Annotated in this window: 52 protein-coding genes (1 of these 52 running past the window's edge); 19 read left to right on the top strand and 33 right to left on the bottom strand. The window is 73.3% G+C overall.

Annotation, left to right across the window (positions count from 1 at the left end; genetic code table 11):
* The 6 genes from ABD335_RS20610 to ABD335_RS20585 all read right to left on the bottom strand — a co-directional run.
* Positions 1-237, bottom strand: partial view of a TadA family conjugal transfer-associated ATPase gene (locus tag ABD335_RS20610; protein WP_344325559.1) — the 5' portion only. It extends 1,101 nt beyond the left edge of the window; only the first 237 of its 1,338 coding nucleotides appear in the window; it begins with the start codon at positions 235-237; the stop codon falls past the left edge of the window.
* 70 nt (positions 238-307) lie between these two features.
* Positions 308-715, bottom strand: coding sequence for a TadE/TadG family type IV pilus assembly protein (locus ABD335_RS20605; protein WP_344325556.1), 408 nt, complete (start codon positions 713-715; stop codon positions 308-310).
* On the bottom strand, positions 712-1,098 hold the full coding sequence (locus ABD335_RS20600) for a TadE/TadG family type IV pilus assembly protein (protein ID WP_344325553.1): 387 nt from the start codon (positions 1,096-1,098) through the stop codon (positions 712-714). Before ABD335_RS20600 ends, ABD335_RS20605 begins: the two co-directional genes overlap by 4 nt.
* Before the next feature lie 53 nt (positions 1,099-1,151).
* A complete protein-coding gene (locus tag ABD335_RS20595; protein WP_344325550.1) occupies positions 1,152-2,426 on the bottom strand; it encodes a CpaE/TadZ family protein in 1,275 nt (424 codons plus the stop codon).
* A gap of 8 nt (positions 2,427-2,434) precedes the next feature.
* On the bottom strand, positions 2,435-3,133 hold the full coding sequence (cpaB, locus tag ABD335_RS20590; protein WP_344325547.1) for a Flp pilus assembly protein CpaB: 699 nt from the start codon (positions 3,131-3,133) through the stop codon (positions 2,435-2,437).
* Between the two features lie 114 nt (positions 3,134-3,247).
* Positions 3,248-4,114: a hypothetical protein gene (locus ABD335_RS20585; protein WP_344325545.1), complete on the bottom strand. Its 867-nt coding sequence runs from the start codon at positions 4,112-4,114 to the stop codon at positions 3,248-3,250.
* 653 nt (positions 4,115-4,767) lie between these two features.
* Between ABD335_RS20585 and ABD335_RS20580 the strand changes: the two genes are divergently transcribed.
* Complete coding sequence (locus tag ABD335_RS20580) at positions 4,768-6,471, top strand: chitinase (protein WP_425583693.1); 1,704 nt, start codon at positions 4,768-4,770, stop codon at positions 6,469-6,471.
* A gap of 71 nt (positions 6,472-6,542) precedes the next feature.
* Here ABD335_RS20580 and ABD335_RS20575 read toward each other — a convergent pair whose 3' ends face one another.
* From ABD335_RS20575 to ABD335_RS20560, 4 genes are all read right to left on the bottom strand, one after another.
* Positions 6,543-7,898, bottom strand: a complete 1,356-nt coding sequence (locus ABD335_RS20575; RefSeq protein WP_344325539.1) for an Nramp family divalent metal transporter — start codon at positions 7,896-7,898, stop codon at positions 6,543-6,545.
* 127 nt (positions 7,899-8,025) lie between these two features.
* Positions 8,026-8,439, bottom strand: a complete 414-nt coding sequence (locus tag ABD335_RS20570; protein ID WP_344325536.1) for a RidA family protein — start codon at positions 8,437-8,439, stop codon at positions 8,026-8,028.
* Positions 8,436-9,278 (bottom strand): IclR family transcriptional regulator, encoded by an 843-nt coding sequence (locus tag ABD335_RS20565; RefSeq protein WP_344325533.1) that lies wholly within the window; start codon positions 9,276-9,278, stop codon positions 8,436-8,438. Before ABD335_RS20565 ends, ABD335_RS20570 begins: the two co-directional genes overlap by 4 nt.
* Positions 9,275-10,381, bottom strand: a complete 1,107-nt coding sequence (locus tag ABD335_RS20560; RefSeq protein ID WP_425583692.1) for a sugar kinase — start codon at positions 10,379-10,381, stop codon at positions 9,275-9,277. The genes ABD335_RS20565 and ABD335_RS20560 overlap by 4 nt, the downstream gene beginning before the upstream one ends.
* A 193-nt stretch (positions 10,382-10,574) precedes the next feature.
* Here ABD335_RS20560 and ABD335_RS20555 point away from each other — a divergent pair, with 193 nt between their 5' ends.
* On the top strand, positions 10,575-11,879 hold the full coding sequence (locus ABD335_RS20555) for an amino acid deaminase (protein WP_344325527.1): 1,305 nt from the start codon (positions 10,575-10,577) through the stop codon (positions 11,877-11,879).
* Positions 11,880-11,934: 55 nt separating this feature from the next.
* Positions 11,935-13,560 carry an N-acyl-D-amino-acid deacylase family protein gene (locus ABD335_RS20550; protein WP_344325524.1) on the top strand — a complete coding sequence of 542 codons (1,626 nt, stop codon included), beginning with the start codon at positions 11,935-11,937 and terminating at the stop codon, positions 13,558-13,560.
* On the opposite strand, the gene trhA is transcribed toward ABD335_RS20550, so the two are convergent.
* Positions 13,545-14,252 carry a PAQR family membrane homeostasis protein TrhA gene (gene trhA / locus ABD335_RS20545; protein WP_344325521.1) on the bottom strand — a complete coding sequence of 236 codons (708 nt, stop codon included), beginning with the start codon at positions 14,250-14,252 and terminating at the stop codon, positions 13,545-13,547. The genes ABD335_RS20550 and trhA overlap by 16 nt on opposite strands.
* Positions 14,253-14,491: 239 nt before the next feature.
* Between trhA and ABD335_RS20540 the strand changes: the two genes are divergently transcribed.
* The gene (locus ABD335_RS20540) at positions 14,492-16,327 is read left to right on the top strand and encodes a phosphoenolpyruvate carboxykinase (GTP) (RefSeq protein ID WP_344325518.1); all 1,836 of its coding nucleotides are present in this window, start codon (positions 14,492-14,494) and stop codon (positions 16,325-16,327) included.
* A gap of 136 nt (positions 16,328-16,463) precedes the next feature.
* Here ABD335_RS20540 and ABD335_RS20535 read toward each other — a convergent pair whose 3' ends face one another.
* Positions 16,464-16,889, bottom strand: a complete 426-nt coding sequence (locus tag ABD335_RS20535; RefSeq protein WP_344325516.1) for an SCO4983 family protein — start codon at positions 16,887-16,889, stop codon at positions 16,464-16,466.
* A 209-nt stretch (positions 16,890-17,098) separates the two neighbouring features.
* Positions 17,099-18,310, bottom strand: coding sequence for a pyridoxal phosphate-dependent aminotransferase (locus ABD335_RS20530; protein ID WP_344325514.1), 1,212 nt, complete (start codon positions 18,308-18,310; stop codon positions 17,099-17,101).
* 153 nt (positions 18,311-18,463) lie between these two features.
* Here ABD335_RS20530 and ABD335_RS20525 point away from each other — a divergent pair, with 153 nt between their 5' ends.
* Positions 18,464-19,099 carry a TetR/AcrR family transcriptional regulator gene (locus tag ABD335_RS20525; RefSeq protein WP_344325512.1) on the top strand — a complete coding sequence of 212 codons (636 nt, stop codon included), beginning with the start codon at positions 18,464-18,466 and terminating at the stop codon, positions 19,097-19,099.
* Positions 19,100-19,134: 35 nt separating this feature from the next.
* On the opposite strand, the gene ABD335_RS20520 is transcribed toward ABD335_RS20525, so the two are convergent.
* Positions 19,135-21,207, bottom strand: a complete 2,073-nt coding sequence (locus ABD335_RS20520) for a thioredoxin domain-containing protein (RefSeq protein WP_344325509.1) — start codon at positions 21,205-21,207, stop codon at positions 19,135-19,137.
* Between the two features lie 280 nt (positions 21,208-21,487).
* A complete protein-coding gene (locus ABD335_RS20515) occupies positions 21,488-21,985 on the bottom strand; it encodes a MarR family winged helix-turn-helix transcriptional regulator (protein WP_344325721.1) in 498 nt (165 codons plus the stop codon).
* Between the two features lie 259 nt (positions 21,986-22,244).
* On the opposite strand from ABD335_RS20515, the gene ilvA reads away from it, so the two are divergent.
* From ilvA to ABD335_RS20500, 3 genes are all read left to right on the top strand, one after another.
* A complete protein-coding gene (ilvA, locus tag ABD335_RS20510) occupies positions 22,245-23,501 on the top strand; it encodes a threonine ammonia-lyase (protein WP_344325506.1) in 1,257 nt (418 codons plus the stop codon).
* Positions 23,502-23,716: 215 nt separating this feature from the next.
* Positions 23,717-24,727 carry an ATP-binding cassette domain-containing protein gene (locus tag ABD335_RS20505; protein ID WP_344325503.1) on the top strand — a complete coding sequence of 337 codons (1,011 nt, stop codon included), beginning with the start codon at positions 23,717-23,719 and terminating at the stop codon, positions 24,725-24,727.
* The gene (locus ABD335_RS20500) at positions 24,724-25,587 is read left to right on the top strand and encodes an ABC transporter permease (protein WP_344325500.1); all 864 of its coding nucleotides are present in this window, start codon (positions 24,724-24,726) and stop codon (positions 25,585-25,587) included. The genes ABD335_RS20505 and ABD335_RS20500 overlap by 4 nt, the downstream gene beginning before the upstream one ends.
* Positions 25,588-25,662: 75 nt before the next feature.
* On the opposite strand, the gene greA is transcribed toward ABD335_RS20500, so the two are convergent.
* Both greA and ABD335_RS20490 read right to left on the bottom strand, forming a co-directional pair.
* A complete protein-coding gene (greA, locus tag ABD335_RS20495) occupies positions 25,663-26,160 on the bottom strand; it encodes a transcription elongation factor GreA (protein ID WP_344325497.1) in 498 nt (165 codons plus the stop codon).
* A 139-nt stretch (positions 26,161-26,299) separates the two neighbouring features.
* Positions 26,300-26,710 carry a DUF4307 domain-containing protein gene (locus ABD335_RS20490; protein ID WP_344325494.1) on the bottom strand — a complete coding sequence of 137 codons (411 nt, stop codon included), beginning with the start codon at positions 26,708-26,710 and terminating at the stop codon, positions 26,300-26,302.
* A gap of 95 nt (positions 26,711-26,805) precedes the next feature.
* Between ABD335_RS20490 and mca the strand changes: the two genes are divergently transcribed.
* Both mca and ABD335_RS20480 read left to right on the top strand, forming a co-directional pair.
* Positions 26,806-27,678: a mycothiol conjugate amidase Mca gene (mca, locus tag ABD335_RS20485; RefSeq protein WP_344325491.1), complete on the top strand. Its 873-nt coding sequence runs from the start codon at positions 26,806-26,808 to the stop codon at positions 27,676-27,678.
* Between the two features lie 4 nt (positions 27,679-27,682).
* A complete protein-coding gene (locus ABD335_RS20480) occupies positions 27,683-27,898 on the top strand; it encodes a hypothetical protein (RefSeq protein ID WP_344325488.1) in 216 nt (71 codons plus the stop codon).
* A 118-nt stretch (positions 27,899-28,016) separates the two neighbouring features.
* Here ABD335_RS20480 and secD read toward each other — a convergent pair whose 3' ends face one another.
* From secD to ABD335_RS20460, 4 genes are all read right to left on the bottom strand, one after another.
* Positions 28,017-30,335: a protein translocase subunit SecD gene (secD, locus tag ABD335_RS20475; protein WP_344325485.1), complete on the bottom strand. Its 2,319-nt coding sequence runs from the start codon at positions 30,333-30,335 to the stop codon at positions 28,017-28,019.
* A 63-nt stretch (positions 30,336-30,398) separates the two neighbouring features.
* Complete coding sequence (locus ABD335_RS20470; protein WP_344325482.1) at positions 30,399-30,911, bottom strand: hypothetical protein; 513 nt, start codon at positions 30,909-30,911, stop codon at positions 30,399-30,401.
* A 102-nt stretch (positions 30,912-31,013) separates the two neighbouring features.
* The gene (locus ABD335_RS20465; RefSeq protein WP_344325479.1) at positions 31,014-31,688 is read right to left on the bottom strand and encodes a response regulator; all 675 of its coding nucleotides are present in this window, start codon (positions 31,686-31,688) and stop codon (positions 31,014-31,016) included.
* The gene (locus ABD335_RS20460; RefSeq protein ID WP_344325718.1) at positions 31,685-32,692 is read right to left on the bottom strand and encodes a HAMP domain-containing sensor histidine kinase; all 1,008 of its coding nucleotides are present in this window, start codon (positions 32,690-32,692) and stop codon (positions 31,685-31,687) included. Before ABD335_RS20460 ends, ABD335_RS20465 begins: the two co-directional genes overlap by 4 nt.
* Positions 32,693-33,064: 372 nt before the next feature.
* Between ABD335_RS20460 and ABD335_RS20455 the strand changes: the two genes are divergently transcribed.
* The 3 genes from ABD335_RS20455 to ABD335_RS20445 all read left to right on the top strand — a co-directional run bounded on the left by ABD335_RS20455 (position 33,065) and on the right by ABD335_RS20445 (position 34,660).
* Positions 33,065-33,391 (top strand): TraR/DksA family transcriptional regulator, encoded by a 327-nt coding sequence (locus tag ABD335_RS20455; protein WP_344325476.1) that lies wholly within the window; start codon positions 33,065-33,067, stop codon positions 33,389-33,391.
* Between the two features lie 109 nt (positions 33,392-33,500).
* Positions 33,501-33,851, top strand: a complete 351-nt coding sequence (locus tag ABD335_RS20450; protein WP_344325473.1) for a TraR/DksA family transcriptional regulator — start codon at positions 33,501-33,503, stop codon at positions 33,849-33,851.
* Positions 33,848-34,660 (top strand): rod shape-determining protein, encoded by an 813-nt coding sequence (locus ABD335_RS20445; RefSeq protein WP_344325470.1) that lies wholly within the window; start codon positions 33,848-33,850, stop codon positions 34,658-34,660. Before ABD335_RS20450 ends, ABD335_RS20445 begins: the two co-directional genes overlap by 4 nt.
* A gap of 190 nt (positions 34,661-34,850) precedes the next feature.
* Here ABD335_RS20445 and ABD335_RS20440 read toward each other — a convergent pair whose 3' ends face one another.
* Positions 34,851-36,017: a cystathionine gamma-synthase gene (locus ABD335_RS20440; RefSeq protein WP_344325467.1), complete on the bottom strand. Its 1,167-nt coding sequence runs from the start codon at positions 36,015-36,017 to the stop codon at positions 34,851-34,853.
* 37 nt (positions 36,018-36,054) lie between these two features.
* Between ABD335_RS20440 and ABD335_RS20435 the strand changes: the two genes are divergently transcribed.
* The 3 genes from ABD335_RS20435 (at position 36,055) to ABD335_RS20425 (ending at position 38,955) form a co-directional block, all read left to right on the top strand.
* Positions 36,055-37,260, top strand: a complete 1,206-nt coding sequence (locus tag ABD335_RS20435; RefSeq protein ID WP_344325465.1) for a hypothetical protein — start codon at positions 36,055-36,057, stop codon at positions 37,258-37,260.
* Positions 37,261-37,272: 12 nt separating this feature from the next.
* Positions 37,273-37,938, top strand: a complete 666-nt coding sequence (msrA, locus tag ABD335_RS20430) for a peptide-methionine (S)-S-oxide reductase MsrA (protein ID WP_344325715.1) — start codon at positions 37,273-37,275, stop codon at positions 37,936-37,938.
* 471 nt (positions 37,939-38,409) lie between these two features.
* On the top strand, positions 38,410-38,955 hold the full coding sequence (locus ABD335_RS20425) for a hypothetical protein (RefSeq protein ID WP_344325462.1): 546 nt from the start codon (positions 38,410-38,412) through the stop codon (positions 38,953-38,955).
* A 272-nt stretch (positions 38,956-39,227) separates the two neighbouring features.
* Here ABD335_RS20425 and ABD335_RS20420 read toward each other — a convergent pair whose 3' ends face one another.
* The 6 genes from ABD335_RS20420 to ABD335_RS20395 form a co-directional block, all read right to left on the bottom strand.
* Positions 39,228-39,578: a DUF1330 domain-containing protein gene (locus ABD335_RS20420; protein WP_344325459.1), complete on the bottom strand. Its 351-nt coding sequence runs from the start codon at positions 39,576-39,578 to the stop codon at positions 39,228-39,230.
* Between the two features lie 170 nt (positions 39,579-39,748).
* Positions 39,749-40,291, bottom strand: coding sequence for a type 1 glutamine amidotransferase domain-containing protein (locus ABD335_RS20415; RefSeq protein ID WP_344325712.1), 543 nt, complete (start codon positions 40,289-40,291; stop codon positions 39,749-39,751).
* Between the two features lie 294 nt (positions 40,292-40,585).
* Positions 40,586-43,858, bottom strand: coding sequence for a S8 family peptidase (locus ABD335_RS20410; RefSeq protein WP_344325456.1), 3,273 nt, complete (start codon positions 43,856-43,858; stop codon positions 40,586-40,588).
* A 245-nt stretch (positions 43,859-44,103) separates the two neighbouring features.
* Entirely contained in the window at positions 44,104-44,808 is a 705-nt protein-coding gene (locus tag ABD335_RS20405; protein ID WP_344325453.1) for an ABC transporter ATP-binding protein, read from the bottom strand.
* 99 nt (positions 44,809-44,907) lie between these two features.
* A complete protein-coding gene (locus ABD335_RS20400; protein ID WP_344325450.1) occupies positions 44,908-46,341 on the bottom strand; it encodes an ABC transporter permease in 1,434 nt (477 codons plus the stop codon).
* A gap of 222 nt (positions 46,342-46,563) precedes the next feature.
* Positions 46,564-47,844: a L,D-transpeptidase gene (locus tag ABD335_RS20395; protein ID WP_344325447.1), complete on the bottom strand. Its 1,281-nt coding sequence runs from the start codon at positions 47,842-47,844 to the stop codon at positions 46,564-46,566.
* Positions 47,845-48,260: 416 nt separating this feature from the next.
* Between ABD335_RS20395 and ABD335_RS20390 the strand changes: the two genes are divergently transcribed.
* The gene (locus ABD335_RS20390; RefSeq protein ID WP_344325444.1) at positions 48,261-48,578 is read left to right on the top strand and encodes a hypothetical protein; all 318 of its coding nucleotides are present in this window, start codon (positions 48,261-48,263) and stop codon (positions 48,576-48,578) included.
* On the opposite strand, the gene hutH is transcribed toward ABD335_RS20390, so the two are convergent.
* The 5 genes from hutH to ABD335_RS20365 form a co-directional block, all read right to left on the bottom strand.
* The gene (gene hutH, locus ABD335_RS20385; RefSeq protein WP_344325441.1) at positions 48,559-50,112 is read right to left on the bottom strand and encodes a histidine ammonia-lyase; all 1,554 of its coding nucleotides are present in this window, start codon (positions 50,110-50,112) and stop codon (positions 48,559-48,561) included. The two genes, ABD335_RS20390 and hutH, sit on opposite strands and share 20 nt — an antisense overlap.
* A gap of 73 nt (positions 50,113-50,185) precedes the next feature.
* Positions 50,186-51,334 (bottom strand): GGDEF domain-containing protein, encoded by a 1,149-nt coding sequence (locus tag ABD335_RS20380; protein ID WP_344325438.1) that lies wholly within the window; start codon positions 51,332-51,334, stop codon positions 50,186-50,188.
* A 98-nt stretch (positions 51,335-51,432) separates the two neighbouring features.
* Positions 51,433-52,233, bottom strand: coding sequence for an enoyl-CoA hydratase/isomerase family protein (locus ABD335_RS20375; protein ID WP_344325709.1), 801 nt, complete (start codon positions 52,231-52,233; stop codon positions 51,433-51,435).
* A gap of 208 nt (positions 52,234-52,441) precedes the next feature.
* A complete protein-coding gene (locus tag ABD335_RS20370; RefSeq protein WP_344325435.1) occupies positions 52,442-53,542 on the bottom strand; it encodes an adenylate/guanylate cyclase domain-containing protein in 1,101 nt (366 codons plus the stop codon).
* 76 nt (positions 53,543-53,618) lie between these two features.
* On the bottom strand, positions 53,619-54,518 hold the full coding sequence (locus ABD335_RS20365; protein WP_344325432.1) for a biotin--[acetyl-CoA-carboxylase] ligase: 900 nt from the start codon (positions 54,516-54,518) through the stop codon (positions 53,619-53,621).
* A 102-nt stretch (positions 54,519-54,620) separates the two neighbouring features.
* Here ABD335_RS20365 and ABD335_RS20360 point away from each other — a divergent pair, with 102 nt between their 5' ends.
* Both ABD335_RS20360 and ABD335_RS20355 read left to right on the top strand, forming a co-directional pair.
* Entirely contained in the window at positions 54,621-56,228 is a 1,608-nt protein-coding gene (locus ABD335_RS20360) for an acyl-CoA carboxylase subunit beta (RefSeq protein WP_344325429.1), read from the top strand.
* Positions 56,229-56,274: 46 nt separating this feature from the next.
* Positions 56,275-56,484 (top strand): acyl-CoA carboxylase subunit epsilon, encoded by a 210-nt coding sequence (locus ABD335_RS20355; protein WP_344325426.1) that lies wholly within the window; start codon positions 56,275-56,277, stop codon positions 56,482-56,484.
* Positions 56,485-56,531: the final 47 nt, after the last annotated feature.

The raw sequence follows: 56,531 nt of genomic DNA, 5'->3' as shown, positions 1-56,531 counted from the left end.
CACGACGCGGCGGATGAGGAGCGCGCGTTCGTGCGTGGACAGCACGGGGCCTTCCCGGCTGATGATGTGCCCCAGGACCCGCTCCAGACGGACCCGGCGGTCGGCCGCGGCGAGCGACGACATCTCCGCGAGGTCGATCTCCTCCAGCAGCTTGGCGCGGTAGACCGCGACGAGGTGGCTCTCCTCCTGCCGGCCGCCGGCGGTCTCGGGAGCGTTGATGCGCGCCCTCAGGCTCATGTGCCGACTCCTCCTGGTGATACGGGTGGTGCGGGTGGTGCGGCGACGCCGGCGGGGTGCCGGCCGGGCGTCACTCGCGGGGCATGGTGGACCGCCTGCTCACCTCCCCGAAGTCGCCGATGCCGGGGATGACCGAGGGGATGGTCACCCTGGCGGTGACGGTCACCTCGTCCGCCGAGACCCCCACGCCGAAGTCGGCCGAGAGCCAGTCGCTGACGGCCGCGCGGCCGGCCTGTTCGCCGCCGATCTCCCCGTCCTCGACGGACTCGGCGCGGGCGGCGGCGCGGGCTCCCGTGCCGGCCTGCTGGGCGGCGTACGCCACGAGGCCGAGCTGGATCCCGGCGAGCCCGACGAGCAGCAGCAGCGGCAGGAAGCCCAGGAACTCCAGCGACGCCTGGCCCCGGTCCGCGAGGTGCCGCGGGGGGAACCGGCGGAGGAGGCGGGAACGGTGGGGACGAGGGGGACGGTGGGCGCTCATCGCGGTTCCTCCATGACGGCCCCCGCCTCTCCGGTGATCGTCAGGGGGAGGTCGGCGACGCCCGGGAAGAGCACCGGGACCTTCAGGTCGACCGTGGCCGTGGCCATCCCGGACGCTCCGGGCCCGCAGTCGATCTCCCCCTGCCACGCGTCCGGCAGGTCCTCCCGGGCCGCCGCCTGGCAGTCCCCGTCCACCGCCGCCGCGCGGGCGCCCTCGTCGGCCGCGTTCCCGGCGAGGGTGAAGGTGTAGCCGACGAGGACGAACTGCCACATCATCGCCAGCGCGACCAGGATCAGGGGCAGTACGCCCACGAACTCGACGATCGTCTGGCCCCGGTCCCGGTCGTGGCCTCGGCCACCGGTCGGCGCCCGTCCGACACGCATCGGTCACCCCTCCCCTTGCTCGCCCGTACGGTCCGGCTGTCGCTGTGTTGCCCCTACGGTCGCCGGTCGACGCCTCCCCGGCGGCGTCGGAAGCCGATCGCTCCGCGGTCGCCGTGGTGCCCGCCGCCCCCGCCCCTGCCCGCGGCGTCCGCGGCGGCGCCCTTGACCAGGCCCAGTTCCCCGGCCAGTCCCCACATCGCCTGTTTGACGGTGCTGCGGCTGTCGAGGTCCTGCATCCGGCCGGAGTCCACGGCTCCCTGCAGCTCCTTGAAGTTCGCCGGGATCACGCCGCGCGCGATCCGGGTCCGGACGATCTGCGCGATGAGCCGCGGCTGGATCTCGGCGCCGCGGGTGTGGCGGTTGACGACCGTCACCGTCTCCTCGGCCTTGCGGATCTGGAGCCGGTCCCACAGGCGGATCATCCGCTTGGCCGCACGGACGGCGACCACGTCCGGGGTGGTGACCAGGACGGCCGTGTCCGCCATCTCCACGGCGGCGGCGTTGGCGCCGTTCATCTGCGTGCCGCAGTCGACGACCACGACCTCGTGGCGGGAGCGCAGCGCGCCGACGATCTGCCGGGCGGCGCGGTCGTCGACCTCCTCGCCGCGTTCGCCCTCGGCCGGGGCGAGGAGCAGCGCCAGTCCGGTGGGGTGGGCGAAGAGGGCGTCCTGGAGGACGCGCGGGGACAGGTCGTCGATGCCCGCGAGGTCGGCGATCGAGCGGCGGAACTGGACGTCGAGGTAGGAGGCCACGTCGCCCGCCTGGAGGTCCATGTCCACCAGGGCGACGCCGTGGCCCGAGGCGCGCGCGGCGAGCGCCAGTTGGACGGCCAGCAGGGTGGTGCCCACCCCGCCCTTGGCGCCGGTGACCGTGACCACGGTGCCGCCGGGGCCGGCGAAGGCGTCGCCGCCGGGGCCGAGGTGGCGCCGTACGCCGACCGCCCACTGGGCGGCGGCGCTCACCCGTGCGGCCAGTTCGTCGTAGGACAGCGGCAGCCCGACCACGCCGCGCGCCCCGGCGTCCATGGCCGCGGAGTACAGCACGGGGGTGGTGTCGGCGGTGACCAGGACGACCCCGACCGCGGGGAAGCGCAGCGCGACCTCCCGGATGAGCTCCAGCGCGGGGAGGGGGCCGACGCGCTCGTGGACGAGGACGACCTCCGGCAGGTCGGCCACCGAATCGGCGGCCAGCGCCGCGAGGGTGTCCAGCAGCGAGGTGGAGTCGCCGACCGGCTGCGCGGACTCGCTGTCGGGGAGTCGGCTCAGCAGCGCCGTGACGGCACGGGCGGCGTCGGCGTCGCCGACGGCGGGGAGGATGCGGGTGACCATCCGTTGCCTCACTTGTCCCGGGTGAGGGTGTAGGTGCGTTCGTCCTCGGGCACGCCGGCCTCGCTGCCGGGGGCGACGAGGGCCAGCCGGACGTTCACGGCGAAGGACTCGGCGAAGGCCACGCGCTGGGCGTCGAGGGTGCCCAGGGCGAAGGTGATGGGCACCGCCTCGGAGTCGCGGTCGACGTCGTCGTCCTCCCGGGAGATGGGGGTGAGTTCGCCGACGTCGATGACGCGCGCGTGGTCGACGATCACCCGGGAGATCTCGTTCTCGTTCTTGTCGCGGAAGGTCGCGTAGATGTTGACGCGGGAGCCGGGGCGGATCTTGCCCGCGACGCCGGTGGCCGCGTCGATCATGATGGCGATCTCCTGTTCGCCCTCGCGCAGCTCGGGCCGGTCGGCCACCATGTCGGACTGGAGCAGCGACCCCTTCTTCAGGGGGTTGGTGGCGATCTTGCCGTCGAGGTCGTCGAGGTCGGTGATGGCGGTTCTCGACAGCCAGCGCTCGGGTATCGCGATCTCCTCCACCATGCCCTCGTCCAGGGCCTCGTAGGCCGGTACGTCCCTGGCCAGGCGGTACGCCGTGACCTCCGGTCCGACCTTCGACTCCACGTCGCCGATCACCGACAGCACTCCCACGAAGGCGCCCAGGGCGCACAGGACCGACAGGAGCAGCAGGATGACGCCGCGGCGCTGGCGTGAGTTCATGGTTGCGGCTACCTCGTTCAGGGGTGTCGACGGTGAGCGGGGCGGACGGGACGGGCGGGGGGCGCGGTCGCGCGGGGGCGGGCGGCGCGCCCCGCGGGTGTCGGGCGGCGCACCTCAGCGCGCCCGGCCGGAGACGGTGGCGGGCGGGCTCCCGGCGTCGTCCGGCGGCGCCACGGGCGCGGAGCAGAACGCGCACCGGTCGCCGATGAGGTCCAGTCCGCACCAGTGGCACTCCTCCCGCCGCACCGAGCCGACGAGTTGGTACAGGACGGAGATGTCGGGGATGCCCGCGGCGAACTCGACCAGTCTGTCGGTGCCCCACCAGCGCGGGGAGTCGGTGGGCAGCCGCGCCTCCTCCGTCGCCCGCACCCTCCACCGCGGGGCGAGCGTGCCGGTCACCCAGTCGGAGGCGAGTCGGCCGGGGGCGACGGTCAGCCGCGTGGCGAACTCCGGTCCGGCGAGGGAGTCGTCGCCGCCGACCCGGACCAGTTGGGGGACGGGGCAGGCCAGCACCGCGAACTGCGAGCCGGGCATCCACGACTTGGCGTGCGCGGTGAGGCTGACGGGCACGCGGTCGAGGCGGGCGACGGAGTTCAGCAGGGCGCCGCCGTAGACGTAGTGGGCCAGCAGGCGGGCGGAGGCGCCGAGGACGCCGGGGCCGAAGTCGCAGACGGAGAGCTGGCGCAGTTGGCGCGCCAGGACGGCGGTGGCCAGCGGCGGGAGGTCGACGCCGAGCAGGGCGATGCGGTCGCTCTCCAGGACGGAACGGACGGTGTGGAGGCGTCGGACGAAGGCGGCGGGGACGGACGAGGGGTAGAGCACGACGAGGTAGCCGTGCCGTTCGAGCAGGCGGTGCGTCTCGGTGAGCGCGGCGTCCAGCGGCTGCCGGTCGGGCGGTGTCAGCACGTGCGCCGTCGGCGTGTGCGCGTCGGCCGGGGGGAGCACCAGATCGGCGCTGGTGACAGCTATCGCGGTGGGCACGTGGGGGTTCCCCTGTCCAAAGAACTGTTCTGCGGTACTGCTCTGCCCTGTGGATCCTGCTGGTTCTGCCGACTCAGCAGCTTATCGGCGCTTTGGGCGGTAGAGAACAGTTATCGGAAGTCGGGGGCGCGCACCGGCGGCCGGCGGTTGGTCGACGAGCCGTCACAAAGGGGCGTTCGGGGACGAGTCGACCGCCGTTTCGCCGGCTTCGCGCCCTTTGGCCGGTGCTCACGGACGGCGATATTCCGGTGAACGGCGGGTTCATGGCCGAAAAGCGAGGGGGGAAATTACCCGGCCGACGAGAGGGATGTTCCGGGCCGCGGAACCGAATGGGAAAGCCTCCGGTATTCCGGAGCGCTTCCGGTCGCGCGGTGCGCCGGCGCGCGCCCTTCCCGGACCGATCGGCGCCCGGGGGCCGCCCGTACCACACGGACCGCGCGCCGTCCCCGTCACGCGACTTCTGTCATGCGGCATCCGAAAACGGCGACCTCCCTTGACATTCCCATTGGTCTGAACCATTCTTCCGGCCCATAGCGGTGGCCACCGTCTCCCCACGCGCGCTCACCCCCCAACGCACGGAGGCAGTAGTGGAAGGCACGACGCGAAGAGTCCGCAGGGACGGGAGAGGCGGAACGGCCGGACGACGACGGAGGATCGGCACCCGTACGCGGATCGCCGCGGTGCTCGGCGCGGCCGCGGTCGCGGCCGGCACGGTGGCGTTCGGCGTCCCGACCGGCAGCGCCGGTGCCGCCGAGCCGAACCTGGTGAAGAACCCCGGCTTCGAGTCCGGCCTGGGCGGCTGGACCTGCTCCGCGGGCAGCGGCACGGCCGTCGGCTCCCCGGTGCACGGCGGCGCGTCCGCCCTGAAGGCGACGCCCACGAGCGGCGACAACGCCCGCTGCTCCCAGACCGTGACCGTCCGGCCGAACTCCGAGTACCGGCTGAGCGCCTGGGTGCAGGGCCCCTACGTCCACCTCGGCGCCTCCGGGACCGGCACCACCGACGTCTCCACCTGGACCCCGGGCGCGTCCGGCTGGCAGGAGCTGAAGACGTCCTTCACGACGGGCCCGAACACCACCTCGGTGACCGTCTACACCCACGGCTGGTACGGCCAGAGCGCCTATCTGGTCGACGACGTCTCCCTCACCGGCCCCGGCGGCGACCCCGGGGACCCGGGCGACCCCGACCCCGAGCCCCCGGCCGCGCCGGGCGGGCTCACGGTCGGCTCGACCACGTCCTCCTCGATCACCCTGACCTGGAACACCGTCCAGGGCGCCACCGGCTACCACGTCTACCAGGGCGACCGGAGGGTCCAGTCGGTCCAGGGCACCTCGGCGACCGTGACCGGGCTGAAGCCCGCCACGTCCTACGAGTTCCGGGTCAGCGCGGTCAACGGCGCCGGCGAGTCGGCGAAGTCCGCCCCCGTGACCGGCACGACCCGCGGCGAGGACGGCGGCGGCAACCCCGGCACGGGTGTGCCCAAGCACGCCGTGACGGGCTACTGGCAGAACTTCGACAACGGCGCGCGGGTGCAGAAGCTCCGCGACGTCCAGGACCAGTACGACATCATCGCCGTCTCCTTCGCCGACTCCACGGCCAACCCCGGCGAGATCACCTTCAACCTCGACCCGGCCCTCGGCTACGGCTCGGTCCAGGAGTTCAAGAACGACATCGCCGCCAAGCAGGCCGACGGCAAGAAGGTGATCCTCTCCGTCGGCGGCGAGAAGGGCAACGTCACCGTCAACGACTCCGCCTCCGCCGCCCGCTTCGCCGACAGCGCCCACCGGCTGATGCAGGAGTACGGGTTCGACGGCGTGGACATCGACCTCGAACACGGCATCAACGCCACGTGGCTCACCCAGGCGATCCGCTCGCTGTCGGCGAAGGCCGGGCCCGACATGGTGCTCACCATGGCGCCGCAGACGATCGACATGCAGTCCACGTCGACGGAGTACTTCAAGCTGGCGCTGAACGTGAAGGACATCCTCACGGTCGTCAACATGCAGTATTACAACAGCGGTTCGATGCTGGGCTGCGACGGCAAGGTGTACGCGCAGGGCTCGGTCGACTTCCTCACCGCGCTCGCCTGCATCCAGCTCGAAGGCGGCCTCGACCCGTCCCAGGTCGGCCTGGGCACCCCCGCCTCCACCCGGGGCGCGGGCTCCGGCTACGTCGACCCGTCCGTGGTCAACGCCGCCCTGGACTGCCTGGCCAAGGGCACGAACTGCGGCTCGTTCAAGCCCGCGAAGACCTACCCGGGCATCCGCGGCGCCATGACCTGGTCCACCAACTGGGACGCCGCCAACGGCAACCGGTGGTCGGACACGGTCGGCCCGCACGTCCACGCGCTGCCGTAGGCGTCCGGCACGTGGGAAGGGCCCCGGCGGGGGCGGGGAGACCCGTCCTCCGCCGGGGCCCTTCCCGTGCGCTACCAGGACCGCTCGTACAGCTCCTGGACGCACAGGGCCAGGAAGAGCAGCCCCGCCGCCGTCAGCATGACGTTGCTCAGCAGGCCGTTGCGCCACTCGCGCGGGGTGCGGTCGGAGTTGAGCAGCCACAGCAGGGTCGCGGCGAGGAAGGGCATGAAGAACGCGCCCAGGACGCCGTAGGCGACGGCCAGGCCGAAGGGCTTGTCCAGCCACAGCAGGGTCATCGGCGGGAACGTCAGCCACAGCAGGTAGGCGCGGAAGGGCCAGGACCGCTCGCGCTGTCCGCGGGCGACCTCCAGGACCGGCGGCTCGCCGCCGGTGCCCTGTGCCCGGGCGGCGCGGACGCGCTCCACGAAGTCGGCGAAGAGCAGGCTGACGCCGTGCCAGACGCCCACCACCGAGGAGAAGGACGCGGCGAAGAAGCCGACCAGGAACAGGTCGGCGGTGACGGGCCCGAAGCGGTCCTCCAGCACCTCGCCCAGGTCGAGCAGGCCCCGGTCGCCGGAGCCGATGGCGATGCTGGTGGAGTGCAGCAGCTCGGCGCCGATGATCAGCATCGCCACGACGAAGACGCCGGTGGTGACGTACGCGACCCGGTTGTCCAGCCGCATCATCCCGATCCAGCCGGCGTCGGTCCACCCCTTGGCGTTGACCCAGTAGCCGTACGCGGCCATGGTGATCGTCCCGCCGACGCCGCCGATCAACCCGAGGGTGTAGAACAGCGATCCGTCGGGCAGGACGGGCAGCAGCCCGGCGAAGGCGTCGCCGAGGTGGGGCGTGACGCGGATCGCCACGTAGACGACGACCGCGAACATCACGCCGACGAAGACCATCATGATCTTCTCGACGATCGCGTACCGGTTGAACCAGACGAACGCCAGACCCGCCAGCCCGCACAGGATCGCCCAGGTCCGCAGGTTCAGCGTGTCGGGGAAGAGCGCCGCGAGCGGCAGCGCGCTGGAGGACATGGCGGTCGCGCCGTAGACGAATCCCCACAGGACGACGTAGACCGCGAAGTAGACCGTGGTCCACGGGCCCAGGCTGCGCCAGCCGTCGAGGAGGGTCCGGCCGGTGGCCAGGTGCCAGCGTCCGGTGGCCTCGGCGAGCGAGATCTTCACCAGGCAGCCGATGACGGCCGCCCACAGCAGCGTGTAGCCGAACTTGCTCCCGGCCAGCAGGGTCGCCACCAGGTCCCCGGCGCCGACGCCGGTGGCCGCGACCACGATGCCGGGGCCGATGAGCTTCCAGTTCGCCTTCCGAGCGGGCGCCGGCGCGGTGTCCGCGCCCGTCGCTCCGCCCCCTCCGGCCCCGTTCCCGCCACCGGCCCTCCCGTCCGTCTCGCCCGTACTGGTCATGTGCGACCTCCGTCTCGTCCCGTGAACGGCGTGGCGCATCCAACAGCGCGCCGCCGATCGACACAAGGGGGTCTACCCGGCGTGGGGGCGGGGATGGCTCGGACGGGCGAGTCGGACGGTTCGGGGATCAGTCCAGGACGGCCAGGGCGTCGATCTCGACCAGCAGGCCCGCGGGGAGGCCGACGTAGACGGTCGTGCGGGCCGGCGGCGGTCCGACCAGATCGGCGAAGTGCCGGTCGTAGAGCTCGTTGAACTCGGCGAAGTGGTCGGTGTCGGTGAGGTAGACGCGGACCATCACCACGTCCTCCCAACTCGCGCCGCCCTCCCTCAGGACCGCCTCGACGTTGGCGAGGGTCTGGAGGGTCTGCTCGCGCAGGGTGGGCCCGGCCGGGGTGGGCGGCTGCCCGGGGACGGCGGGCAGGAAGCCGACCTGGCCGGCCACCTGGAGGATGTTCCCCTTCCGCACGCCGTGCGAGAACCGGGCGGGTGGGGTGGTGTGGGTCGGCGGGGTCAGGGCGGTCTTGCCGGGCGTGGCGTTCACGTGCGGTTCTCCTCGTGGGGTGACGGGTGGGGTGACGGGTCGGACGACGGACGGGGTGACGGGTGGGACGGCTCGTGGCGGTGCGGCCGGTCCGCCGGGGACCGTCCGACGTACTCGGCTCCGATGGCGTCGGCCGTGCGGCGCACCAGCGGAAGGAGGCGGAGGAGCTCGTCGGCCCCGACGACGACGTTCGGCGCGGAGATCGACAGCGCGGCGACGGCCCGGCCGTCCGCGCCGCGCACGGGGGCGGCGACGCAGTTGATCGTCTCCTCGTGGCCGCCGAGGTCGGTGGCCCAGCCCTGCTCGCGCACCCGGGCCAGCTCCTCCAGGAAGGCGGTGGCGTCGGGGGTGGAGCGGGGGGTGTGGCGGGGGTAGTCGAGCCGTCGGGCCAGCTCCCGCCGCTCCGGCTCGGGGAGGTCGGCCAGGAGGACCTTGGCGACGGCGGCGACGGTGATCGCCACGGGCCTGCCGATGCGCGAGTACATCCGCACCGGGTAGCGGCTGTCGACCTTGTCGATGTAGACCACCTCGTCCTCCTGGCGGACGGCCAGGTGCACGGTGTGCCCGCACGCCGCGCCCAGTTCCACCAGATGGGGGTGGGCGACGGCGCGCACGTCGAGGTTCTCCACGGCCTCCTGGGCGAGGGCGAACAGCCGTGCCCCGAGGCGGTAGCGCTGGTCCGGCTGGCGGTAGACCATGCCGTGCTCGCGCAGGGTGCGCAGCAGGCGCAGGGCGGTGGACTTGTGCACGTCCAGGCTCCGGGCGACCTGTTCGAGGCTCGCCGGTCCGCGCGCCAGCAGCGGGAGGATGCTCAGCGCTCGGTCGACGGTCTGGCTCATGGTTCACGCCTTCCGTGTGGGCCGGCCCCGGCGGTCCGGTCGGGGCCGAGCCGCAGTCTGCCCCAGGCCGCGTCGTCGAGGGCGGCCAGGTGGTCGGCGAGGGCCCGGTCGGGCGGCTCGGCGACGTCCCCGGGGACGGTGAGCGCGGCGGCGGCCGTCAGGTGCCCGTGCCGCAGCCGCGCGCGGAGGGGCAGGCCGCGCAGGGTCGCCGAGAGGAACCCGGCGGCGAACGCGTCCCCGGCGCCGGTGGGCCCGATCACCTCCACGGAGGGGGCGGGCACGTGGACGGTCCCGTCGACCGTGTGGGCCGTGGCGCCCCGGCCGCCGTCCTTGACGACCAGGACGGACGGCTCCGGCAGGGCGGACCGCAGGGCGTCGACGCCGTCGATCCCCCAGGCGGCCCGTGCCTCGTCCGCGCCGACGAAGACGATGTCGCAGCGGCGGGCGAGGTCGAGCAGGACGGCGGGGTCCCGCCCCCGCCACAGGCCCACCCGGTGGTTGACGTCGAAGGACAGCAGGGGGCGGCCGGGCCGGGGCGCGGTCAGCTCGTACAGCAGGGCGCGGCAGCCGTCGGAGAGGGCCGCCGTGATGCCGCTGAGGTGGAGGACGCGGCCGGAGTGGGCGTCGGAGCGGTCCACGGTGGCCGGGGACATGGCGGAGGCGGCCGAGCCGGCGCGGTGGTAGAGCACCTCGGCCAGACCGGGGTCGGTGGGCCGCTCGCTGGTGGCGCAGCGTTCCCCGCCGGTGCGGAAGTACACGCCGGTGGGGCGGTGCGGGTCGCGGCGGACGGCGGAGACGTCCACGCCCCGGGCGGCGATCTCGGCCAGGACGTGGTCGCCGAAGCCGTCGGCGCCCACCCGGCCGATCCAGCGCACGCGGTGCCCGGCGCCTGCCAGCAGGCAGGCGACGTTGGACTCGGCGCCGCCCACGCCGCGCGTGAAGACGGCCGCGTCGGCGAGGCGCTCGGGGCCCTCGGGCCGGAGGACGACCATGGTCTCCCCCAGGCAGACCGCGTCCCAGGGGGCGCCGTCGGGCGGGAGCACGGAACGGGCCGCGGGGAGGGAGGCGGGGTCGGGGGCGGGAGCGGTGGGCCCGGTGGGCATCGTCACGGCGGCTCCGCTCCTCGGTTCTCCCCGTCCCGGTGTCCGTTGACCGGGTGTCGGCCGGGATGCTAGACAGCTTCGAGCACCATGCGCAATGCGTGTTGCACACCACGCAACACCGGATGGCCGGCGGGGCGGTGTCGGATCGCCGTGCCGACCACGGAGTTCGCCCACCACGGAGTTCGGAGTTCCCATGGCCGCCGAGCACGTCCCCGAGCCCGTCGCCCGCCTCGCCGAGGAGGTCGTCGACCACCGTTTCAAGGGCCTGCCCCCGGACGCGGTCGGGCTGACCGTGGGCGCGCTCGCCGCCCAGCGGCGTTCGGTGTTCTCCGGCGGCTTCACCACGCCGGTGCTGACGCTGTCGGCCGGGGCCCTGGAGCACAACCTGCGGCAGTTGGGCGACTTCTGCGCCCGCCACGGCCTGGCCTTCGCCCCGCACGGCAAGACCTCGATGGCCCCGCGCCTCTTCGCCCGGCAACTCGACCTGGGCGCGTGGGGGGTGACGGCGGCGGTGCCCTGGCACGCGCGCGTCTACCGGGCCTTCGGCATCGAGCGGATCTTCCTGGCCAACGAGGTGGTGGACGCCGCCGCGCTGCGCTGGATGGCCGACGAGCAGGCGGCGGATCCCCGGGCGCGGTTCGTCTGCTACGTGGACTCGGTGCGCGGCGTGGAGCTGATGGGCGCCGCGTTGGGCCCGGCGTCGGACGCCGCCGGGCCCGTCCGCCCCCTCGACGTCGTCGTCGAACTCGGCGTGCCCGGCGGCCGCACCGGCGTCCGCACGGCCGAGGAGGCGGCGCGGGTGGCGGACGCGGTGGCGGCCGTGCCGGCGCTGCGGCTGGTCGGGGTCGCCGGATACGAGGGCGAGGTGCCGGACGCCGACGCCGACCGCGTGCGGGCGTGGCTGCGCTCCCTGACCGCGCTGGCCGCCGAGCTGGACGCGGCCGGCCGCTTCGCCGGGCTCGGGGCGGACGAGGAGATCGTGGTGAGCGCGGGCGGCAGCGCCTGGTTCGACGTGGTGGCCGAGGAGTTCGCGGCCCTGCCCGCGCTGTCCCGGCCGGTGCTGAGGCTGCTGCGCTCGGGGGCCTACGTCTCGCACGACGACGACCACTACCGCCGGCTGACGCCGTTCAACCGGATTCCCGACGAGGGGTCGCTGCTGCCCGCGTTCCGGCTGTGGGCCCAGGTGGTCTCCCGGCCCGAGCCGCACCTGGCGTTCCTCAACGCGGGCAAGCGGGACGCCTCCTACGACCTGGGGCTGCCCCGGCCCGTGGCCGTCCGCACCCCGGAGGGGGTCGAGCGCGACGCGGCGGGGCTGGAGGTGGTGAGGCTGGCCGACCAGCACGCGTTCGTCACCGTCGCGCCGGACGCCGAGCTGGAGGTGGGCGACTGGGTGGCCCTGGGGCTGTCGCACCCCTGCACGGTCTTCGACCGCTGGCAGCTCATCCCGGTCGTCGAGGCGGACGGCACCGTGACGGACTTCGTCCGCACGTTCTTCTGAGCCCCTCCCCCTCCCCCGGAACCCGGAATCCCGAACCCGAACCCCTGGAGCCGCCGTGGATCTGGTCCTGCGCGACGCGCGCGTCGTCGACGGCACCGGCGGCCCCTCGTACCGGGCCGACGTCGGGATCGCCGGCGGGCGGATCGTCCGGGTCCACCGAGAGGGGGACGCCGGCCCGCGCCCCGGCGGTCGGCGCGTGGTGGAGGCGCACGGGCTCGCCCTCGCGCCGGGCTTCATCGACATGCACGCCCACAGCGACCTGGCGCTGCTCCGCGACCCCGACCACTGGGCGAAGGTCGCCCAGGGCGTGACGCTGGAGGTGCTCGGGCAGGACGGGCTGTCGTACGCGCCCGTGGACGACCGCACGCTGGAGGAGGTGCGGCGGGCGATCACCGGCTGGAACGGGGACGGCTCGGACGTCGACTTCGACTGGCGGACCGTCGGGGAGTACCTGGACCGCCTCGACCGCGGCATCGCCGTCAACGCCGCCTACCTCGTCCCCCAGGGCACGGTGCGGGCGCTCGTCGTCGGCTGGGAGGACCGGCCCGCCACGGACGACGAGGTGCGGCGCATGCAGCTGCTGGTCGCCGAGGGCCTGGAGCAGGGGGCGGTGGGGATGTCGTCCGGGCTGACGTACGCGCCGGGAATGTACTCCTCCGACGCCGAACTGGTGGAGCTGTGCCGGGTGGTGGCCGAGTACGGCGGCTACCACTGCCCGCACCACCGCTCCTACGGCGCGGGCGCCCTGGAGGCGTACGCGCGGATGGTCGAGGTGGCGCGGGCGGCGGGCTGCGCGCTGCACCTGGCGCACGCCACCCTCAACTTCCCCGTCAACGCCGGGCGCGCGCCCGCGTTGCTGGCCCTGCTGGACGCGGCGCTGGCCGACGGCGTGGACCTGACCCTGGACAGCTATCCGTACCTTCCGGGTTGCACCACGCTGGCCGCGCTGCTGCCGGGCTGGGCCTCCGCCGGCGGCCCGGAGGCCACCCTCGCCCGGCTGCGGGACCCGCGGACGTGCGAGCGCGTCCGGCACGCGCTGGAGGTCGAGGGCTCGGACGGCTGCCACGGGGTGCCGGTCGACTGGGACACCGTGGAGGTCTCCGGCACCGCCGACCCCGCCCTGGCGTGGTACGTCGGCCGGACGGTGGCGCAGGCGGCGGCCGAGCGCGGCGAGGAGCCGTTCGAGGTGGCGCTGCGGCTGCTGTCGGCGGACCGGCTGGGCACCACCGTCCTGCAGCACGTCGGGCACGAGGAGAACGTCCGGGCGATCATGCGGCACCGCGTCCACACCGGCGGCAGCGACGGCATCCTCGTCGGCGACCGGCCCCATCCGCGGGCGTACGGCACCTTCCCGCACTACCTCGGCCACTGGGTGCGCGAGGCGGGGGTGCTGTCGCTGGAGGAGTGCGTGGCGCACCTGACCGGGCGGCCCGCCGCCCGGCTGCGGCTGCCGGACCGGGGGCTGGTGCGCGAGGGGTACCGCGCCGACCTGGTGCTCTTCGATCCGGAGACGGTGGCGGCGGGCGCGACGTTCGCCGAGCCGCGCACCGCGCCGACGGGCATCCCGCACGTGCTGGTCGACGGCCGGTTCGCGGTCGAGGACGGGCGCCGCACGGGCGTGACGGCGGGCCGTTCGGTGCGGCGCGCCGGGGCCCGCGCCGGGGGTCAGACCTCCCCGTAGGCCACCAGCGAGATCCCCACGTAGTGGACCGCGAAGGCGGCCAGTGTGAGGGAGTGGAAGACCTCGTGGAAGCCGAACCAACGCGGTGAGGGGTTCGGCCGCTTGATGCCGTAGACGACGCCGCCCGCGCTGTAGAGCAGGCCGCCGACGACCACGCACACCAGTACGGCGACGCCGCCGGCGTGCAGGAAGTCGGGGAGGAAGAACACCGCGGCCCAGCCCATCGCGATGTAGCAGGGGGTGTAGAGCCAGCGCGGCGCGCCGACCCAGAGGACGCGGAAGGCGATGCCGACGACGGCGGCGGCCCAGATGCCCCAGAGCAGCAACTGGCCGCGCCCGCCGGGGACGAGGAGGATCGCGAACGGCGTGTAGGTGCCCGCGATGATCAGGAAGATGTTCGCGTGGTCCAGACGGCGGAGCACCGCGGTGGCGCGCGGCCCCCAATCGCCGCGGTGGTACAGGGCGCTGACGCCGAACAGCAGACAGGCCGTCAGGGTGTAGACCGCGCAGGCGATCCGGCCGCGCGGGGTCTCCGCGAACGCGGTCAGGAAGAGGCCCGAGACCAGCACCGCCGGGAACATCCCGGCGTGGAGCCAGCCCCTCAGTCGGGGCTTGATCGGGTGGGCGGACGGGCCGGTGTCACGGTCGGCGTCGGATGCGGCACGTGGCGCTTCGGGTACTGCGGCGGTCATACGCCTCATCGTACCTACGGAACCGTAGGTTTCCGGCTGCGCGTGGCGTTGCTCACTCCCGGCCGTCTGGACAGAACGACCATGGAGGGGCGAGTATCAAATGAGCGTGGTCGGCACCGGATGAGCAACGCCGCAGCATCCGGGTCGCAGCCCCCAAGGGGCCGAGCCTGAAATACGGAGACAAAAAAGCGGATACACGTGCGGTATCCGGCACAAAACCCTCAACCTCTGGAGCGATTGTGGCGCGCACTACTGCGGCTCCCGGTAACACGACCCCCACCCGGCACCAGGAACTGATCGCCTGGGTCGACGAGATCGCGGCCCTCACCCAGCCCGACCGCGTGGTCTGGTGCGACGGTTCCGAGGCGGAGTACGAGCGCCTGTGCGAGGAACTGGTCCAGAAGGGCACGTTCCGGAAACTCGATCCGATCAAGCGCCCCAACTCCTACTACGCCGCCTCCGACCCCACGGACGTGGCCCGCGTCGAGGACCGGACGTTCATCTGCTCCGAGAAGGAGGAGGACGCCGGCCCGACCAACAACTGGATGGCGCCCGCCGAGATGCGGGAGATCTTCACCGGCGCCGACGGCAAGGGCGGCATCTTCCGGGGTTCGATGCGCGGCAGGACGATGTACGTCGTCCCCTTCTGCATGGGCCCGCTCGGGTCCCCCCTCTCGGCGCTCGGCGTGGAGATCACCGACTCCGCGTACGTGGCCGTCTCCATGCGGACGATGACCCGCATGGGCAGCGCCGTGCTGGAGGAGCTGGGCGAGGACGGGAAGTTCGTCAAGGCGGTGCACAGCGTCGGCGCTCCGCTGGAGCCGGGCCAGGAGGACGTTCCCTGGCCGTGCAACTCCACCAAGTACATCTCCCACTTCCCCGAGACGCGCGAGATCTGGTCCTACGGCTCGGGCTACGGCGGCAACGCGCTGCTGGGCAAGAAGTGCTACGCGCTGCGCATCGCCTCGGTGATGGCCCGTGACGAGGGCTGGCTCGCCGAGCACATGCTGATCCTGAAGCTGACGCCGCCCCGCGGCGAGTCGAAGTACGTGGCCGCGGCCTTCCCCAGCGCGTGCGGCAAGACCAACCTGGCGATGCTGGAGCCGACCATCCCCGGCTGGACGGTCGAGACGATCGGCGACGACATCGCCTGGATGCGCTTCGGCGAGGACGGTCGCCTCTACGCGATCAACCCCGAGGCGGGCTTCTTCGGCGTGGCGCCGGGCACCGGCGAGCACACCAACGCCAACGCGATGAAGACCCTGTGGGGCAACGCGATCTTCACCAACGTCGGCCTCACCGACGACGGCGACGTGTGGTGGGAGGGCATGACCGAGGAGCCCCCGGCCCACCTGACGGACTGGCGGGGCAACGACTGGACGCCCGACTCCGACACCCCGGCCGCGCACCCCAACGCCCGATTCACCGTGCCGGCGTCGCAGTGCCCGATCATCGCGCCGGAGTGGGAGGACCCCAAGGGCGTGCCGATCTCGGCGATCCTCTTCGGCGGCCGGCGCGCCAGCGCCGTCCCGCTGGTGACGGAGTCGTTCGACTGGCAGCACGGCGTCTTCCTCGGCGCCAACGTGGCCTCCGAGAAGACCGCGGCGGCCGAGGGCAAGGTCGGCGAGCTGCGCCGCGACCCGTTCGCCATGCTGCCGTTCTGCGGCTACAACATGGGCGACTACATGGGCCACTGGCTGGAGATCGGCAGGAAGACGGACCCGGAGAAGCTGCCCAGGATCTACTACGTCAACTGGTTCCGCAAGAACGACGAGGGCCGGTTCGTCTGGCCGGGCTTCGGCGAGAACAGCCGCGTGCTGAAGTGGATCGTCGAGCGCCTCGACGGCAAGGCCGAGGGCGTCGAGACGCCCATCGGCGTCCTCCCGGCGAAGGGGGCGCTGGACACCGAGGGCCTGGAGATGTCCGAGGAGGACCTGGAGTACCTGCTCACGGTGGACCCCGAGGTCTGGCGCGAGGAGGCCGCCCTCATCCCCGAGCACCTGAACACCTTCGGCGACCACACGCCGAAGGAGATGTGGGACGAGTACCGCGCCCTGGTCGAGCGGCTGGGCTGAGCGCCCGCCGCCCGGGCCCGGCTTCCGGGCCCGGACCGTCGGCCCCCGCCCCGGCGCCTCACGCCGGGGCGGGGGCCGACGGCCTGTCCGGCGGACGCCTTCCCGCCGGTGGCGGTCCGGTCCGCCGGACGCCGGCTCAGCGGGCCTCGGCCAGGCCCAGTTCCCGGGCGTGGGCCTCCATCCGCTCGGCGGCCAGCGCGGCCGCCTCGTCGTTCGAGCGGGAGGTGGCCACGACCAGGGCCTGCCCGGCGAGGGTGTGCGCCCGCTGGTGGAGGGCGGCGACGCGGGAGGGGGTGCCCGCGCCGGCCGAGGGGGTCGCCCGCAGCGGGGCGCGTCCTCCGCACAGCCGGGTGACCTCGGACTCCAGCCGCTGCGCGGCGGCGTCCAGCTCCTCGCCGGGGGTGTACGCGCGCAGCTCGTCGGTCACGGTCAGCAGGGCCGTCAGATGACCGGCGAGCCGGTTGTCCAACTCCTCCTCGCGGGAGCGGCGCGGAAGGCTGCTCTCGGTCCGGGCCGGATCGGCCATGGTGTGGACCGACGGGGTGCGGATCGGTTCGTACATGGATGGCCTCCTGGCAGGTACAGGAGTACATCTTAACTTAGACAGAGTCTAAAATTTCCGTCGCCGCGGCACCGTCACGGGTCGTCCGGGACGGTACACGGAAAGCGCGCGGAAACACGGCGGGACACGGCGCGGCGCGGGAAACGACACGGGGAAGGCCCCGGAGGTCCGCGTCCCGGCGGACCTCCGGGGCCTTCCGTGCCTCCCGCTCAGTACTGGCCGTAGCCGTCGAGGAAGGTCCCGATCCGCCGCACCGCGTCGGCGAGGTCCTGCGCGGTCGGCAGCGTGACGATGCGGAAGTGGTCCGGCTCGGGCCAGTTGAAGCCCGTGCCGTGGACGACCATGATCTTCTCCGCCCGGAGCAGGTCCAGGACCATCTGCCGGTCGTCCTTGATCCTGTAGACCTTGGGGTCCAGCCGGGGGAAGAGGTACAGCGCCCCCTTGGGCTTCACACAGGTCACGCCGGGGATGTCGGTGAGCAGGTCGTACGCGGTGTCGCGCTGCTCCAGCAGCCGTCCGCCCGGCAGCACCAGATCGTTGATCGACTGCCGTCCGCCCAGCGCGGCGGCCACGGTGTACTGGGCCGGCATGTTGGCGCACAGCCGCATGTTCGCCAGGATCGTCAGGCCCTCGATGTAGCTGGCGGCGTGCTCCTTGGGGCCGCAGACGGCCATCCAGCCGCAGCGGTAACCGGCCACCCGGTAGGACTTGGAGAGCCCGTTGAAGGTGATGGTGAGCAGGTCCGGGGCGATGGCGGCCGTGGGGGTGTGGGTGGCGCCGTCGTAGAGGATCTTGTCGTAGATCTCGTCGGAGTAGACGATCAGGTTGTGCCGGCGGGCCACCTCCGTCAGCCCCCGCAGCATCTCGTCGTCGTAGACGGCGCCGGTGGGGTTGTTGGGGTTGATGACGACGATCGCCTTGGTGCGGTCGGTGACCTTGCGCTCGATGTCGGCGAGGTCGGGCATCCAGTCCGCCTGCTCGTCGCAGCGGTAGTGCACCGCCGTGCCGCCGGCCAGGGAGACGGACGCCGTCCACAGCGGATAGTCCGGCGCGGGCACGAGGACCTCGTCGCCGTCGTCGAGCAGCGCCTGCATCGACATCTGGATGAGCTCGGAGACGCCGTTGCCGAGGTAGACGTCCTCGACGTCCAGCTCGATGCCCTTGGTCTGGTAGTGCTGCATCACCGCGCGCCGGGCCGACAGCAGGCCCTTGGCGTCGCCGTAGCCGTGCGCCGACCCGACGTTGCGCAGCATGTCCTCGAGGATCTCCGGCGGACAGTCGAACCCGAAGGGCGCGGGGTTGCCGGTGTTGAGCTTGAGGATGCGGTGACCCGCCGCCTCAAGCCGCGTCGCCTCCTCGAGAACCGGACCCCGGATCTCGTAGCAGACATTGGCGAGCTTCGTCGACTGGATCACCTGCATACGGGCCACTGTACGGGGGGTTCCGCCCGGGACGCTCCGTGTTCTTCCCCACGCGGGTGACGGCGGCGCCACCCGGACGTCCGGCGGATCGAACGGTTCCGGTGGTCGCGCGACCGTGGCGCCGACGCGGGCCGATGGCCGACAATGCCCTCCATGGCCCCTGCACGTACCTCGTCCGTCGCGTCCGCCGGCACCGCGCCCGGGCTCGGACTGCGGGAGCGGAAGAAGCTCCGGACCCGCCGGGCGATCCGGCAGGCCGCGTACCGGCTCTTCGCCGAGCGGGGCTACGACGCCACGCCCGTCGACCGGATCGCCGAGGAGGCCGAGGTCTCCCCCAGCACCGTCTTCCGGTACTTCCCGACCAAGGAGGACATCGTCCTCACCGACGAGTACGACCCGCTCGTCGAGGAGGAGCTGCGCGGCCGCCCGTCCGACGAGCCCCCGGTGCGGGCCGTGCGGGAGGCCCTGTGCTCGGTCCTGGAGCGGGTGGCCGAGGAGGACCGGGACCTCGCCGAGGTCCACCGGCGCGTCCGGCTGATCCGCGACGTGCCGGCCGTCCGCGCCCGCTGGGAGGAGCACAACGCGGCCACCCGCCGGCTGCTGACGACGGTGCTGTCGGAGCGGACCGGACGGCCGGCGGACGACCTGGAGCTGCGCGTCGTCGCGTCCGCGGCGCTGGCGGCCCTGGCCGAGGCGCTGTTCGTCTGGGCGGAGAACGGCATGCGGGGCTCCCCGAGCGAGCAGGTCGGCCGCGCCCTGGACGTGTTGGAGCGCGGCCTCACCCTCTGATCACCCCCCGCGCCCCCTCGGGGGCCCGTGCGCCGTCAGCTCCTGACCGCCTCCGCCGTCCCCACCGCGTCGGCCAGCTCCTCCGGCTCGGTCGTGGGGAGGCCGCACACGAAGTTCCGGCAGACGTACGCCGCCGGCCGGCCGTCCAGCAGCGGCCGGTCCCGCAGCAGCGGCCCGGCCTCCTCCGCCCCCGGCTCCCCGACGGCCACCACGGCGCCGGGCGCGGCGGCCAGCAGGGCGGTGCGGTGCAGCGCGGCGGTGGCGGGGTCGCCGGCCGGGCCGACGACCGCGATCTCGCGGGGCCCGTCGAGGGCGGCCTCGGCCGCGGCCAGCCCCCAGCCGACGAAGCGCGGCACGCGCGGGGCGAGCGCCCGCACCACGCCCAGCGCCCGTTCCGCCGCCTCGCGGTGGCGGGCGCTGCCGGTGTGGGCGGCGTAGGTCAGCAGGGCCGCGGCGGCCGCCGTCCAGCCGGAGGGGGCGGCGTTGTCGGTGGGGTCCTGGGGGCGGCGGATGAGCCGCTCGGCGTCGTCGGCGGTGTCGTACAGGGTGCCGTCGGGGGCGGCGAACCGGTCGAGCACGGTGTCCAGCAGGGTGCCGGCCAACTCCAGCCAGCAGGTCTCGCCGGTCACCGCGTACAGGGCGAGGAAGCCCTCGGCCACGTCGCCGTGGTCCTCCAGCACCCCGGCGCCGGGGCCCGTCTTCCCGTCGCGGGAGGTGCGCGCCAGGCGTCCGCGCGCATCGAGGTGGACGGCGATCAGCAGGTCGGCGGCGGCGGTGGCGGCCTCGATCAGGTCGGGGCGGTCGAAGTAGGCGCCGGTCTCGGCGAGCGCGGCGATCGCCAGTCCGTTCCAGGCGGCGACGACCTTGTCGTCCCGGCCGGGGCGCGGACGCTCCTCGCGGGCGGCCAGCAGCCGCCGGCGCACGGACTCGATCCGCTCGGCGTCGACCGGCCCCTCGGTGTCGGGGAGCCGGAGGACGGAGGCCCCCTCCTCGAAGGTGCCCTCCTCGGTCACCCCGAAGTAGGCGGCGGCCAGCGCGGCGTCCTCCTCGCCGAGGACCTCGCGCAGTTGCGCGGGCGTCCAGACGTAGTACGCGCCCTCCTGGTGGCGACCGGTGCCGCCCTCCCCGTCGGGCACGGGGCTGTCGGCGTCCAGCGCGGAGGCGAACCCGCCCTGGGGCGTGCGCAGTTCGCGGACCATGAAGTCGGCGGTGTCCAGCGCGACCCGCCGCGCCCGCTCGCTGCCGGTGGCGCGCCACAGGTGCGCGTAGACCCGGCACAGCAGGGCGTTGTCGTAGAGCATCTTCTCGAAGTGGGGCACCACCCACTTCTCGTCCACCGAGTAGCGGGCGAAGCCGCCGCCGAGCTGGTCGTGGATGCCGCCGCGGGCCATGGCCTCGCAGGTGGCCTCGGCCATCTGCAGCGCGCCCTCGGAGCCGGTGCGGGCGTGGTGCCGCAGCAGGAACTCCAGCACCATCGACGGCGGGAACTTCGGCGCGCCGCCGAAACCGCCGTACACGGCGTCGAACTCGCGGGCCAGCACGAGCAGCGCGGCGCCCAGCTCGTCCGGGCCGGGCGGCCCGGGCCGGGTGCCCTCGGTGTACCCGATGCTCCGTCCCGCCAGCTCGTTCACGATCCGCCCCGCGACCTCGGAGACCTCCTCGCGGCGGTCGGTCCAGGCGGCGTGGACGCCCTCCAGCACCTGCCGGAAGGACGGCATCCCGTGCCGGGGCTCGGGCGGGAAGTAGGTGCCGAAGTAGAAGGGCTCGCCGTCGGGGGTGAGGAAGACGGTCATGGGCCAGCCGCCGTGTCCGGTGGCGGCCTGGACGGCCTCCATGTAGACGGCGTCGACGTCCGGCCGCTCCTCGCGGTCGACCTTGACGGACACGTAGTGGGCGTTGAGGTAGGCGGCGGTGGCCTCGTCGGCGAAGGACTCCTCCGCCATCACGTGGCACCAGTGGCACGAGCTGTAGCCGACGCTGAGCAGCACCGGCACGTCCCGCCTCCGCGCCTCCTCGAACGCCTCGGGCGACCAGGGCCACCAGTCGACCGGGTTGTCGGCGTGCTGGAGGAGGTAGGGGGACGTCTCGGCGGCGAGTCGGTTGGCCATGTCTCCATCCTGCCCCTTCCGGGACCCGCACCGGGAACGCGGCAGGCCGGAACGGTTCCGAGGACGGAGAGCCGGCGGAGAGTCGGTGGCGAGCCGGTGGGGCGGCGGAGAGGTGGCGGACGGCCGGGCCGGGAGGGAGGCCGCGGAGCGCCGCCCACGGCGCCGCGGGCCCCGCCCGCCGCGCGCGGCGACGACCGCCCGTCGGCGGCGGCGCGTTCGGCGGGCGGGGCGCCGGTCGGGGGGTGCCGCACCGGGGGAGTGCCGGAGGGCGCCGCGAAGGTCAGGAGTTCGCCGCCTGGAAGTCCGACAGGGCCTGGTTGAACCGGGTGAGCAGTTCGCAGAAGACCGTGCGCTCCTCCTCGTCCCACTCCCGCGTCAGCACCGCCATCAGCTCGCGCCGCGAGGCGCGCACCTGCTCCAGCCGCGAGGCGCCGCGGGGAGAGAGCTGGAGGACGACCGCGCGGCCGTCGTCGGGGTGCGAGGTGCGCTTGACGAGGCCGGACTCCACCAGCGGCGCCACCTGGCGGGTCACGGTCGAGGAGTCGATCCCCATGCCCGTGGCGAGCGCCTTGACGCCCGTGGGCCCGTCCTGGTCGAGCCGGGTGAGCAGGAGGTAGGCGGCCCGGTCCATGGAGTTGCGGGCCTGTCCGACGCCGCCGAGCCGGGTCTGCTCCGCGCGGCGCGCGAAGAGGGCGACCTGGTGTTGGAGGGCGTCGAGGAGGTCGTCGGTCCCTCCCGGGGTCTCGTCCTGGCCCCGGGAGTCGGCTGTGGGGGGCATGCTGGCCTGCACGCTTGATTCGCTCGTTTCGTCGTAGGGGTGGGCGGTCGTCATGTCCGGGTGCGTGGGCATGGCCGGTTGCTCGCTTCTTCGGAAGTACGGGGTACGACGGTCTGAGGGTTTGCCACAGAGTACGCGGCTCGGGCCCGCCCCGTACGGGCGCCGTGCGAATAGGTCCGGGCGGGCCGCCGAGCCGCAGGTGGGCGCCACGGCACGGTCGGAGAAGTCGACGGGGACGCCGGGCTGCCAGACTGACAGCATGGTTGCCAGCCCCGCCCCGCACACCGGTTCCGACGCCGGCCCCGTCGACGTTCCGTCCGTCACCCTCGACGACATAAGAGTCGCCCGGAAGGTCCTCTCCGGGGTGGCCCGGGTGACGGCGCTGGAGGGCAGTCGCCACCTGAGCGAACTGGTGGGCGCGCCGGTCCACTTCAAGTGCGAGAACCTCCAGCGCACCGGTTCGTTCAAGGTGCGCGGCGCGTACGTGCGGATCGCCGCGATGCCCCCCGAGGAGCGCGCCCGCGGCGTCGTCGCGGCCAGCGCGGGCAACCACGCGCAGGGCGTGGCCCTGGCCGCCTCGCTGCTCGGGGTGCGCTCGACGGTCTTCATGCCGGTGGGCGCGCCGCTGCCGAAGGTGGCGGCGACCCGCGACTACGGCGCCCGGGTGCGGCTGCACGGGCACGTGGTGGACGAGACGCTGCGGGCGGCGCAGGAGTACGCGTCCGAGACCGGCGCGGTCTTCATCCACCCCTTCGACCACCCCGACATAGTGGCCGGCCAGGGCACGGTCGGGCTGGAGATCCTGGAGCAGTGCCCGGACGTGCGCACGATCGTGGTCGGGGTCGGCGGCGGCGGGCTGGTCGCCGGGGTGGCGCTGGCGGTGAAGTCGCTCCGCCCGGACGTGCGGGTGATCGGGGTGCAGGCCGAGGGCGCGGCGGCGTACCCGCCCTCGCTGGCCGCCGGACGCCCGGTGGCGCTGGAGTCGGTGTCGACGATGGCGGACGGCATCAAGGTCGGGCGGCCCGGCGACGTGCCGTTCAAAATCGTTGGCGAACTGGTCGACGAGGTCCGTACGGTGTCCGAGGACGCGCTCTCCAGCGCGCTGCTGCTCTGTCTGGAGCGGGCCAAGCTCGTCGTCGAACCCGCCGGGGCCAGCCCGGTGGCGGCTCTGCTCTCCGCTCCGGATTCCTTCGAGGGGCCGGTGGTGGCCGTGCTCTCCGGCGGCAATGTCGATCCCCTGGTGCTCCAGCGGACGCTGCGGCACGGCATGGCGGCGGCGGGGCGCTACCTGTCGCTGCGGCTGCGGCTGACCGACCGCCCGGGCGCCCTGGCCGCGCTCCTGGGGGAGTTGTCAGTGGCGGACGCTAACGTCCTCGACGTGAGCCACGTGCGGACCGATCCCCGCCTCGGGCTCACGGAGGCGGAGGTGGAGGTGCATCTGGAGACCAAGGGGCCGGAGCACTGTGCCGAGGTGACGGCGGCGCTCCGCCGGGCCGGCTACACGGTGATGGGCTGAGGCGTCCGCGTCCGGTGCGTCCCGGCCGGCCGTGTCGGATGACGCGAACCGCCGAGTATCGCGAACCAGTTGACGCGATATATCGCGTTGCTGCATAGTGCTGACCCACCACCGCACCCGTGGTGCGTCCTCGCGCGCGTTCCGCCGGAGACGTCCGGGGGCGAGGAACCTGTCCTTTTCGACTTTCCGACCACCCACACCCATGGGAGACCTCCATGCCAGGTGCCATCTACGCCGAGGGGCTGGTCAAGACCTTCGGCGACGTCAGGGCTCTGGACGGTGTCGACCTCGACGTTCCCGAAGGCACCGTGCTGGGCCTGCTGGGTCCGAACGGCGCAGGGAAGACCACCACCGTCCGCGTGCTGACCACCCTGCTGCGGCCCGACAGCGGCCGCGCGGTCGTGGCGGGGATCGACGTCCTCGCCCATCCCCACCAGGTGCGCCGCTCCATCGGCCTGTCCGGCCAGTTCGCGGCCGTCGACGAGTACCTGACCGGCCGCGAGAACCTGCGGATGGTCGGCCGCCTCTACCAGATGTCCGCGCGGGACGCGAAGCGGCGGGCGGACGAACTGCTGGAGCGGTTCAACCTCGCCGACGCCGCCGACCGGATCGCCAAGACCTACTCGGGCGGCATGCGCCGCCGGCTCGACCTCGCCGCCGCGCTCGTGGTCAGCCCGCCGGTGATGTTCATGGACGAGCCGACCACCGGCCTGGACCCCCGCAACCGCCAGGCGCTGTGGGAGGTCATCGAGGAGCTGGTCTCCGGCGGCACCACGCTGCTGCTGACCACGCAGTACCTGGAGGAGGCCGACCGGCTGGCCCACGACATCGCGGTCGTCGACCACGGCAAGGTCATCGCCCGCGGCACCTCCGACCAGCTCAAGGCGCGGATCGGCGGCGAGCGCATCGAGGTGATCGTCCACGACCGCGACACCATCCGCACCGCCGAGGAGATCCTGCGCGGCCTGGGCCGGGGCGCGGTCGCCGTCGAGGAGCACACCCGCAAGCTGACCGTCCCGGTGGTCGGCGGCGCCAAGCTGCTCGCCGAGGCCATCCGCGAGCTGGACGGCCGAGGGGTCGAGATCGACGACGTCGGCCTGCGCCGCCCGACCCTCGACGACGTGTTCATCTCGCTCACCGGTCACGCCGCCGAGGAAGCCGCCGGCGGCGACGAGAACACCGAGGGCACCCGAGAGACCACCGGGCGGAAGGAGCGCGTCAAGTGAGCACCACCACCGGCCTGGCGTCCAGGACCCAGGCCCCCGCGTCGGGCGGCGGCGGCATCCGCCAGTCCCTGACGGACTCGCTGGTGATCGCCCAGCGGAACCTGCTGCGGATGCTCCGCATCCCGGAAATGATCATCTTCGGCCTCATCCAGCCGATCATGTTCGTCGTGCTGTTCAGCTACGTCTTCGGCGGGTCGATCAACATCCCCGGCGCCGGGCTGAACGCGGACGCCTACCGCGAGTTTCTGATGGCGGGCATCTTCGCCCAGACGGTGACCTTCGCCACCGCCGGCGCGGGCGCGGGCATCGCCGAGGACATGCACAAGGGCCTCATCGACCGCTTCCGCTCCCTGCCGATGGCGCGCGGCGCGGTCCTCACCGGCCGCACCCTCGCCGACCTCGTCCAGACCGCACTGACCCTGGTGGTGCTGGCGATCGTCGCGCTGCTCGTCGGCTGGCGGGCCCACGAGGGCGTCCTCAAGGCGCTGGCGGGCTTCGGGCTGCTGCTCCTGCTGGGGTACGCCTTCACCTGGATCGGCGCGCTGATCGGCCTGTCGGTGCGGACCCCGGAGGCGGCGACCTCCGGCGGGCTGATCTGGCTGTTCCCGCTGACGTTCATCTCGATCGCCTTCGTGCCGTCCGAGAACATGCCCTCGTTCCTCCAGCACGTGGCGGAGTGGAACCCGTTCAGCGCGACCGTGCTCGCGGCCCGCGAGCTCTTCGGGAACCTCCCGGCGGGCTACCAGGCGCCCGACGCCTGGCCCATGCAGCACCCGGCGTTGGCCTCGCTGCTGTGGTCGGTGCTGATCATCGTGGTCTTCCGGACGCTGGCGGTGCGCAAGTACCGCTCGGCCGGCTGACCGGTCCCGCCTCGTCCCGGTCCCCGGTCTCCGCAGCGTTCCGCGGAGCCGGGGACCGTGCCGTTGTCGCGGGGGTCAGCCCCGGTACGGCTTGGTGTCCAGGATCCTCACCGAGGCCATCTTGCCGTTCGGGAGCTCGTACTGGGCGTCCTCGCCGATCTTCTTGCCGTTCACACCCGAGCCCAGCGGGGACTGCGGAGAGTAGGTCTCGATGTCCGCGCTCGCGTACTCGCGAGAGGCGAGGAGGAACGTCAGCGTGTCGTCCTCGTCGCCGTCGAAGGCGACGGTGACCACCATGCCGGGCTCGACCACGCCGTCGTCCGCCGGAGGCTCGCCGACCTTGGCGTTCTCCAGCAGCTGGGTGAGCTGGCGTACCCGCAGCTCCTGTTTGCCCTGCTCCTCCTTGGCCGCGTGGTAACCACCGTTCTCACGGAGGTCGCCCTCCTCACGGGCCGCCTCGATCTTCTTGGCGATCTCGGCGCGGGCAGGACCCGACAGGTACTCCAGCTCGGCCTTGAGCTGGTCGTACGCCTCCTGGGTGAGCCAGGTGACGTTGTCGCTGGTCTGGGTCACAGGTGCTCCTCGTCGGTACTCGGGATATAAAGCAACGCCCTACCCGAAAGGTGCGCCTTCATGGGTGGGCGAAACCACGAGCCTAACAATTCCGACGGAAAAGGGAAGAAGGTCGGCCGTCGGAGGCTCGGGAAGATCGTCAGCTTCCGTCGACCGCCGTACAGCCGACGAGCTGCGCGGTCGTGGCCCGGCCGGCGGTCCGTACGGTGACGACCTCGTCGATCCGGGTCCGCTTCTGGTCGAAGGTGAAGTCCGCCCGGCCGACCTCGCCACCGTCCTCGGCGACGGCACTGAGGGTGCACACCCCCGTGACGTCCGCGTCCTTGCGGATCTCCAGATGGACGGCGACCTCCCGGTCGGAGGCCACGTCGAATTTGATCAACTCGCCGCTGACCTTCGTGCCGGCGACGTACGACACCCCGAACCAGCCCACGATCCCCAGGAAGACCACGCCCAGCACGGCGCCGACCACCTTCAGCACGCGGTCCGCGCGCTCGTCCGCGGAGCGCCCGTACCGCTCGCGGGTGAGCCCGTCGTGTGCGGAGGTCATGGTCACGTCCTGTCGTTCCTATCGGGAATACAAGCGGATGCCGCTTCCGTCACTATAGAAGCCGTCTCCCACGACCAGCCAACGAGGATCCAGCCTTGACTGAACAGCTCAGACTGATGGCCGTGCACGCGCACCCCGACGACGAGTCGAGCAAGGGCGCGGCGACCATGGCGAAGTACGTGTCCGAAGGGGTGGACGTGCTGGTCGTGACCTGCACGGGCGGAGAACGCGGTTCCATCCTCAACCCCAAGCTCCAGGGCGACCCCTACATCGAGGAGCACATCCACGAGGTGCGGGCCAGGGAGATGGCCGAGGCCCGCGAGATCCTGGGCGTGAAGCAGGAGTGGCTGGGCTTCGTCGACTCCGGCCTGCCCGAGGGCGACCCGCTGCCGCCGCTGCCGGAGGGCTGCTTCGCCCTCCAGGACGTGGAGGAGGCGGCCGGACGGCTGGTGAAGCTGATCCGCTCCTTCAAGCCGCAGGTCGTCACGACCTACGACGAGAACGGCGGCTACCCGCACCCGGACCACATCATGACCCACAAGATCACGATGGTGGCCTTCGACGCCGCGGGAGACCCCGAGCGGTATCCGGAGGCGGGCGAGCCCTGGCAGCCGCTGAAGCTCTACTACAACCAGGGCTTCAACCGCCGCCGCACCCTCGCCCTGCACAACGCGATGCTGGAGCGCGGCCTGGAGTCGCCCTACGGCGAGTGGCTCGAGCGCTGGGACGAGTCCGACCGGCCCGAGCGCACGCTGACCACGTTCGTGCCCTGCGGGGACTTCTTCGAGGTCCGGGACAAGGCGCTGATCGCCCACGCCACCCAGATCGACCCCGACGGCGGCTGGTTCAAGGTCCCGCTGGAGATCCAGCGGGAGGTCTGGCCGACGGAGGACTACGAGCTGGCGAAGTCCCTGGTGGACACCTCCCTCCCCGAGGACGACCTCTTCGCGGGGATCCGGGAGAATTGACGCCATGAGCCCGTCCACCTCCCTCGCACTGACCCACTCCTCCGGCCTCGTCGAGCTGGCCAAGCAGTTCGACGAGAACAAGGTGACGCCCGGAGTCCTCGGCTTCCTGGTCTTCGCCGTGCTGGGTCTGGCCGTCTGGATGCTGATGAAGTCGATGAACCGCCACATCGGGAAGGTCTCCTTCGAGGAGCACTCCTCCGGGGAGTCGAAGAAGTCCTGACCCCGGTGCCGCCCGACGTCCGTCGGGCGGGANAGCCGCCGTACCCCCGCGGGGGTACGGCGGCTCGTCGGTGTGCGCTCACGGTCCGCGGCGTCCGCCGCGCCGGGTCACGTCCCGGTCACACCAGGGCGCCGGTGTCCCCGGGCCGCCGCCTCCTGTCCGGCCGGCGGTCGGAGCGGTCCATGGTGGTGACGGAGGACTTCCCGCCCTTGGTGGGCGGCGGGGCGCTGCTGCGGGCCTCCAGCTCGATGGCGATGGGCGTCGCGGTGAACATCGAGGACCAGGTGCCCACCACGATGCCGATCAGCAGGGCCAGGGCGAAGTCGGTCAGGGTGTCGCCGCCCAGCACGGCCAGCGCGGCCAGGATGAACAGCGCGCCCATGCCGGTGTTCACGGTGCGGGGCACGGTCTGGAGGATCGCGGTGTTGGCCACCTTCGCGAACGGGATCTTCCGGTTGGCGCCCCACAGCTCGCGGACCCGGTCGAAGACCACCACCGAGTCGTTGACCGAGTAGCCGATCACGGTGAGCAGGGCGGCCAGGAACACTCCGTCGATGGGCTTGCCCAGCCAGGCGAAGACGCCGATGAGGATCAGCACGTCGTGGACCATCGCGACGACCGCCGCCGCCCCGAAGGTCCAGCGGAACCGGATGGCCAGGTAGAGCATCTGGGCGGCCAGGGCGATACAGAGGGCGATCAGGGCGTTGCGGCGCAGCTCGTCGCCGAGGCTGGGGCCGATCAGCTCGTCGCGGACCTTCTCCGTGTCGCCGCCGAGTCCCTCGATCGTCTCGGCGACCTCGGTCTCCTCGGCGTTGGACAGCTCGTCGACGCGCACCGTGAGGTCGTCGTCCCCGGAGGACTGGACGACGGCGCGGGGGAAGCCCGCGTCGGCCAGCGCGGAGCGGGCCTCCTCCGGGTCGACGGGGGAGGCGGTGGAGTACTCGATCAGCCGTCCGCCGGTGAACTCCACCCCGAAGTCCAGTCCACGGGCCACGATCCCCGAGCCGGCCAGGACGACCGCGGCGGCGGAGAGGGCCAGCCAGCGCCGCCCGTGGCGCATCAGGTCCGGCTGCCGTTCGTTGAGCCACTCCCGCACCTTGCCCACGCGGGCGACGCCGGTGATCGCGGGATGCTTGCGGACCGCCTTCCGGGCGGTGACGAACTCCACCAGCACCCGGGTGATCACCAGGGCGCTGATCATGGAGGCCAGCACACCGAGGGAGAGCGTCACGCCGAAGCCGCGCACCGGGCCGGAGGCGAAGAAGAACAGCAGACCGGCGGCGAGCAGCGTGGTGATGTTGGAGTCGGCGATGGCGCTGAAGGCGTTGCGGAAGCCCTCCGTCACGGCGGTGCGCAGGCTCCTGCCGCCGCGTGCGGCGTACTCCTCGCGGGCACGTTCGAAGACCAGCACGTTGGCGTCCACGGCCATGCCGATCGCCAGCACGAAACCGGCCAGGCCCGGCAGGGTGAGGGTGGCTCCGAGCGCGACCAGCGCGGCGTAGGAGATGAGCCCGTAGCAGGCCAGGGCCACCGCGGCGAGGAGGCCCAGGAGCCGGTAGACGCAGATGATGAACAGCGCGGTCAGCGCCGTGCCGATGACGGCGGCCCAGGCGCTGGCCTCGATGGCCTCCTTGCCCAGGGTCGGGCCGACGGTCCGCTGCTCGATGAGCTCCACCGGCACCGGCAGGGCGCCGCCGTCGATGAGCAGGGCCAGCTCCTTGGCCTCCTCCTGGCTGAAGCTGCCGGTGATCTGGGTGGACCCGCCGGTGATGCCGACGTTGCAGGCGACCGAGGGGTCGACCTGCGGGGAGGAGATGACCCTGTCGTCCAGGACGATCGCGACCCGGCGCTTGGGGTCGCCAGCCGGCGAGCAGGCGGCCTCGCCGGTCAGGTCGGCCCAGGCGTCCTTCCCCTTGCCGCGCAGGTCGACGGTGACGAACCAGCCGCCGCCGGTCTGCTGGTCGAGCTGGGCCTCGGCGTCCTCCACCTCCCCTCCGGTGAGGGCGGCCGGGCCCAGCCGCAGCCGCTGCCCGGACTCGTCGGGCAGTACGCGCTCCTTCCCCTTCGCCTTCTCGCCCTCCTCCGCGACGCCGAGGACGGGGTGGAAGGAGAGCTGGGCGGTGCGGCCGAGGACGTCGGCGGCCTCGCGCGGGTCCTGGAGACCGGGCAGCTCGACGATGATGCGGTTGTCCCCGGACCGGGTGATGCCGGGCTCGGCGACGCCGAGCGCGTCGACCCGGCGGCGCAGCACCTCCAGGGTGCGGTCGGTGGCCTCCCGGTCGGCCTTGGCGGTGGGCGAGTCGCGGGTCTCCAGCACGATCTGGGTGCCGCCGCGCAGGTCGAGGCCGAGGCGTGGGGACGTGGTGACGGTGAGATAGACGGACAGGGCGACGACGGCGAGGGCGATGAGCGCCCTCACCAGGTTGGCGCGTTTCAAGGAGAAGCCTCCAGCAGGGCGCCGCGACCGGCCCGGTCGCGGCGGGGACGGGACGGGGGAACGTCAACTGCCCGACGGAGGTGGCGGCGCCCGGCCCGGATGGCGGGCGGTGTGAAGGCTTCCGGAGACGTCCGGGGGCGCCGCGGAGGGGCGTATGCCCTCGGCGGGCCGGGGCAGGTGGGCCCGGCCCGGCAGGGTCGCGCCGCCCGGGTGGGCGGCGTGCCGCTCCCCGGTGGCGTCCCGGTACAGCAGGGGGGGTCGTTCGCATCCGGCCGCGCACGGCGCGGTGACGACGTGCGGCAGGGAGGCGAGGGAGGTGTCGGGGGGCACGGGATCACCGGCGGACGGGGTGCCGCGCGCGCCCCCGACCCAGGGAGTGCCGTCGGCGGCCGCGACGGAGGGGGCCAGGACTCCCAGCAGGAGGGCCACCACCGCCAGGAGCACGCCGACCGCCCCGCCGGCCGGGTGCGCGCCCGCCCGGCGCCGTCCCGACCGGGGGCCGGGCCGGGAGACCGCCCGGAGGCCCGGCCGGGCACCCCGCCGACGGCAGGGGGACGCGGCGGTCCGCTGGGCCATGCCGCCTCCTCCTCGGGCGTCTCTCGGGCGTTCCTCGGGTGGACCGCCCGCCCACGCCGGGCCGGTGGGCGGTCGGTGCGGGCGCGCGGTCCGCGCCCGCCGTCAGGGTTCGATCAGTCCCGCCCGGATGGCGTAGCGGGTCAGTTCCAGACGGTCGCGCAGTCCGAGCTTGTGGAGCATGTTCGCACGGTGACGCTCGACAGTCTTGACGCTGATGACCAGTGTCTCGGCGATCTCCTTCGAGGAGTGGCCCTCCGCGACCAGTTTGAGCACCTCCTCCTCGCGGGCGGTGAGCACCCGGTCGGGGACGTCCTCGCCCTGCTTGACGCGGTCGAGGTAGTTGCGGATCAGCGCGGTCACCGCGCCGGGGTAGAGGAACGGCTCGCCGCGCATCGCCGCCCGGCACGCCTCCACCAGATCGCGGTCGGCGACGGACTTCAGCACGTACCCGGAGGCCCCGGCCTTGAGGGCCTCGAAGAGGTACTGCTCGTTGTCGTACATGGTGAGCATCAGGATGCGCAGGCCCGGGTGGCGGGCGGACAGCTCGCGGGCCGCCTGCAGGCCGGTCATGCGCGGCATGGCGACGTCGAGGACGGCCAGGTCGACGGGGTGCTCGCGGGCCGCGGCGACCGCCTCGGCGCCGTCCCCGGCCTCGGCGACCACGCGCAGGTCGGGTTCGCCGTCGAGGATGAGCCGCACGCCCCGGCGGACCAGGGCGTGGTCGTCGGCGAGCAGGATGCGGGTGGGGTGCGCCCCCGGTGCGGTGCCGCCGGTCACGCCGCCACCCCCGTCGTTCCCGCGCCGTCCCGGGCGGGCCCGTCCCCGCCGTGCCCGTCCCCGGTGGCGGGCACGGACAGCCGCACCCGGGTGCCGTCGCCGGGCGAGGTGTCGATGTCCAGGGTGGCGCCGACGAGCAGGGCGCGCTCCCGCATGCCGCGGATGCCGGCGCCCTCGGCGGCGAGGCCGATGCCGCGGCCGTCGTCGCTCACGCTCAGCACCACGCCGTCGGCGGTGCGCCGCAGCCCCACCTCGACGTGCGCGGCGTCGGCGTGGCGGGCGGCGTTGGTCAGGCTCTCCTGTGCGACGCGGTAGAGCACGAGTTCCCTCTCCCGGTCCAGCGGTGGCAGGTCCGTGTCGAAGCGGCGCCGTACGGTCAGCCCGGTATGGGTGGCGAAGTCGCCGGCCAGCGCGGTGAGCGCGCTGACCAGCCCGAGGTCCTCCAGCACACCGGGGCGCAGCCGGCGGGCGAGGCGCCGGACCTCGTCCAGGCTCTCACGTGTGATCTCCTGGGCGTGCTGCAACTCGGCGCGCAGCTCCCGGTCCGGGGCGCGGTCCGCGGCCCGCTTCAGTTCCAGCAGGACGGCCGTCATGCTCTGCCCGACCTCGTCGTGGAGTTCCTGGGCGATGCGGCGCCGCTCGGCCTCCTGGGCGGACAGCACCCGGGCGCTGCTGGTGGCGCGTTCGGCCTCCAGCCGGTCGAGCATGTCGTTGAAGGCCCGGATCAGCTCGGCGACCCCGCCCCGTCCGGTCACCGGCAGCCGCTGCCCCGGGCGGAGCAGGTCGACCGTGGTCATCAGACGGGCCAGCCGGTCCAGCGGGGCCAGGCCGACGCGCAGCAGCGCGGCGTTGGCCACCAGCATCACGACCAGCCCGCCCACCAGGACGACGGCCTCGGTGAGCAGCACGGGCACCGAGACGGTCACCGGCGCCCACAGCAGCAGCGCCGTGGCCGTGCCGAGCACCACCGCGTTGAGCCCGAAGATCCGCCAGAACAGGGACACGGCGCGTACGACCTCCTCGATCACCTTGTCCCCACCACTATCCGTCACTTTCGCGTTCCGGTCGTCGTCGGTGTCCTCGTCGTCGGTGTCCGCCCGCGTCCGGTTCCGCCCCACCGGACCGGGCCAGCGTGCCGGGGCGGGGCCGCCCGGGTCGATCGGGGCCGCCCGCCATCCGTGGGGGTCGCGTCGGCCCGTCCCCGGGGGGACGTACAGCGCGGCACCCCGCACAGATGGGTGTCATCACCTATGGCCATCGCCCGGCGTGCCCTCCATGGTGGAGGGCACAGGGGCGCGCGGCCCCTCGCCACGGCGGGGCCGCGCGCCCTCCCGTATTCCGCCCCTCATCCTGTTCACGGAAGGACCACGACCGCGATGACGATCGACGCGGCCCGCTCCGAAGACCCTCCCGAACGCCTCTCCGCGCACGACGCCCGCCGGCGTCTGGAGCACGAGCGCGACTCCCGCCTCTCCCAGTTGGCCGAGGTCGAGAAAGGCGAGCACCACGGGGCCGAGGACCTGATGACGGTCCAGGCCGCCGCCATACGCCGCGTGCTGCAGGAGATCGACCTCGCGTTCGCCCGGCTGGACGACGGCACCTACGGAACCTGCCAGGGCTGCGGAACCGCCATTCCGGTCGAACGGCTGGAGATCCTTCCGTACGCCCGCTGCTGCGTCGGCTGCCAGCAGCGCGCGGCCTGACGGAGCGCTTCCCGGGGGCGTGGACGGGCGGTGCCCGCCTCTCCGCGCCCCGGCGCCCTCCCCCACCACTCCCCCGCGCTCCACAGAGCTCCACAGAGGACGTGAAGCATTGAACAACCAGGTCGCCGGTGCCGTCGGTGCCGGGCTCACCCCCCGGGAAACGGCCACGCTGCGGGAGAGCCTGGAGGAGCAGCGCCGATTCCGCCTCGACCAGTTGCGGGAGTTCGCCCGCGCCCGGCCCGAGCGGCACACGGCCGCCCGGGCCGCGGTCGACACCAGGCTCTCGGCGTCCGCCCGCATGGTGCTCGCCGACGTGGAGGACGCCCTGGAGCGGATGGACCAGGGCCGGTACGGTCGCTGCCTGCGGTGTGACCGTCCCATCCCCTTCCACCTGCTGGAGATCGTGCCGCAGACCCGGTACTGCGTCCCCTGCCGGCCGGCCGGGGAGGCACGGCGGTGACCCCTCCCTCACCGCTCCCTCCCCTGCGCGACAGGGCGTGGCCGGTGCGCCGCTCGTCCCCGGGGCTGGCGGTCGACCTCGGCAGCGCCCGCACCCGGGTGTGGCAGCCCGGCCGGGGCCTGATCGTCGACACCCCCACGGTCACCTCCCCCGGCCCGTACGGCACCCATCCCGTCCAGCGCGGCAGCGTCGTGGACGTCGAGGGCGTCGCGCGGCTGCTCGACCGCCTGTCGGTCCACCACCCGCACCACCTGGGCCGCCGGCCCGTGGTCGTCCTCGCCACCCCCGTGCTGTGCGACGACGACCACCGCGCCGCCGCGCTGGCCGCGCTGGAGGGCCTGCGCCCCCGCACGGTCCTGACCATCGACAGCGTCCGGGCCGTCGCCCTGGGCGCGAGCGCCGATCTGACCGAGCCGCTGCTGGTCGTGGACGTCGGAGCCCATCTCACCGAGATCGCGCTGCTGGTCGACGGCGCGGTGGCCACCGCCCACCGCACGCCGCTGGGCACCGCCGACCTCGGCGCGATCACCACCGCCGCCGCCCTCGCCGGCTCGGTCGTCGAGACGGTGACCGACATGCTGCGCGGCGACCCGACCCCGTGGACGCTCGACGCCCTGGGGCGCGGCGTGCTGCTGTCCGGCGGCGGCGCGCTGCGCCCGGAGATCGTGTACCTCCTGGCCCGGCGGCTGCGCGTCCCCGTCCGACCGGCGCCCGCGCCCCACACGGCCGCCGTGCGCGGCGCGGCGGCGGCCCTGGGCGCCGTGTGCCGCCACCCCGCGCTCGTCCCCTGCCACGACGCTCCCCGCTGACGCTCTCCCCCGGCCGCGAGCGTCGAAGACGCGCCGAAGACGGGACGCGGACGGGCCGCAGACGGTCCCGGAACCGGCAACGCCCCCGACGACGACACCCCGCGACGACGCCCCCGACGACACGGAAACGGGCCGCGGCGAGTCGCCGCGGCCCGTCGTTCCGGCCGGCCCGCCTCCACGGGCCCCGCGCTCAGCCGAGCGCCTGGGTCAGGTCCTCCACCAGGTCGTCGACGGCCTCGATGCCGACCGACAGCCGCACCAGGTCCGCCGGCACCTCCAGCGCCGAACCGGCCGCCGAGGCGTGGGTCATTTGTCCCGGGTGCTCGATCAGGGACTCCACCCCGCCCAGCGACTCGCCGAGCGTGAACAGCTTCGCCCGGTTGCAGACCTCGACGGCCGCCTCCTCGCCCCCGGCGACCTGGAAGGAGACCATGCCGCCGAAGTCGCGCATCTGCTTGGCGGCGATCTCGTGTCCGGGGTGGGAGTCCAGTCCGGGGTAGTGGACCCGGGTGACCTTCGGGTGGGAGGCCAGCAGCTCGGCGATCCGGGCCGCGTTGGCGCAGTGCCGGTCCATCCGCACCGCCAGGGTCTTGATGCCGCGCATCACCAGCCAGGAGTCGAACGGCCCGGCGATGGCCCCCATGGCGTTCTGGTGGAAGGCCAGTTCGTCGCCGAGGCCCGCGTCGGCGGTGATCAGCGCGCCGCCGACCACGTCGGAGTGGCCGCCCATGTACTTGGTCGTGGAGTGGACCACGACGTCCGCGCCGAGCGCGAGCGGCTGCTGGAGGTAGGGGCTGGCGAAGGTGTTGTCCACCACCAGACGGGCGCCCGCCGTCCGGGCCACGTCGGCGACGGCCGCGATGTCGGTGATGCCCAGCAGCGGGTTGCTCGGGGTCTCCACCCAGACGACCTTCGTGCGCGGCCGCAGCGCGGCGCGGACGGCCGCCGGGTCGGAGGAGTCGGCCACCGACCACTCGACGCCCCACCGCTCGGCCACCTTGGCGAAGAGCCGGAAGGTGCCGCCGTAGGCGTCGTTGGGGATCACCACGTGGTCGCCCGGCGTCAGCAGGGTTCTCAGCAGGCAGTCCTCGGCGGCCAGTCCGGAGGCGAAGGCCAGCCCGCGCCGGCCGCCCTCCAGCGCGGCGAGGTTCTCCTCCAGCGCGGTGCGCGTCGGGTTGGCGCTGCGGCTGTACTCGTAGCCGCCGCGCAGGCCGCCCACCCCGTCCTGCTTGAACGTCGACACCTGGTGGATCGGCGGCACCACCGCCCCGGTCGCGGCGTCGGGTTCCTGTCCGGCGTGGATGGCGAGGGTCTCGAAGTGCTGTACCGCGTTCCGGTTCGCGTGCTGGTCGCTCATGGCCACGAGCCTAATGGGCGGGCCGTACGGTGGAGGCATGGAAGCGCTGCTGTTCCTCATCGCCATCGCCGCCGTCGTCGGATTCCTCATCGTGCCCGCGGTGCGCCGCCGCAGGGAACTGAAGGACAACGGGGGGTTCCCGGTGCGGCTCGCCGACCCCGACCGGTACGGCTTCGTGCCGCCCGAACGGCTCGACGTACGGCTGCCGGGCCCGGACCCGGAGCTGATCGAGGCGCTGGAGGAGACCCAGCGGACCCAGGACTGGCGGCCCGTCGCCCGGCTGCTCGCCCTGACCGACGGCGACTGGGAACTGCGGTGGCAGCGCGTCCAGTCCCTGGCGGGCGCGGCGGCGGTGGAGCTGGCGCGCTCGCGCATGGCCCCGGCCGTCGCGGAGCAGGCCCCGACCGAGCCCTCCGGCCACTCCCTGACCAAGGACGCCCCCCGGGACGCCGACGCGCCCCCCGCCGCGGCCGTCGCGGGAGGCGCGCGCTGGCTGCGCGACTGGCGCGCCTCGTCCCCGCGGGACGCGGGCTGCGCCCAGGTGTACGCGCAGTTCCTGGTCTGGCAGGCGCTCGGCGACACCGGTACGGCGGACCGGCGGATCATCCTGGAGGAGGCCCGCGACATCGCCCGGGAGGCGGCCCGGCTGGCCCCGTCCGACCCCACCGCGCGCATCGTCGAGCTGTTCGCCGCCCGCGCCCTGGGGGTGCGCCGCGCCGACTTCGAGGAGCTGTGGGAGGAGGTCCGCCGGCGGGCGCCGCACCACATGGGCGCGCACCTGGTGGCGCTCCCGTACTGGTCCGCCAAGGGCCAGGGGTCCCGTGAGGACGCCTACGCCTTCGCGCAGGGCGCGGCCGGCGACGCCCCCGAGGGCACCCTGCTCCCGGCGCTTCCCCTCTTCGCCGTCCACGACCACCTGCCCGAGGCCAACATGGTCAGCGGCCTGTACCGGAGCGCGGTGGTCGAACAGGCCATCGCGGGCGCCCAGTACGCCCTCCACCACGCCCCCGCCGACCACCCCGTCGCGCCGCACGTGCGCCACCTGCTGCTGTGCTTCCTGGTGCGCGCCGAGCGGTACGCCGAGGCCATGGAACAGGTGCGGGCCGTCGACGGTTATGTCGGTGCGGTGCCGTGGGTCGACGGCGGCGATCCCGCGGCGGAGTACGCGGCGTACCGCGCCCTGGCGGTCGCGGGCTACGAGAGCCGGGGCGGCGACGCCGCGCACACACCGCCGACACACTGACGAGAGGTGAGCATGCTGTTCGGCTACCACAAGACGTCCCTCCCCACCCCGGAGGAGGCCCTCAAGGGCCGTCCCGAGCGCCCCTTCCCCGTTCCGGAGAGCCACACGGTTCTGGGCAACCCCCTGCTGGGGCCCTATCCGGAGGGCCTGGAGGTCGCGGACTTCGGTCTGGGCTGCTTCTGGGGCGCCGAGCGGAAGTTCTGGCAGACGCCGGGCGTGTGGACGACCCTGGCCGGCTACCAGGGCGGCCACACCGAGAACCCCACGTACGAGGAGGTCTGCTCGGGCCTGACCGGCCACGCGGAGGTCGTCCGCGTGGTCTTCGACCCGTCGAAGGTCTCGTACGAGGCGCTGCTGAAGCTCTTCTGGGAGTCCCACGACCCCACGCAGGGCTTCCGGCAGGGCAACGACGTGGGCACCCAGTACCGCTCGGCGGTCTACACCCACTCCCCGGCCCAGCAGGCCGCGGCCGAGGCGTCGCGCGACGCCTACCAGTCGGTCCTGACGTCCTCGGGCTACGGGGCGATCACCACGGAGATCCTCCCCGCCGACACCCGCCCCTTCTACCCGGCGGAGCCCTACCACCAGCAGTACCTGGACAAGAACCCCGGCGGCTACTGCGGCATCGGCGGCACGGGCGTCTCCTGCCCGGTCGGCGTGGCCAAGGCCGAGAGCTGATCCGGCCGCGCCATCGCGACGCCCCCGGCCCCGTTCGCTGTTCGGACGGGTACGGGGGCGTCGTCGTCCCCGTACGCCGGTCGGCCGAGGTACGGCCGGTCCCGGCGCTCCGGGATGCGCCGGACGTCCTCGCCGTCGGTCTCGACCACCGGCCGATCGGCCCCGGTGGCCTGCGCACCGCTCCGGCCTCCCCGCCTGTGCGTACCGTGCCGGCCGCCTGCCGGCGCCCGTGCGGCGGGCCGAGGGCTCGCGGACGAGTGCGCGCCCGGGCTCGGCGGGCGCCGGAGGGGAGCGAGGAGCGGTGGCGGCGGGTTTCCGGGATTCCGGACCCGGAACCGAAGCGGCGTCGGGGCAGGCGCGCGTGCGTCCAACCGCGTGCCCGCCACGCGGCGGTACGTGCCGGCTCGGCGCTTCCGGGGAAGGGCCACCGTTCCCGTACATCCGTCTCCGCGCCCGCCGTGGCCTGGGACGATGTGGCGCGTGACGGACAACACGTGGTGGGTGGCGGCCCTCACCGGCGGCACGGCCGTGCTCGCCAGTTGGGTGACGACCCTGGGCAATGCCAGGACCGCCCGGATACAGGGGCAGGCGGCCGCGGAGACACAGCGTCGGCAGCAGTTGCGGGACGGCAGGCGCAGGGCGTACCTCGACCTCGTCGAACAGGCCCACCGCATGGCGGAGTTGTACTGGAAGGTGTCGGCCGCCTCGCGCGTCGAGGACGCCGCCGAGCGTGCCGCCGCGTGGTCGGCGCTGTACGAGCGCGAGCGCGACGAGTACGCGGGCATCCGACGGTGTGTGCGCGTGGTCGATCTCGAAGGTCCGCCGGAGGTGGCCGAGGCGGCGGAGGCGCTGAAGAGGGAGGTCGGCTCCTTCCACCGGCCCTTCACCACCATGGTGGAGGGCGACGGGAGCGCCGTGGAGGAGGCCGTGGCGGAGTTCGACGGCCGGTACCGGCCCTTCTGGGCGGCCCTCAACCGCTTCGTCGACACCGCCCGCGAGGCCCTGCACAGCACGTAGCCCGCACAGCACGTGGGCGGAACGGGCCTCTCGGCCGCGTGCCGGCCCCTCCCGACCCGCGGGTCCGGCTCCGCGCCGGGGCCTGACGCGCCGGGACCTGATGGTCCACCACCTTCGGCGCGGCGAGGGCGAGTCGCCTCAGGAGCCGCTCAATTCACCGGCTCCGGGACGGTCTTCGACGGGACCGTCCCCGTGAGGCCGGTTCCGGCGGGCGGAGGCCCGCAGCGCGGCGGCCGGGCGGAGTGTGGTCGTCGGCGCTCGCCGTGGGCGGGTCAGGCGCCCGCCGCGCGGCGCAGCGCGTCGATCCTCCGGCTCGGGTGGTGGTCGGGACCGACGCCCTCGACGAGGACGACCGTGCCGTCGATGTGGTCGGTCCGCAGCGGCAGGATCTCCTGGTGCGCCCCCGAGTCGTACCAGGCGCGCGCCTCGTCCATCCCCGGGAACTCGATCATCATCACCATGCTCCCCGGCCACTCGCCCTCGCGGACCTCCATCGGGCCTCCGTGCACGAGGAAACGGCCGGAGTAGGGGTCGAGGGTGTCCTGGATGCGCTCCAGGTAGGCGACGACGTCCGGGGGCGGGCCGGGGTGGTCGCGAAGGTGGGCGATGGCGCAGGCGGTCATGGTTCCTCCCGTTCCCGTTGCTCCTGGCTGCCGCCCACCGGGCCGGTGGGCCCGGTCGCGACGATGCCGCCGCGCCCCGGCGCGGGGTCGATCACCCGCGAGGTCATGCCGGAGCGCGCGGGAGCGAGCCGCCCCCGGCCGGTGCCGGGGGCGGGAGCCGGGGCCGGGAGTCAGGCCGAGACGGCGGAGAACTCCCGCAGGAACGCCTCGGAGAACGCCTTGAGGTCGTCCGGCTTGCGGCTGGTGATCAGGGTGTTCGGTCCGTTCGTGCAGACCGCGACCTCCCGGTCGACCCAGTTGCCGCCCGCGTTGCGGATGTCCGTCCGCAGGCTGGGCCAGGAGGTGAGCATGCGGTCGCGGATCACGTCCGCCTCGACCAGCGTCCACGGCCCGTGGCAGATCGAGGCGACCGGCTTGCCGGCCTGGAAGAAGTCCCGGACGAAGGCCACGGCCTTCTCGTCCGTCCGCAGTTCGTCGGGGTTGGCGACGCCGCCGGGCAGCACCAGGCCGTCGAAGTCCTCGACCCGCGCGTCGGCGACCTGCTGGTCCACCGGGAAGGTGTCGGCCTTGTCGAGGTGGTTGAACGCCTGGATCCGCCCGCTCTGCGTGGACAGCAGGACCGGCGTTCCCCCGGCGTCCTTCACGGCCTGCCAGGGGTCGGTCAGCTCGATCTGCTCCACGCCCTCCGGAGCCACGAGAAAGGCGACCTTCACGTCTGCCACGTCCTTTCGGCGGTTCGGTCCTCACGGATGCTCCCCCGTACTCGTTCGGCTCCCCACCACGGGCGCCCTTATGCCACTTTCCCGGATTTCCCGGATTTCCTGGCTTTCCGGGCTTTGCGGGCTTTCCTGCATCTCCCGGATGCACGGGACGTCACGGGCGAACGGCCCGCCGGAGCGGGTGCTCCGGCGGGCCGTTCTCCGGTGGTGCGTGGGGCGTCGGTGCCTCGTGTACCTCGTGTGGCTCGTGAGCCTGCCGAGGTCACGCGCTTCCCGCGCTCCGGGGTGTCACGCGGTGCGGTAGGCGTTGATGATCGTCTGGGAGAGGGTGTTGCCCTTCTTGTCCGTGACGTTCGCCTTGAAGGAGACGGTCTTGCCCTTGCCGGGGTTCTTGACCGACACCGCGCCCTTCTTGACGGTGAGCTTCTTCCAGCTCTTGCCGCCGTCGTAGGAGACGTACACGCCGATCGACTTCAGGTTCTTGCCCGCGGCCGATCCCTGGATCTTCACCGGCACCGACACCGTGGCCTTGGCCTTGGCGGTGCCGTCCAGGGCCAGCTTCGGCGCGAAGCGCACCGCCGTCGCCGGCAGCTCGGTCTCCTCCTTGGTACGGCCGGAGGTGAAGGTGTAGGTGGCGCCGACCTTGGTGCTCAGCTTCGCCACCTTGGCGCGGTCGATGGTGGTGACCAGCTTGTACGACGCCTTGCCCTTCGGCAGGGTGAAGTCGACGAAGTCCAGGACGTCGTCGCGCGTCGCGAACTTCTCGCCGTTGCGGTACAGCGTCGTCTTCGCCGAGTCGTACAGGCTGCCGCCGTAGTGGCCGGCGCCGTCCGCGAACGGGTTGACCATGCCGTAGAGCGTGTCGCCGTCGCGGAAGATGCCGTCCCCCTTGGCCAGGTGGGGGCCGAAGACGCCGTTGTTGAAGGTGCGGCTGTACTTCTTGCCCGCGGTGTACGCCTTGGGGTCGACGTAGTAGGTGGCCTCGTAGTCGCCGTTCTTGTCGAGCTGGACGAAGTCCTGGAACCACTCGACGCCCTTGGCCCTGACGTACACCGTCGTGGTGCGCGGGAGCTTGCGCTCCGTCCCGGTGGTCCAGAAGGAGGTGGACGGCGCGGTGGACAGGACGCCGGTGCGGCCGGGGAGGGTGGCGCCCTGGCCGACGGTGATCCCGGCCATCTCCGACCGCTTGGTGTGCAGGGTCAGGCCGGTGTAGAAGCCGCCCTTGCGGTGGTGGGCGCTGCGGTACTCCGTGTTCCCGTTGGTCCAGGAGGTGTCCACGCTCGCCGAGACCTCGACACCGGTCGCGGTACCGACCTGGGCGGTGCGGAAGCCCTGCTTCAGAGCGGGCGCGCTGACGGCGAAGGTGGTGAAGCCGTCCTCGGTCTCCCCGGTGAGCTCCATGTTCAGGTCGGCCTGTTCGGCCTTCTTGTCCTCCACCGTCAGCGAGACCTTCTTGGCCTTGCGGGCGTCGAAGGTGAGCGCGGTGTCCTTGGTGAGCTTCACCTCCGGCGCGGCGAGCCAGTCCTGGCCCTCGATCTCGCCCTCCGCCCCGCCCGGCAGGTCGACGAGGGTGGACAGGGCGTAGGACCCCTTGGGCAGCCGGATCTCGGCGGTGCCGTTCTCGCCGTACAGCGAGCGGAAGTCGCCGTCGTCGTAGTCGGTCAGGGTGGTGTCCCACAGCCCGGCCGCCTTGCCGTCGCGCCCGACGACCCGGACGGTCAGGTCGTAGGACTCCACCTCGCGGTCGACGGCGGCCGCGGTGCGGACGGTCTGGCCGCCGCCGGTCGCCGTGATCGTCGCGCTGTACGCGCCGTTCAGGTTGCCGCCGAGCCGGGTGTCGGCGGTGACGTCGACCGTGGCCGTGCCGCCCGCGGGAACGGTGATCCTGTCGGCGGCGAGGGTGAACATGCCCTGCGGGGCGGCCTTGCCCTTGGGGTCGGTGGCGGCGACGGCCAGGTCCAGGGCGACGTCCTCGGCGCCGAGGTTGCGGTACGTGACGCCCTTGGTGATCGGCTTGTCGTCGCCGTGCGGCCACTGGGCCGTGCCGAAGGAGAGCGACACCGGTTCGGCGACGACCGTCTGCTTGATCGCCTTGGCCACGTCGGCCCGTCCGGAGCCCTGCTGGAAGGCGGTGTGGCCCGGACCCGGCTCGGTGGAGGCCGTCAGCGCGGCCTTGATCCGCTCACCGGTCCAGTCGGGGTGCTGCTGTGCCAGCAGCGCCGCCGCGCCGGCGACGTGCGGGGTCGCCATGGAGGTGCCCGAGATGGCCACGTAGCCGTCGGCGACCTTCTCCCCCTCCTGCTCGACGACGCTGCCCTTGGCCGCCGCGGCGCCGATGTCCACGCCGGGGGCGGTCAGGTCGGGCTTGAGGCCGCCGTCGCCGACCCGCGGGCCGACGGAGGAGAACTCGGCGAGCCTGTCCTGCTTGTCCACGGCGCCGACGGTCAGCGCGGCGTCCGCGCTGCCCGGGGTGCCGATGGTGGAGGGGCCGGGGCCCTCGTTGCCGGCCGCGATCACGAAGAGGGCGCCGCTGTCCTTCGACAGCCGGTTGACGGCGTCCTCCATCGGGTCGACCTCGGGGGTGTCGTAGTCGCCGAGGCTGAGGTTGAGGACCTCGGCGCCCTGCGCCACGGCCCACTCCATGCCCGCGATGATCTCCGAGGTGGTGCCGTAGCCGTCGTCGTCGAGGACCTTGGCGTTGAGCAGTTTGGCGCCGGGCGCGACGCCCCGGTACTTCCCCTTGGACTTCGCCCCCGAGCCGGCCGCGATGGAGGCGACGTGGGTGCCGTGTCCGTAGCGGTCCTTGGCGTCCTTGGCGGCGGAGAAGTTCCGCTGCCCGACGACCTGTCCGGCGAAGTCCGGGTGCGTGGTGTCGATGCCGGTGTCCAGGACGGCGATGGTGACGCCCTTGCCGTCGTATCCGGCCTTCCAGGCCGCGGGGGTGCCGATCTGCGCCACGCTCTTGTCGAGCGTGGCCCGGTGTATCCCGTCGAGCGAGACGGTGGCGACTCCGGGGGCCGCCGCGCGCTGGCCCTCGGTGGAGGACGGCCGGGTCAGGGCCGTCCAGGCGTCGGCCGCGGCGTCCTCGGCGACGGTCAGCGCCTCGCCGTTGACCGAGCGGAAGGTGGCGCGCACGGTCGGGTCGGCCTCGGCGTGGAGTTCGGCCTTGGCCGCGGGCTTCGCGCCCCGGTAGGTGACGATGACCGGGACGCCGTTCCCGGCGGTCGTGCGGTGGCGTTCGCGGGCGAGTTCGGTGACGTCGAACAGCCGCTTGTCGAGCTTGCGTTCGCGTATGAGTCGGGTGACGTCCCGCGGGAGCACGTAGGTGTGCCCCTCGGTGCGGACGACCTGGACGGGTACGTTCTCGCGCCCCTTGGCGCGGATCATCCCGGTGACCTCGCCGCGCCGGTCGAGCACGACCCGGTCGCCGGTGATGAGGGTGACGGTCCGTCCGTCCCGGGCCGTCCGGTCGGCGCCCTGGCGGGCTCCGGACTCGGCCGGCGACGTGGGCGGGGCCGCGAGCGACGGGGTGGTCAGCCCCGCCGTCAGCGCGACGGCCACGGCGGTGGTTATCGCCGCGACGCCCGTTCTCTTCCGTTGTGTCAATGTTCCCCCTGGTGAGCTCGTCACCATGCGTGGGGGACCCCAGCGGCCCCCCGCGCGAGCAGTATGCGGGAGGCCGCCGCACCAGCGCCATATGACGACATATGAGACTGGAGTTCTACGCGGTGCCCTGGGGGTCGATGCCCCTTTCCGTCGGGGCTGTCACCGTCGGGCCGACCGGCCTTCGCGGTGGGAGAGACGCCTCATCCGTCCGCCCGGTTGCCTTCCGCCACGCTTCTCTCCTCGGTGGTGAGCCGTCCCCCGCGGATGGTGGCCACGCGGGTGGCGCGGCGGGCGATGGAGCTGTCGTGGGTGACCAGCACGAACGTCAGTCCGTGTGCCGTCCACTGCCCTTCGAGGACCTCCATGATCTCGTCCCGCGTCGACTCGTCGAGGTTTCCGGTGGGTTCGTCGGCGAGCAGCACCCGCGGCTGTTTGACGAGGGCTCGGGCGATGGCGACGCGCTGCTGCTGGCCGCCGGACATCTCGCCGGGCAGGTGGCCGAGCCGCTCGCCGAGCCCGACGGCCTCCAGCGCCTCGGCCGCGCGCCGGCGCCTCTCCCTCGTCCCGACGCCGAGGGGGACGAGCGCGGTCTCGACGTTCTCCTGCGCGGTGAGGGTGGGGACGAGGTTGAAGCTCTGGAAGACGAAGCCGATCTTCTCGGCGCGCAGCCTCGTCAACTTGGCCTCGCTCAGCCGGGCGAGGTCGGTGCCGTCGAGTTCGACGCCGCCGGAGGTGGGACGGTCGAGTCCGCCGAGCATCTGCAACAGCGTGGACTTGCCGCCTCCGGTGGGGCCCTGGACGACGAGGCGCTCGCCGTCCTCGATGGTCAGGTCCACGCCGTCGAGGGCGTCGACGGCCTTCTCGCCGCGTGCGTAGCGCTTGGTGACGCCGGTGAGTCGGTACATGGGCTGGTCTCCTGGGAGGGCGGAAGGGGTGCCGCGCCCCGGGGGGAGCGGGCGCGGCACCGGTCGGAGGGCGGCCCGTGGCGGGCCGGTGAGGGGGTGTCAGGCGACGCGGCGCAGCGCGTCGGCGGGACGCAGGCGGGAGGCGCGCCAGGCGCCGAACGCGCCCGCGACGAGGCCGCCGGTGACGGCCAGGGCGACGGCGAGGGCGACGGTGCGGAGGTCGACGGGGGCGGTGAGCGCGACGTCCAGGGTCCGCTCGCCGGTTTGGCCCAGGGCGCGCAGGGCGCCGCCGCCCGGACCGTCCGCGCCGCCGGGACCGCCGGCCCCCGCGTCGGCGGCCGGCGTGGCGGTGAGGGTCGGGCCGACGGCGGTCACCACGTACGCGCCCGCGCAGCCCAGGGCGATGCCCAGCGCGCCGCCGAGCAGCCCGTTGACCACGGCCTCGCCGACCACCTGACGGGTGATCCGACCGCTGCGCCAGCCCAGTGCCTTGAGGGTGCCGAACTCGCGCACCCGGCGGCCGACGGCCGCGGAGGTGAGCAGTCCGGCGACGAGGAAGGCGGCGGCCGTCACGGCGATCGACAGCCATCTGCCGACGCCCGCGGCGAGTTCGGCGGCCGTGCCGAGGGAGCCGGAGACCGTCTTGGCCAGGTCGGCGGCGGTGGTGACGGTGGCGTCCGGGATCTCCCGGTGGATGGCCGCCTCGACCTCGTCGATCCGCTGCGAGTCGGTGGCCTGGACGTAGACGGTGGTGATCGCGTCCTCGGCGTCGGCGAGCTTCTGGGCGCTCTCCAGGGGGATGTAGATCTGGGCGGCGGGCTGGTCGCTCTCGGCGCCGGCGATGCCGACGATCTCGAAGTCGGTGCCGGCGATGTCCAGGGTGTCGCCGACGGACAGGTCCTCGCTCTCGGCGTGCGCGCCGTCCACGACGGCCACCTCGGCGTCGGTCTCGTCGCGTGCGAAGCCGCGGCCGTCGGTGATGGTGGCGGAGGTCAGCGGGCCCAGCCCGGGGGTGCGGACGTCGACGCCGCCGATGGTGCGGGTGTCGACCCGGAAGTCGGCTCCGCCGCCCTCGATCCGTCCTCCGGGCTCGCCGGGCCGGCCCTGGCCGCGCGGCTCGCCGGGATCGAACTCGCCGTCGACCCGAACGGAGGTCAGGTTCAGGCCTCCCGCGGCGGCCGCCACGCCGTCCTGCTCGGCGACCGTGTCGACCGTGTCGGCGTCGAGGGTCCGGAAGCCCTGGACCATCAGGCGTTCGGTGCTCTGCTCCTCCTCGCCTTCCCGCGCGTCGAATCGGAACCGGGGGCGCTCGGCCCCCTCGCCGTCCTCCGGGTCCGGCCCGGCCTTGGTGACGGTCATGTCGGTGCCCAGGCCGTAGAGGGACTCCAGGACCTCTTCCTGGGCCCGGCTCATCCCGGTGGAGACGGAGCCGACGACGATGACCAGCGCGATGCCGAGCGCGAGCCCGGAGGCGACGATGAACGCCGTCCTTCTGCGGCGGCGCAACTCCCGCCGGAGGTAGGTGAGGAACATGTGCGGCACCGTAGGGAGGCTCGCTCACGGTTCGCTGAGGGCTCCATGAGAGGGCGATGAGAAGTCCGCCGCGCCCCCCGGACGCCCTCCGGAGCCTCCCCCGGACCCCCGGAAACGCCGAAGGCGGCGGGCGCGGCGCGTGGGCGCCGTGCCCGCCGCCCGGCGGGACGGATCACGGTGTGGCCGGTCGGACCGGTCTGTCGGGCCTCCGGACCGAGGACGTCAGAGGGCGGAGCCCGCCTTCCAGTCCTCCCAGGACATGTTCCAGCCGTTGAGGCCGTTGTCCGGGGTGATCTGCTTGTCCGGCGAGTTCTTCACGATGACGACGTCGCCGAGGAGCGAGTTCTCGTAGAACCAGGCGCCGTCCTGGTCGGGGTCGTTGGCGCCCTGGACGTCGTTCAGGCCGATGCAGCCGTGGCTGGTGTTGGCGTTGCCGAAGATCGAGTCGGCGGCCCAGTAGTTGCCGTGGATGAAGGTGCCGGAGGTCGACAGGCGCATGGCGTGCGGCACGTCCTTGATGTCGTACTCGCCCTTGCCGTCGTCGTCGGTGAAGCCGACCGTGGCGCCGTTCATCCGGGTCTCCTTGAACTTCTCGGAGATCACCATCTGACCGTTGTAGGTCGGGGTCTCGGGGCTGCCGGCCGAGATCGGGATGGTCCGGATGGTCTTGCCGTCCCGGACGACCTTCATCTGCTTGGCCTTCGCGTCCACCGTGCTGATCTGGGAGCGGCCGACGGTGAACTCGATGGTCTTGTCCTGGACGCCGACGACGTTCGGCCCGCCCTCGACGCCGTCGAGGTCGAGGTCGACGGTCACCTTGGAGCCGGCCTTCCAGTACTCCTCGGGCCGGAAGTCCAGGCGCGTGTCGCTGAACCAGTGGCCCACGACCTCCTGGCCGCTGGTGGTGTCGACCTCGATCGCGGACTCGACGGCCTTCTTGTACTCGTCGGTGATGCCCTTGTCGAAGTTGATCGAGACCGGCATGCCGACGCCCACGGTCGAGCCGTCCTCGGGCGTGTAGTAGCCGATGAAGCTGTTGGACGGCGAGACCGTGGTGAAGGTGGAGTTCTCGTGCGCCTCCCGGCCCTTGGAGTCCTCGGCCTGCGCGGAGATCGTGTACTCGGTGGCGCGCTCGAGCTGGCCGTCGGGCGCCCAGCTCGCCCCGTCCTCCGAGAGCGTGCCCGCCACCTCCTGGCCCGTGGCGGTGGCCTTCATGGTCACCTCGGTGAGCTTGCCGCCCTTCACCGTGACCTTGACGCCGTTTATGGTGGAGTTGTCCGTTCCGTCCTTCGGGTTGATGACTATTCGCGCGCTGGAGGCCTTCTCCGCCGCGGCCTTGTCGGCCTGCGCCTGGCCCTTCTCCGGCTTCTTCGCGGCGTCGGCCTCGGCCCCACCGCCGTCACCGCCCCCGCACGCCGACAGTGTGAGCACCCCACTGAGCAACGCGGCCACCACCGCAACACTCCTGCGGCGCTTGCCGTCCGTCATCACTCGCTTCTCCATCCGCTTACGAACCTCTGGCTCCCGGCCCGCGTCCCACGCCGTCCGGTGAGGGTGAACGGGATGTCAACCCACAGCCGCACGTACGAGAACGCATGGGAGCTGTGACCCGTTCCACCCAGGGTAAGACTGTGGGGTAAGACACCCGCCCGGAACCATAGGTTGCAGCGACGAGCGGGAATCCCCCTCCGCTCCGGATCGTTATCGAACGCTCACCACGCGACAGCACCCGGGGTACCGGACCGCTTTCCACGCCTCGCACAGTCTATGTGCCGGTGTGACCCGAATCGCAGTGCGACGGACACGGGGAGCGCGAACGGAAAAGACGATCGTCCCACCGGTCGCCTTTCCCGCGCCCCTCTTCGGTGGCTAGCATCGTGGCGCGCACCGTCGACTCGCAGCACCGAGGGGGCTCTTCCGTGCGAGCACACCGCCGACCGCTGGCGACCGCCGCCGTCGCGGGCGGCCTCCTGTTCGGCCTGTGGTTCGTGCCGTCCGCGAACGCCACCGGCGAGGACGCCGTCCGGCCCGACGCCTCGCGGACCCAGGTCCAGGAGGAGACCCGGGTCACATCCGAAGGCGGCTCCGCGGACGGCGTCGAGTTGGCCGACACCGGAAGCTTCGACACCACGCCCTACGTCGTCGGGGGCCTCGGCTTCCTGGGCGCGGGCGCCGCCCTGCTGGCCCACGCCCACATCCGCTCCGGCCGCGAGGGCCTCACGCCAGCGGTCCGGTGACGGTCTCGGCCGCCGCCACGAGCCCTCCGGTGCGGACGAACTCCTCGGCCGCCGCCAACTCCGGTGCCAGGAAACGGTCTTCTCCCGGTCCGGCCGCCCCCGCCTCGCGCAGCGCGGCCACCACGGCCGACGTGGCGGGCGACGGGGTCGGTCCCTCGGCGGCGCGCAGTTCGATCGCGCGGGCGGCGGTGTAGAGCTCGACGGCCAGCACCCGGGTCAGGTTCTCCACGGCGGTCCGCAGCTTGCGGGCGGCCGACCAGCCCATCGAGACGTGGTCCTCCTGCATCGCCGAGGACGGGATCGAGTCCACCGAGGCCGGGACCGCCAGTCGCTTCATCTCGCTCACCAGGGCGGCCTGGGTGTACTGGGCGATCATCAGGCCCGAGTCCACGCCCGCGTCGTCCGCGAGGAAGGGCGGCAGTCCGTGGGAGCGGTTCCTGTCCAGCAGCCGGTCGGTGCGGCGCTCGGTGATGGAGGCCAGGTCGGCGGCGGCGATGGCGAGGAAGTCCAGCGCGTAGGCGACGGGCGCGCCGTGGAAGTTCCCGTTGGACTCCACCCGGCCGTCGGGCAGGACGACCGGGTTGTCCACGGCCGCGGCCAGCTCCCGCTCGGCGACGGTGCGGGCGTGGGCCAGGGTGTCGCGGCCGGCGCCGGCGACCTGGGGGGCGCAGCGCACGGAGTAGGCGTCCTGCACCCGGGGGGCGTCGTCCTGGTGGTGCCCGGTGAGTCCGGAGCCCTCCAGGACCTTCAGCATGTTGGCGGCGGACGCGGCCTGGCCGGGGTGCGGACGGATGGCGTGCAGCTCGGGGGCGAGCACCCGGTCCGTGCCCAGCAGCGCCTCCAGGGAGAGGGCCGCGGTGACGTCGGCGCAGGTGAACAGCCGGGCGAGGTCGTCGCAGGCCAGCACCAGCATGCCGAGCATGCCGTCGGTGCCGTTGAGCAGCGCCAGGCCCTCCTTCTCCCGCAGCTCCACGGGGGCCAGGCCGTGCTCGGCCAGCAGGTCGGCCGCGGGGCGCACCCGCCCGTCCGGCCCCTCGGCGTCGCCCTCGCCCATGAGGGTCAGCGCGCAGTGCGACAGCGGCGCGAGGTCGCCGGAGCAGCCGAGGGAGCCGTACTCGTGGACGACGGGGGTGATCCGCGCGTTGAGCAGGCCGGCCATGGCGCGGGCGACCTCGGGCCGTACGCCGGTGTGCCCGGAGGCGAGGGTCTTCAGCCGCAGGAACATCAGCGCCCGCACCACCTCGCGCTCCACGCGCGGCCCCATCCCGGCCGCGTGCGAGCGGACGATGTTGCGCTGGAGCTTCACGCGCAGGTCGGTGGGGATGTGGCGGACGGCGAGGGCGCCGAAGCCGGTGGAGACGCCGTAGACGGGGTCGGGCTTGGCGGCCAGGTCGTCGACGGTCCGCCGCGCGGCGGCGAGGGCGTCGAGCGCCTCCGCGGAGAGTTCGACGGACGCCAGGCCGCGGGCGACGGCGACGACGTCCTCGGCGCCGGTGCCGGAGGGCCCGACCACTACACGGTGCTGCATATCCATATTCAGGAACACTAAGGAGTGAATCGAGTTCTGTCACGGTTCCGGAGGCGTCCGGTCCCGAACCGGGACCGGGTCACACGTCCAGACCGCGGATGCGGCGGCGGTCGCCCGCGGGCCGGGCCGCCTCCGCCTCGTCCGCCAGGCGGATCACCGCGTCCTCGGCGTCGTCCGCGCCCTCGCGTCCGGCCACCACCGGTTTGGCCGTACGGGCGGCCTTCGCCCGGTACTGGGCGGCGTCCGCGAGACGGAACAGCCGGCGGGCCGAGCGGACCGGGCCTATCGGGTCCCCCGTGGAGGCCACCCCGCAGGCGACCCCCTCGCCCAGCTCCAGCTCGGCGGCCCGACGGCAGATCTCGTCCGCGACCCGGACCACCTCGTCCGCCGACGGCCCCACCGCCAACAGGCAGAACTCGTCCCCGCCCAGTCGGGCGACCAGCGTCTCCGGAAGCATCGCGCCGCACAGCGACAGCACCGAGGCGAATCGTTCCAGCAGGCGGTCGCCCGCCTCGTGGCCCAGCTCGTCGTTGACCGTCTTGAGCCCGTTGACGTCGCAGACCAGCAGGCTCACCACCGTCCCGTCCGCCCGGTGCCGCTCCAGCGCCTCGTCCAGCCGCACGTCCACCGCCCGCCGGTTGGCCAGGCCGGTGAGGGGATCGGTGAAGGCCAGCCGGCGCACCTCCTCCAGCCGCTCGGTCTGGGCGATCCCGGCCGCGATCACCGACGCCAGCACGGTGGCGAAGTCGGCGTCGGCGCGGTCGAAGACGGGCCGGTCCGCCTCCCGCGCCACGTACAGCTCGCCCCACGCCCGCCCGTGCAGCACGATCGGGGCGACCACGCAGCAGCCCCGTCCGCGGCGGCGCAGCACGGCCGCGCGCCGGGTGCCCGGCACGTCCCCCGAGCCGTCCGCCGTCTCCAGCCAGGCGCGCGGCTCGCCGCCGTCCGTCCAGCGCCGGTGGAGGAACCCGGTGATCTCCGGGAAGTCGTGGACGGGGTACGACTCGTCCTCGGGGAACTCCTCCTCGTCCCCGCGCAGCTCCCCCACGTTCGCCAGCACCCGCAGCCGGCCGCGCTCGCGCTCCCAGACGGAGACGGCGGCGAAGGAGCCGTCCATCGCGGTCCGCGCGCCCTCGGCGGCGGCGCGGGCGACGTCGCGCAGGGTGGGGGCGGCGGCCATCGCCTGCGCCAGCGCCACCACGGTCCTCAGCCGCGCGTCGTCACCCATGCCGCACCCGATTCATACGACCCAGGTTATGGGCCTTCCCTCCAGCGTGCCGACCTGCTCACACCGGCTCTCGGGCCTCGTGCCCGCTCGCTCGCGGCTCACTCCCCGGGCCAGCGCGGGGCCCGCTTCTCGTTGAAGGCCGCCACGCCCTCGGCGCGGTCCCCGGAGAACGCCACCGAGCGCCAGGCCGCGTCCTCGACCTCCAGGCCCGCGCGCAGGTCCAGGCCCCAGCCGGTGCGCAGCGCCCGCTTGGCCGCCCGCAGGCCCACCGGGGAGTTGGCCGCGATGCGCCGGGCCAGCGCCAGCGCCTCGGCGCGGTCCTCCCCCTCGGCCGCCAGGTGGTCGACCAGCCCCAGCTCACGGGCCTCGGCGGCCTCCACCCGCCGCGCGGTGAAGATCAGCTCCGCGGCGCGGGCCGCGCCCACCCGGCGCGGCAGCAACTGGGTGCCGCCCCCGCCGGGGATCACCCCGACGGACACCTCCGGCAGCCCGACGACGGCGGTGGGGTCGGCGACGATCAGGTCGCAGGAGAGGGCCAGCTCGAAGCCGCCGCCGAGCGCGAACCCGTGCACGGCGGCGATCGTGGGCATCGGCAGCTCCAGCACCCCGGTGTAGGCGGCGCGGGCGTACGGCCGCTGCCGCGCCAGGTCCGCGTCGGTGAAGGAGTTGCGCTCCTTGAGGTCGGCGCCCACGCAGAACGCCCGCTCGTGGGTGGAGGAGAGCACCACGGCCCGCACCCGCCGGTCGGCGGCGAGCGACGCGCACGCCTCCCCCAGGAGGCGGGCCATCTCGGTGGAGACGGCGTTCATCGCCTTCGGCCGGTCCAGCACCAGCTCGGCGACGTGGGTGTCCGTCTCGCGCCGCACCACGACCCACTCGCCGAACCGCTCCTCGCTCACGTGCCCGTTCACGTCGTCGCTCACGTCGTCCACGCAGCCCTTCCGGTTAACGATCGCTCACTGGTGTCGAGCGCATCATGCCATCCGACCGCCCGGTCGGTCAGGGGGGCCGGGAGGGGAAGGGGGAGCGGAGGACGAGGGCGGGCGCGGGACGGGCGCGGAGAGGGCGGGGGAGCGGGGAACCGAAGGGGGCGTCGGGAGGAGCGCGTCAGGAGGGCCGGCGGCTGAGCAGCCACGGCTCGATGACGCCCAGCCCGCGGACCGGGCGCCGGTAGAGGGGGCGGAGCGCGAAGCGGTACGCCGAGGTGTCGTCGGCCTCCTTCTCCGACGCCGGCGCCTGGCCGGAGGCGACCAGCTCGGCGCGGAGCTCCTCGTCGACCAGCACCGCGTCCTTGGGGGCTATGGAGGTCAGCCGGCTGGCCAGGTTGACCGTGTTGCCGAAGACGTCCCCCATGCGGGTGGTGACCGTGCCGAAGGCCATGCCCACGCGCAGCTCGGGCATCGTCTCGTCGTTGGCCAGGGTCTCGATCAGCCGCAGGCCGATCTCGGCCGCCGTGCCCGCGTCGTCGGCGACGTAGAGCACCTCGTCGCCGAGGGTCTTGATCAGCCGGCCGCCGTGCGCGGCGACCAGGTCGGCCGCGGTGGTCTCGAACGCCTCGACCAGCTCGCCGAGTTCCTCCTCCTCCAGCCGGCGGGTCAGTCGGGTGAAGCCCACCAGGTCGGCGAAGGCGATCGCCAGCCGCCGGTCCACCATCTCCTCGTCGTCCTGCGCCACCCGGCCGGTGGCCGCGGCGAGCTGCCGCCGCCAGACGTACACCAGGAACTCCTGGAGTTCGGGCAGGAGCAGCTCCAGCAGCGGGTACGCCACCTCGGTGCGGGTCATCCCGGGCTCGGGCGGCTCGGTCAGGCCCTCCAGGAAGGAGTCGATCTGCCACTCCGCCAGACGTGCCGTCGTCTGCCCGGTGGAGCGCGCCACCTGGACGGCCATCGCCTCGCTGAGCAGCCCGGCCTCCACCAGACCGGCCAGCCGGCGCAGCGCGAGCACGTCGGCCTCGGTCAGCGCCCGGGCCTGGCCGATGTCGGCGAAGCCCATCGCCCGCCAGAAGCGGGCGGCCAGCTCCATCGGGACGTCGGCGGCGCGGGCCGCCTGGAAGGGCGTGTACTGCCGGGGGGCGCCCAGGATCAGCTGTTCGATGCGCAGCGCGAGGGGGTCCTCCTCGGTCCGGTCCGCGTCGCCGGCCGCCGCCGCACCGCCCGTCGGCTCTCCGGTCGCCGTCGGCTCTTCGGCTGGGGTGCCCGAGTCGTCCACTGCCCTTCCGATCCACTCACTGCCGCCGCGCCCGCCGCGCTGGGTCGAGTCAACGATACGGCAGGTGTGCCCTGGCTCACTCTCCCGACGGTGCTTCCGGGGGCTCCTGCGGAGCGGGCCTGAGGTGCACGATGTCGCCCGCCTCCACCGGCCGCTGCACCCCCTCGCCGCTCGCCAGGACCAGCCGTCCGTCGCCGTCCACCGCGACCGCCTCGCCCACCAGCTCGCGGTCGCCGGGCAGCAGGACGCGCACCCGCCGACCGAGGGTGGCGCATCCGGCGGTGTACGCCTCCCGCACCCGGCTCGCCTCCGGGTCGCCGTCCGCCGCGTGCCAGCGGCCGTACCACTCCTCCAGCGACCGGAGCACGGACCGCAGCAGCGGGTCGCGGTCGGTGCCGGACGCGCCGGCCAGCGTCAGCGAGCCGGCCGTGGGCACCGGCAGCTCGTCCTCGCGCAACGAGACGTTGAGTCCGATGCCCAGCACCACGGAGGCGGTCCCGTCGGGGTGCCCGACCCGCTCGGCGAGGATGCCGCCGAGCTTGCGCTCCTCGTCGCCGACCCGCACCAGGACGTCGTTGGGCCACTTCAGCGCCGTGTCCACCCCGGCGGTGCGGGCCAGGGCGGCGGCGGTGGCGACCCCGGCGAGCAGCGGGAGCCAGCCCCACCGCTCCACGGGCACCCGCGGGGTGAGCAGGACGGAGAAGAACAGCCCCGACCGGGCGGGGGCCGTCCAGGCGCGCTCCAGCCGCCCGCGTCCGGCGGTCTGCCGCTCGGCGACCAGCACGTCCCCCTCGCGGGCCGCGCCCCTCGCCGCCCGCCCCGCGAGGTCGGTGTTGGTGGAACCGGTCTCGGGCACCACGTCCAGAGAGGTCCACAGCGCTTCGGGCCGCAGCAGCGCGCGGCGGAGCGCGGAGGCGTTCAGCGGCGGTCGGTCCAGGTCCGACCAGGGATTGTCCGAGGGGTCCTTGGGCGTCATGCAAGACAGCGTAGGTGTGGCAAACACCGCACCTCCGTACCGCTCGGCCGCCGATACGCTACGAGTCGGTAGCCAGACGTTCACGACGAGGAGCCGCAGCCCGTGTCCGAGCAGCAGAGCCCAGCACCCGAGGACCACGAGCGTCACACCACCGCGGGCAAGCTCGCGGACCTGCGTCGGCGCATCGAGGAGGCCACCAACGCGGGTTCGACGCGCGCCGTGGAGAAGCAGCACGCCAAGGGCAAGCTGACCGCCCGCGAGCGGATCGACCTGCTCCTGGACGAGGGGTCGTTCGTCGAGCTGGACGAGTTCGCCCGCCACCGCTCCACCCACTTCGGCCTGGAGGAGAACCGGCCCTACGGCGACGGCGTCGTCACCGGCTACGGCACGGTGGACGGGCGTCCGGTGGCCGTCTTCTCCCAGGACTTCACGGTCTTCGGCGGCGCCCTGGGCGAGGTCTACGGCCAGAAGATCGTCAAGGTGATGGACTTCGCGCTGAAGACGGGCTGCCCGGTCATCGGCATCAACGACTCCGGCGGCGCCCGCATCCAGGAGGGCGTGGCCTCGCTCGGCGCGTACGGCGAGATCTTCCGCCGCAACACCCACGCCTCCGGCGTGATCCCGCAGATCTCGCTCGTGGTGGGCCCGTGCGCGGGCGGCGCGGTCTACTCCCCGGCGATCACCGACTTCACGGTGATGGTCGACCAGACCTCGCACATGTTCATCACCGGCCCGGACGTCATCAAGACGGTGACCGGCGAGGACGTCGGCTTCGAGGAGCTGGGCGGCGCCCGCACCCACAACGCCACCTCCGGCGTCGCGCACTACATGGCCTCCGACGAGAAGGACGCCATCGAGTACGTCAAGGCGCTGCTGTCGTACCTGCCGTCCAACAACCTCTCCGAACCGCCCGCCTTCCCCGAGGAGGCGGACCTGTCGGTCACCGACGACGACCGCGAGCTGGACACGCTGATCCCGGACTCGGCCAACCAGCCGTACGACATGCACGCCGTGATCGAGCACGTGCTGGACGACGGCGAGTTCCTGGAGACCCAGCCGCTGTTCGCGCCGAACATCCTCACCGGCTTCGGGCGGGTGGAGGGCCGGCCCGTCGGAGTCGTCGCCAACCAGCCGATGCAGTTCGCGGGCTGCCTGGACATCGACGCCTCCGAGAAGGCCGCGCGGTTCGTGCGGACCTGCGACGCGTTCAACGTCCCGGTGCTGACCTTCGTGGACGTGCCCGGCTTCCTGCCCGGCACCGACCAGGAGTACGGCGGCATCATCCGGCGCGGCGCCAAGCTGATCTACGCCTACGCCGAGGCGACGGTCCCGCTGATCACGGTCATCACGCGCAAGGCGTTCGGCGGCGCGTACGACGTCATGGGCTCCAAGCACCTGGGCGCGGACCTCAACCTCGCCTGGCCGACGGCCCAGATCGCCGTGATGGGCGCCCAGGGAGCGGTCAACATCCTCCACCGCAGGACCCTGGCGGCGGCCGAGACGCCCGAGGAGCGGGAGGAGCTGCGGGCGAAGCTCACCGCCGAGTACGAGGACACGCTCCTCAACCCGTATGTCGCGGCCGAGCGCGGGTACGTGGACGCCGTGGTGCTGCCGTCCGACACCCGGCGCCACATCGTGCGGGGCCTGCGCGCGCTGAGCACCAAGCGCGAGTCGCTGCCGCCGAAGAAGCACGGCAACATCCCGCTCTGACCGGCCCGAGCAGCCCCGACCGCTTCGACAGCGAGGAGACCGTCACGTGATCAAGGTCGTACGCGGCAACCCGACCCCCGAGGAGCTGGCCGCCGCCCTGGCGGTGGTGCGGACGCGCACGGCGGCGGCCTCGGGAGCCGCCTCGTCCGCCGCGGCGGGGACCTCGGAGTGGTCCGATCCGGCCCGTACCGTCCCCGCCCGCCGGCTGCCCCACCCGGGGCCGCGGGCGTGGCGGACGACGTACTGGCCCTGTTGAGGCGGACGGTCCCGTCCCCCACACGGCCGGAGCGGACCGGACGGCCC

Origin of the sequence: Streptomyces macrosporus, assembly GCF_039533145.1 — a bacterium.
GTDB classification, from domain to species: domain Bacteria; phylum Actinomycetota; class Actinomycetes; order Streptomycetales; family Streptomycetaceae; genus Streptomyces; species Streptomyces macrosporus.
Note: the sequence above shows the minus strand (reverse complement) of the source record. Positions and strands in the feature narration are given on the sequence as shown.

Coding starts and splice junctions, on each gene's coding strand:
- ABD335_RS20605 (WP_344325556.1), bottom strand. CDS start 715: ATGAGCGCCCACCGTCCCCCTCGTCCCCACCGTTCCCGCCTCCTCCGC.
- ABD335_RS20600 (WP_344325553.1), bottom strand. CDS start 1,098: ATGCGTGTCGGACGGGCGCCGACCGGTGGCCGAGGCCACGACCGGGAC.
- ABD335_RS20595 (WP_344325550.1), bottom strand. CDS start 2,426: ATGGTCACCCGCATCCTCCCCGCCGTCGGCGACGCCGACGCCGCCCGT.
- cpaB (WP_344325547.1), bottom strand. CDS start 3,133: ATGAACTCACGCCAGCGCCGCGGCGTCATCCTGCTGCTCCTGTCGGTC.
- ABD335_RS20575 (WP_344325539.1), bottom strand. CDS start 7,898: ATGACCAGTACGGGCGAGACGGACGGGAGGGCCGGTGGCGGGAACGGG.
- ABD335_RS20565 (WP_344325533.1), bottom strand. CDS start 9,278: ATGAGCCAGACCGTCGACCGAGCGCTGAGCATCCTCCCGCTGCTGGCG.
- ABD335_RS20560 (WP_425583692.1), bottom strand. CDS start 10,381: ATGCCCACCGGGCCCACCGCTCCCGCCCCCGACCCCGCCTCCCTCCCC.
- ABD335_RS20555 (WP_344325527.1), top strand. CDS start 10,575: ATGGCCGCCGAGCACGTCCCCGAGCCCGTCGCCCGCCTCGCCGAGGAG.
- trhA (WP_344325521.1), bottom strand. CDS start 14,252: ATGACCGCCGCAGTACCCGAAGCGCCACGTGCCGCATCCGACGCCGAC.
- ABD335_RS20535 (WP_344325516.1), bottom strand. CDS start 16,889: ATGTACGAACCGATCCGCACCCCGTCGGTCCACACCATGGCCGATCCG.
- ABD335_RS20530 (WP_344325514.1), bottom strand. CDS start 18,310: ATGCAGGTGATCCAGTCGACGAAGCTCGCCAATGTCTGCTACGAGATC.
- ABD335_RS20525 (WP_344325512.1), top strand. CDS start 18,464: ATGGCCCCTGCACGTACCTCGTCCGTCGCGTCCGCCGGCACCGCGCCC.
- ABD335_RS20520 (WP_344325509.1), bottom strand. CDS start 21,207: ATGGCCAACCGACTCGCCGCCGAGACGTCCCCCTACCTCCTCCAGCAC.
- ABD335_RS20515 (WP_344325721.1), bottom strand. CDS start 21,985: ATGCCCCCCACAGCCGACTCCCGGGGCCAGGACGAGACCCCGGGAGGG.
- ilvA (WP_344325506.1), top strand. CDS start 22,245: ATGGTTGCCAGCCCCGCCCCGCACACCGGTTCCGACGCCGGCCCCGTC.
- ABD335_RS20505 (WP_344325503.1), top strand. CDS start 23,717: ATGCCAGGTGCCATCTACGCCGAGGGGCTGGTCAAGACCTTCGGCGAC.
- ABD335_RS20490 (WP_344325494.1), bottom strand. CDS start 26,710: ATGACCTCCGCACACGACGGGCTCACCCGCGAGCGGTACGGGCGCTCC.
- ABD335_RS20480 (WP_344325488.1), top strand. CDS start 27,683: ATGAGCCCGTCCACCTCCCTCGCACTGACCCACTCCTCCGGCCTCGTC.
- ABD335_RS20470 (WP_344325482.1), bottom strand. CDS start 30,911: ATGGCCCAGCGGACCGCCGCGTCCCCCTGCCGTCGGCGGGGTGCCCGG.
- ABD335_RS20455 (WP_344325476.1), top strand. CDS start 33,065: ATGACGATCGACGCGGCCCGCTCCGAAGACCCTCCCGAACGCCTCTCC.
- ABD335_RS20440 (WP_344325467.1), bottom strand. CDS start 36,017: ATGAGCGACCAGCACGCGAACCGGAACGCGGTACAGCACTTCGAGACC.
- ABD335_RS20435 (WP_344325465.1), top strand. CDS start 36,055: ATGGAAGCGCTGCTGTTCCTCATCGCCATCGCCGCCGTCGTCGGATTC.
- msrA (WP_344325715.1), top strand. CDS start 37,273: ATGCTGTTCGGCTACCACAAGACGTCCCTCCCCACCCCGGAGGAGGCC.
- ABD335_RS20425 (WP_344325462.1), top strand. CDS start 38,410: ATGTGGCGCGTGACGGACAACACGTGGTGGGTGGCGGCCCTCACCGGC.
- ABD335_RS20420 (WP_344325459.1), bottom strand. CDS start 39,578: ATGACCGCCTGCGCCATCGCCCACCTTCGCGACCACCCCGGCCCGCCC.
- ABD335_RS20405 (WP_344325453.1), bottom strand. CDS start 44,808: ATGTACCGACTCACCGGCGTCACCAAGCGCTACGCACGCGGCGAGAAG.
- ABD335_RS20400 (WP_344325450.1), bottom strand. CDS start 46,341: ATGTTCCTCACCTACCTCCGGCGGGAGTTGCGCCGCCGCAGAAGGACG.
- ABD335_RS20395 (WP_344325447.1), bottom strand. CDS start 47,844: ATGGAGAAGCGAGTGATGACGGACGGCAAGCGCCGCAGGAGTGTTGCG.
- hutH (WP_344325441.1), bottom strand. CDS start 50,112: ATGGATATGCAGCACCGTGTAGTGGTCGGGCCCTCCGGCACCGGCGCC.
- ABD335_RS20380 (WP_344325438.1), bottom strand. CDS start 51,334: ATGGGTGACGACGCGCGGCTGAGGACCGTGGTGGCGCTGGCGCAGGCG.
- ABD335_RS20365 (WP_344325432.1), bottom strand. CDS start 54,518: ATGACGCCCAAGGACCCCTCGGACAATCCCTGGTCGGACCTGGACCGA.